Genomic DNA, 57,671 nt, shown 5'->3' with positions numbered 1-57,671 from the left:
CCATTCACCTGTCGGATTGAATCCCGAGGAATTTGGAGTTACCCCGATTAAACAGGAAATATTATTTGCCAACAACGATATTGATTTTACAGACAAAACAGGAATCGATCATAGCAAATTTAGTTTTGGGCTAAAAAAATCTCTCTTCAATTATATGCACGGAATTAATTTTGAAATTCCGTTAAGTGATTGGTTTGATTTTAAAATTCCGAAAACGACAATTCATTCCGATTATATTCACGATTGTCTTTTGGAAGAAGATGATTTTAAATTTAAAGGAAATTCAAAAATCGTTTTTTTGGACAAAAACGTAATCGCTGAGAATTACATAAAAACAAAAAAGCAGAATTCATGGGCGTACACGCAACTTACGTTCCATTTAAAAACCAATATCGTAAAAATAGATTTGGAACAGGAAAAAGCAGAATGGCTGGTAAAAACGCTTAAAGAAAATTCTACAGATAACGCAAAAAAAATTACGCTTCAACAATTGAAGATTCAGTTTGAAGAAAATTTAGAAGACTTTGAATTATTTTGGTTTTCAAAACCAATGCAGCAGTTGAAAGATAATGGAGTTGTTTTGAGTTTGTAAATTTGAGAACTATTTTATTTAATCTATAATACATAAAAGATACACATTAAGTTTATCATTCCTATGGAATGACAAAGTGAATGGAAAAATAAAACTCTTGAAAGTTAATTTTCAAGAGTTTTTTATAGATTTTGGCTGAAGCCAATTGAATTTATTCCTTATTTAAACGGGCTAAAGCCCGTTCCTATTGATGATTTTATTTTTGAACACCATCTTTTACAACCTCTCCAACAGTCACTTTATCCTGAATTTTAATAAAACTAGGATCCATTATAGCCATTCTTTCTGCGATAGCTTTGTAGGTAGGAAATTTTAAAATTGAAGCTCTTCCGGACATTTCTCTGTAAAGCGTAAAAATCTTTCCGTTAGCAGTCTTTATCTGTTTAGTTGTCGTAATATATTTACCTATATATTTACTTTTTGCATCATATACTTCTATATCTAAAAAAGATTTCTCATAAACTGTATCATCAGAACCAAAGCTTACAGGTAAATTGGTGAAGTATCCCACCGGAACACCATTACTTAGAATTTCGCCAACATTATTGATCTCAATTTTCAGTCTATCAATTTTACTTCTTGTTGTGTATGCATCTTTGGTTTTAGAATCAAGCTTTCTTTTAGGTGGATTTTTAAAAACTTCATCTAAATTTTTAATATTAATTCCTCTTTCATCGATAATTTTCAACCCTTTTATTGAAGTGTATACTGCCGATTTTTCTTCACCAGAAAATGCAGATGGCGAAATATAATCCAGATCCAATGTTTTATCTCTGTTGTAAACACGATTGAGGGTAATATAACTATCTCTTACAGAATCAACTATACCCTTATCAATAAATTGCATTGTGTAAATCGGAGTTTCCTTTAAATCTAAAAAAGTATATTCATTTGATTTATTGGAAATTTTTGCAACATGCACTCCGTCAAGACTTACAATTCCTCTTTTGGTTTTAATACTTTGGGCATTGAGGAAAATGCTCAAAATTGTAAACAACATGATTATATTTTTCTTCATAAAATCAAATTTTTACATGACATAAAAAAAGTGTAACCAAAGTTACACTTTTTGAAAATATATTTAGCTTTTCATTTAATTATTCGCAAAGGATGATTCCTTTATTATGATTAAATTCTACAACACCGCTTTTGATTGAATAAGAAAAAACAGAGTCTTTCTCATTTTCTTTAGTGAAGTTTTTAGCAAAAGCTTCATCAATAGATTGAGCAAAAAGCTTTACTTTACCGCCGATCAAAGAAGAAACGATTCCTGCGTGGTTTTTCATGATGTGAAATTCACCATTCTTTCCAGGCAACAATACTGAGTCTACTTCTCCTTCAAAAACTACGTATTCTGGTGTTAAAATTTTTATATTCATATTTTTTAGGCTTTAGGCTTTAAGCTTTAGGCATAAAGCGTTCAAAAATTAAGCGTTATCAGCTAACATTTTTTGTCCTGCTGCGATAGCTTCTTCGATAGTCCCTTTCAAGTTGAAAGCAGCTTCTGGTAAGTGATCTAATTCACCATCCATAATCATGTTGAATCCTTTGATAGTATCTTTGATATCTACCAATGATCCCGGAATACCTGTAAACTGTTCAGCTACGTGGAAAGGCTGAGATAAGAATCTCTGAACTTTTCTAGCACGGTAAACAACAGATTTATCTTCTTCAGAAAGTTCTTCCATACCAAGGATCGCGATAATATCCTGAAGCGCTTTGTATCTCTGAAGAATTTCTTTTACTCTCTGAGCACAGTTATAATGCTCTTCACCAATAATTTCCGGAGCCAGGATTCTTGACGTTGAAGCCAATGGATCTACTGCCGGGTAAATACCCAATGAAGCAATTTTTCTATCTAGTACCGTTGTTGCATCCAAGTGAGCAAACGTTGTTGCAGGAGCCGGGTCAGTTAAGTCATCGGCAGGTACATAAACCGCCTGTACTGAAGTAATTGAACCGTTTTTAGTTGAAGTAATTCTTTCCTGCATCGCACCCATTTCAGATGCCAATGTTGGTTGGTAACCTACCGCAGATGGCATACGACCAAGAAGTGCAGATACCTCAGAACCAGCCTGTGTAAAACGGAAGATGTTGTCTACAAAGAAAAGTACGTCTCTACCTTGTCCAGTTTCACCTCCATCTCTGTAGTACTCAGCTAATGTAAGACCAGAAAGTGCTACTCTAGCTCTTGCACCTGGTGGCTCGTTCATTTGTCCGAAAACGAATGCAGCTTTAGATTCTTTCATAGCTTCTAAGTCTACTTTAGAAAGATCCCAACCTCCGTTTTCCATAGAGTGCATAAAATCATCACCATACTTGATAATTCCTGATTCCAGCATCTCTCTCAAAAGGTCATTTCCTTCTCTCGTTCTTTCACCTACTCCGGCGAAAACAGAAAGACCTCCGTGTCCTTTTGCAATATTGTTAATCAACTCCTGGATCAATACAGTTTTACCTACACCGGCACCACCGAACAAACCAATTTTACCTCCTTTTGCGTAAGGCTCAACTAAGTCAATTACTTTAATACCTGTGAATAAAACTTCAGCAGAAGTTGAAAGTTGATCAAATTTCGGAGCTGGTCTGTGAATTGGAAGACCACCTTCCTTAGAAATATTTTGAAGCCCGTCGATAGCATCACCAACAACGTTGAATAGTCTTCCGTTCACGGCATCACCGATTGGCATAGTAATAGGATTTCCGTATCCGATCACATCCTGCCCTCTTTGAAGACCGTCTGTAGCATCCATTGCGATACATCTTACAGTATCTTCACCAATATGTTGTTCTACCTCTAAGACTACTTTTTCACCGTTTCCTTTTGTAATTTCCAATGCATCATAAATACTTGGAATTGCTTCCACATCTTTAAATACTACGTCGATTACAGGACCAATAATTTGAGAAATTTTTCCTTTAATTTGGTTTGCCATTGCTAAATTTTTTCTTGGTGCAAATATAATGATTCTTACCAAACCCACAATTGCTAAAAAAAAGATTTTTATCATGCTTTTCGTATTAAACAAAAGGAATCAGGATTTAGGATTTAGTTGAAATGGTTGGTATTTAAAATTAAAGATTTAAGATCTATATTTAAATATTTAATAATTAATATTGATATTCATTTAGAATATTTTAAATCATCCTATTTTCAAATTAATAATTTATCGAATTTTCTTATTGAAAATAACTCTTACTATATAATAATAGATCATTTTAAAGGCTTTATATTTGCAGTCAAAATTTTTTCCGTTTTGAAAGTTTTCAAAAATTTTAGTGATTATTCTTCTCAAAAGCCTTTAGCATTGTCTTTAGGTATGTTTGACGGGGTGCATCTGGGACATAAAAGTATTATCGATGAATTACAAAAAGTAGGTTCAGAGAACAATTTGGAGACTGCTATCCTCACTTTTTGGCCGCATCCGCGATTTATTTTTAATCCAAATGAAGATCTTAAGCTTCTGAATACCTTGGAAGAGAAAAAATCGTTGATGGAAAAATATGACATTCATAATTTATTCCTTAAAGAATTTGATGAAGAATTCAGAAATCTTACGGGAGAAGAATTCGTTCGTCAGATTTTAGTTGAAAAATTAAACGTAAAATATTTAATTATAGGTTACGATCATTCTTTCGGAAAAAATAAAAGCGGAAACTTTGAATTGCTTCAAAAATTATCTAAAGAATTAGATTTTGAGGTTGAACAAATGGAAGCGATCAACATTCATGAGAACAATATCAGTTCTACGAAAGTTCGAAATGCGCTTTTAAGTGGTAATATTAAAGAAGCCAACGAAATGTTGGGTTACTCCTACTCTGTTTCCGGAACGGTGGTCCATGGAAAAAAATTAGGGCGAACAATCGGCTATCCAACGGCCAATATCGGAACTGAAACTATAAAACTTTTACCTAAAAAAGGTGCTTATATTGTTGAAGTTTTAGTTAAAAACCAACAATACAAAGGAATGTTAAGCGTAGGCACAAATCCAACCGTAAATGGCGAAAAATTAACTGTAGAAGTTTATATCCTTGATTTCGAAGGAGATATTTATGACGAAAATATCACAGTGAAATTCAGAGATTTTCTTCATGAGGAAATTAAATTTGAAGGACTGGAAAAATTAGTTGAAAGACTGGATGAAGACAAAAGATTAACGGAAGAATTTAATTTTTAGCCGTTTACAATTTCCTCTCTTGCTTTTTTCGTTAATGAATTAAATACCAATTCATAAGACTGATCAATCAATTTAAAAATCAAATCTCTTTTTAATCCATCTACGGAAACCGAATTCCAGTGTGTTTTATTCATATGAAATGCGCCTGTAATTTGTGGGTATTGCTCGCGAAGTTCTGCACTCCATTCCGGATCTGTTTTTACATTAATTCCTAAAGGCTGTCTTTCAAGCCCCATTAATAAGAACATTTTTGTTCCTACTTTCATTACAAGCGTCTCATTATCAAAAGGAAAAGTTTCTGTAACTCCTTTTTTTGCTAGGCAATAATCTAGTATTTCGTTGGCATCCATGAATTTTAATAAATGATAAGTGATTAATAATCATTGATATTAATTTCAAATTTAGTAAATTTAAGAAAGAAACATCATCACCATAAACAATATTATTATGAAAGCTTTGGTAATCGGCGCTACAGGTGCTACAGGAAAAGATTTGGTTAATCAATTACTTAACGATAAAGATTTTGAAAAAGTTGATGTCTTCGTGAGAAAACCTATTGATATTCAGGACAATAAATTGAAAGTTCATGTCGTTAATTTCGAAAAACCGGAAGAATGGAAGGATTCTGTAAAAGGTGATGTTGCTTTTTCGTGTCTTGGAACGACTTTGAAAAGTGCAGGAAGCAAAGAGGCTCAAAGAAAAGTTGATTTCGATTATCAATATGAATTTGCAAAAGCTGCCAAAGAAAATGAGGTTGATGACTATGTTTTAGTTTCCGCTTACGGAGCTAATCCTAAATCTAAAATTTTCTATTCTAAAATGAAAGGCGAATTGGAAGAAGCTGTAAAACAGTTACATTTCAATAAAATTACAATCTTCAAACCAGGAATGTTGGAAAGAAAAGATTCCGAAAGAACCGGAGAAGTCTTAGGAAGCAGAATTATAAAATTTGCGAATAAATTGGGGCTTTTGGAAAGTCAGAAACCCCTTCCGACAGATATTTTAGCCAAAGCAATGATTAATTCTGCCAAAATAAAAAGTAATGGTTATTCTAGTATTAAATTGGGGAATATTTTTTGCTTTGCGGAGAAGAGTAACGAGTAGAAGAAGTTATAAATTTTGAATTATGAGTTATAGATTATTAACGCTTCGACTCCGCTCAGCGTGACATTCCTAATACTATTTTGTATAATTTGAACGTGTCACGCTGAGCGGAGTCGAAGCGTTAATAAGTATTTCTTTATTTTATTTCAGATATTTTGTAATCGCCTGATCAGTAGGTTTTGTAGTACTGATAAAACTATCAACCAATTTTCCGTTTTCATCGATTAAAAATTTCGTGAAATTCCAAAGGATGGTCGTATTTTTCACTCCGTTTAAATCTTTTTCAGTTAAATATTTAAATATTGGAGCCGTATCATCTCCTTTCACTGAAACTTTTGCAGCTAATGGAAATGTTACACCATAATTTTTTTGACAAAAAGCTCCGATCTCAGTGTTCGTTCCGGGCTCCTGCCCTCCAAAATTGTTTGCAGGGAAACCTACGATTACTAATTTATCTTTATATTCTTCATAAACTTTTTCAAGATCAGCATATTGTGGAGTAAATCCGCATTCCGAAGCTGTATTTACGATAAGGATTTTCTTTCCTTTGAAATCTGCAAAGTTGATCTCTTTACCTTCTTCCAGAGCATTAACTTTGAAATCGTATATTGTTTTTCCCATAAGTTCGTTGGTTTTAGTTTTAGACAATTCACTTTTTTGGTTGGTGCAACTTTGTAGAAATGCTACAAAAGAAAGCATCAGTAAGAAAACCTTTTTCATTTTAGTATATTTTCTTTAATTAAAATTATTCTATATCTGATTTTAATAATGTTTTTTCTTTAACGCAAAGCTCGCAAAGATTTTTTTGACGACTAATTGTTTTTAAGGATCGCAAAGGCGTTTGACTACGTCGAATCTTCGATTTCACTCGGCAAAGGTCATCAAGTTTTTTGGATTATTAAAACTTAAAAATATTCGCAGGAAATACTTTATTGATGTCAATTTTATTAATTAACATTACATAATCTCCATCTTTTTTAGGACTTGAAGATTCAATTCTGAAAGGCATTACCAAGTTTCCAACTTTCTTATAATCAGAGTAGCTTACTGTTTCATCTTTCTTTATCTCCTTCAAAAGCATGTATGTTTTGGTGTCAAAATAATAGTAATTTTTATTTACATTTTTCGTCAATTCAACTTTATGACAGTAAATTTCTCCTACTTTTTCTTTTCCTAAATATTTTGCATCAAAGCCTTTATTTTCCCAGTCTATGAAGTCATTATCAAAACTTTCCGGCACATAATTCGGATATTCCTGAACTTTGTTGGTTGCATAGTTCATTGCATATCCCTTATTTCCGTCGTAGCCTTCAATAGCTGTTTCTTTATTATTTATGGTAAGAACGGTCTTGGTAAGATTCGGACGCTCCTGAAAGATCTTAATCGGATATTCGTCTTTAATTCCCAAGATTACTTTTCCCTGAAGCAATACTGAATTTAACAGTTTCCAATTGGTTAATCCTCCGGATAATTCGATGTTTTTTTCTATAATTTCCTTTGCCGTCTGTGCAAAAAAAGTTTGCGAATAAATCAGGACGAATACTAAAAGTAATTTCTTCATTAATTCAATTTTATCAATTCAAATATAAGGCTTTAAATAATTTACCAATGTATCAATCTAGTAATTTACCAATTATTCTGATATTATTTTTCGGGCTTTCTCTAAATCTTCCGGTGTATCGATTCCCACTCCCACAAAATTTGTCTCTATCATCTTGATTTTCATGCCATATTCTAAATAACGGATGCATTCTATCTTTTCTGATATTTCCAACGGTTTCATTTCTAATTTTGAGAACTGAAGCAAAGCATGTTTTCTGAAAGCATACACTCCGATATGTTTAAAATAACTTACATCATAAGAAATTTCTCTGTGAAAAGGAATCACAGAACGACTAAAATACAATGCAAAACCACTGTTATCCGTAATAACTTTTACATTATTTGGATTTTCGATCTCTTCTTTTTCAGTGAGTTGTATTTTTAATGAAGCTAAAGAAATTTCCTGATTTTCATCTTCTCTAAAAACTTCAATTAATTGCTTTAAAGGTTTTAACTTAAGAAAGGGTTCGTCACCCTGAACATTGATAACGATATCACAATCAATATTTTGTACAGCTTCTGCAATTCTATCGCTTCCTGTTTCGTGTTGTCCGGTCATGACAGCTTTTCCGCCATTATTCTCAATTTCATTAAAAATAATTTCAGAATCGGTGGCCACAAAAACTTCATCGAACAAACCTGTTTCAACAACATTTTTATATGTTGTCGTAATTACAGTTTTTTCGCCTAAAATCTGCATTAATTTTCCCGGAAAACGGCTTGCTTCGTAGCGTGCGGGAATGACAGCAATGATTTTCATAAGGTAAAATCGTTATAAGTTGTTAATTATGAGTTTCTTTTAATTTAAATAATTAGCTAAAAAGATAATTCCGTAAATCCATGAAATGTAAAGAAATGAATAAAAAAATCCAAATGCTAAACTTTTTAATAGATCTCCCTTGCAATGCTTTGAATTTTTAAATACCAAACGTAAAGCTCGGAAAAAAATCCAATATAACATTGCTATGAATAATAAAATTACAGCCCAAAAGAAAACTCCTAGAATGTAAAATAAGAATGTAATAATAATTGAAAACAAGAACCAAACAAGAACCAAACAATAATTGAAATTATAATTCCTCCAATTCCGTCTCCAATATCAGGAGGGTCGAATTCAAAACCATCAATTGTTGGTGTTTTGTCTGAAACCTTTTTAATTCTTTCATGATTTAAAACATTTCCAACATTATCTTTCAATTTCAATCCATAATACAATCCCAAACTGATAAACAGGAAAAATGCACCCGCCAAAATTGAAGTTGATAAAATAGAATTTTGAAATAAAGATCTGTGAGAACCTGTTCCTGAAAGCCAAACGCTTAGAATTACCAAAACAATGATTCCTAATGTCGAGTAACTCAGGAGTTTAGTTTCTAGAAAGGATTTTTTTGGAAATTTCATTTATAATTAATTGAGAATAAATGATTGCTAATTATAAAATGCTTCGACTCCGCTCAGCATAACATCTCTAATACTAACTGTTCTAACTTAACGGTAACTTTTAGTGACATCATGCTGAACTTAGTCGAAGCATTCATTATTTATATGAAATTACTTTAATTTGTTTAATGCATCTTCCAATTTAGGCATCATACCTGAAATTTCTTCGATAGGCAATCCTCCAACAGAAGCACGGAACCAAGGCTCAGATTTTTCTTCTCCGAAAGCTGAAAACGGCACTAATGCAACTCCAGCTTCATTAATCAGGTAAAATACTAGGTCTGAAGAATTTTCGATAACGGTTCCGTCAGGTTTTGTTTTTCCGATATAATCTAATTTGATTGTAAGGTAAAGCGCACCCATTGGTTCGATACTTTCAACAGCTAATCCTTTTCCTTTTAGATCCTGGATTCCCTGATGAAGAACTTTTAAACTTGCTTCAAGCTTTCCTTTAAAATCATCAACGAAAGTATTTACATCGTCTGGATTTTCAAAATATTTTGCAGTAGCTTCCTGCTCCGGTTTTGGCGCCCAAGCACCAACGTGAGTTAAAAGAGCCTTCATTTTATCAATAATATGAGCCGGGCCGAATCCCCAACCAACACGAACTCCAGTTGCTGCCAAACACTTAGAAATACCGTCGATATAGATCGTATATTCTCTCATTTCAGGGAAAAGAGAAACCGGATCGAAATGTTTTGCCCCAAAAGTTAGGTTAGAATAAATTTGGTCATACATTAAGTACAACGGCTTTTCGTCTTCACCTCTTTTTTTGTTTTCAGCTAAAATCAATTTGCAGATTTCAGAAAGCTGTTCTTCTGTAAACATTGTTCCTGTAGGGTTCAATGGTGAACAAAGAGCTACCAAAACTGCTCCCTCCAAGTGTGGTCTTAAGTCGTCCGCAGTCGGAAGAAAGTTATTTTCCTGAGTTGTTTTTACTTCAATAGCGTCTGCTGAAGTAAGATAAGCATAATGATTGTTGTTCCAAGATGGTGTCGGGTAGACCACTTTATCTCCTTCGTCAACGATCGTTTTGTAAACCGCATAAATCAAAGGTCTTGAACCTGCCGTGATTAAAATATCATTTGCAGAATAATCAAGATTCCATCTTGTTTTCAAGTCTTTAGAAACTTCATTTCTTAAAGATAAAAGTCCATTTGCCGGCGGATAATTTGTCAGATTGTTCTGATATGCTTTCTGAACTTCTTCCTTCAACTTTGCGGGTATCGGGTAGATATTAGAATTCAGGTCACCAATGGTAAGATTGGCTATTTCCGCTCCTTTTGCCTTTAAATCATTTACTTCATTACCAATTTTTACAATTTCAGAACCAATCAGGTTCGCCGCTAATTTTGAAACTTTCACTTTATTTTTATTATAATGTTATTTTTATTTTTAGGGATTAGGATTTAGATTTTAGGGCTTAGTTTTATTACGTACAAAATACCTATTTCCTAAATCCTTATTCCTTTTTATTTATGTCAATTGAAGATCTTTTTTTACTTCCTGAATTTTTTCTTCTAAACTTTTCAGTTTTTTCTTGAAATCTGCTTCAGAATTAAGTTCGTCTTTTACTGAAATATAAAACTTAATCTTTGGTTCTGTACCTGAAGGTCTTACACACACTTTTGTTCCGTCCTGAGTATAATAAATCAATACATTAGACTTTGGAATTTCGTTCATCACCAATTTTTCATTTTTGGAAACAACAAAATTAGTCTGTTCTTTGAAATCCTTCACTTCTTCAACCAATGATCCTGCTAATTGCTTTGGAGGATTTTCACGGAAGTTTTTCATCATATTCTGAATTTCTTCTGCTCCGTCTCTACCTTTTCTCACAAGATTTACCAATCCTTCGTAGTACATTCCTACTTCCTGATAGATCTCAATCATGTACTGGTACATCGTTCTGCCATTGGCTTTACACCATGCAGCGATCTCACATGCCACAAGAATACTTCCGCAAGAATCTTTATCACGAACAAAGTCTCCTGTCATAAACCCAAAACTTTCTTCACCACCACAGATGAATTTTTCTTTTCCTTCTGCTTCACGGATCATTTTTCCGATCCATTTGAATCCTGTAAGTCCTGATTTACACTGAACTCCGAATTTCTGAGCAATATCAAAGAAAATATCTGAAGTTACGATCGTAGAACCGATGAATTCAGAGCCTGTGATTTTATCTAATTTTCTCCATTCATTTAAAATGTAGTATGTAAGAATCGTATTGGTCTGATTACCATTCAATAACTGCATTTCTCCATCAAGATTTCTTACCGCAATTCCAAGTCTGTCACCATCAGGATCTGTTCCGATAACAATGTCTGCATTAGTGATTTTTGCCAAATCCATCGCCATTTCCAATGCTGCAGGCTCTTCAGGATTTGGAGATTCTACCGTTGTGAAATTTCCACTCGGAATCATTTGCTCCTTCACAAGGTCGATCTTTTTGAAACCTGCTTTTTCTAAAGCTTTAGGAACCGTTGTATAAGTAGTTCCGTGGATTGACGTGAAAACGATATTCAAATTTTCTTTTCCAACGTTCTGATACGTAGAGTTTTCGATACAAGCATCAATGTAAACATCATCTTGCTCAGGTCCGATCCATTCAATTAAATCATCGTTTCCTTCGAATTTAATTTCATCAAATTTTACAGAATATACTTCATTAATAATCGCTTCGTCATGTGGCGGAACGATTTGCGCACCGTCATTCCAATATACTTTATAACCGTTATATTCCGGTGGATTGTGAGAAGCCGTTAATACAATTCCTCCGTTACATTTCTTGTCACGAACCGTGAAAGACAATTCCGGAGTCGGTCTGTGATCTTTGAAAAGAAGCACTTTTATTCCGTTTGCCGTTAAAACATCAGCCACTAATTTTCCAAATTCTTTTGAATTGTGACGCACGTCATAAGCGATCGCAACCTTGATTTCTTCGTTAGGAAACTGCGCCAACATATAATTCGCAAGTCCCTGTGTTGCTTGACCTAACGTGTATTTATTTAAACGATTGGTTCCGACACCCATAATTCCACGCATCCCTCCCGTTCCGAACTCTAATTCTCTGTAAAAAGAGTCTTCCAAGTCAGGCGAATTGCTGTCAATTAATGATTGAACAGCATCTCTCGTTTCTTTATCGAATGTGTCACTTAACCAAAGTTTTGCTTTTTCTAATGTTGTCATATGTGTATTTTGTTCTTTTATAGTTTGTTGAGTACTAGTTTAATTTATTGATTTTAATTGTCATATTGAGGAACAAGAAATCTTTTTAAATATTGTAAAGAAAGATTCTTCACTACACTTTGTTCCGTTCTGAATGACAAATGCCCTTTTAATCCAGCTTTTTATTTTCAACCTTTGTTGTTTTATCTATTTTAAAAGCACGAATCGGATCATTATAATAAACAAATTTCGCGGTATTCTGAATTTGTCCTTTTAATGAATCTTTTACATTTACTTCTGCATAATTTCCGTTTTTGGAGTCTATTTTCAAGTTGGTAATTTTCCAGTAAGGAGCAATCAAACTCGCTGTATCAGAGATTTTGATGACAGCATCTTTTGTCAGTCCAAGAAAATTTGCACGGCTTCTGTTCTGCATATCTACTTCTGCTCTTCTCGTATTCACGGAACCCATAAAAGTAGCATTATTTTTTAGATTAAGCCTAAAATTATCGGTCTTAATTTCACTTGAAATGTTCATTTCCACTGAATCTGAGATAGAGACTTTCTCAAGATTATATTTTGAATAAATCGTTACATTATAGAAATCAACGCCTTTGGTCCCTCTGTTTTCTTTGATGAAAAGTGTTTTATCTTTCACATCAACATCCAAATTACTGGCGACATTCGGGTAGGTTTCTATTTCAACAAAATTTTTGGTTCCTCTTGCATAGAATACGCGGAATTTCCCGTCAAGATCCAGATTAACAAATTCCGGTACATCTACATCTTTAGTTTCAATTTTTCCTTTTGGAGATATTTTTCCACAAGAAACTAAGGCAAAAACAGCAACTGCATAAAATATATTCTTCATTATTATTTTTAAAATAGGTTATATAAAAGTATAATTATTGCAAAACATTCGACTGAAAGTAAAATATAAAACACTGACAATCTCCATATTAAACCTGAGGTTGAATATGAATTTTTAAAGGCATTAAAGTAGGTAAAAGCAGGAAATAAAGTTAAACTATACACTAAAATTTTATCTAATACATTAATGATTTTTGACAGTGGCTCATAAATTCCGATAATACTGATGACATCATCCAATAATAACAACGTCAAGATCCCTGAGAGACTGACAGATGCGAGAATAACGTGTTCTGCAAGGTTTAATTTAATACGCTTAAAGAGAATCCTAGCATTTAAAGCCAAAATTGGAATAAATGCAAATAAAATTGTTTTAGAATACTTAGAGAAAAAATCAATAATATTTGAGCCGTCTGCAGTAATCTCTTTAGGATTAAGATCCAAATAAAAATGAAGCATTAAAACATTGAATCCAAATAAGATAAGCAACAGGGAAAATAAATTATAATATTTAATTCTTTTCCCTGAAATATAGTCCATCGCCGTTTGTCCGGGTTTGAACAAAACGTCTTTTAGTGTGTGGAAAAATTTAGTTTCAATATGCCAGATCGATCCTAAAATATCATTTTTGATAAGAGAATGTGGAGTTATTCTTGCTGTGTCTGATTTTTGCCCGCAATGAGAACAAAACTCACCGGAAATTATATGACCACAGTTCAAACAACTTTTTTTATTCATAAAAATCATTTCATTATTTAACCATTTTCAACTGATCCTGCATAAATCATAAGAGCTACAAAAATTGCACTTATTATTACAGCAATGATTAAAGGTTTCCAAATAGCTTTTTTAGAATACTCTTCTTCGTTTGGAAAATATTTTGGAACAAAAAAATATGAAAGTATGCTTCCTCCAGCTAAGCCACACAAATACGCCAACGACCCTTTAGGGTTTTCTGGAATATTAACTATAACTATACTAATGATTGTCAATAAAATAGAAACTCCTAAAACAGTATAGGCTTCTGTCTTTTTTTTGACACTCATTAAATTAAGATATAATAAAATACCTCCAAAAAGAGTTGACATAAAAATAGAAAAACCTAAAATAGCTTTTTTAGAGTATATTTTGGGCAAATTATTTTCCATATTAAATAACTTCGTCAATATTATAATTTTTATGTTCTCTATTTGTTCTGATAATCATTTCTCCTAAAAACCCTGCGATAAACAGTAAAGTTCCCATAATCATCATCGTTAAAGCAATGAAAAACCACGGATTATTGGTAATCAGATGACCATAAATTCCTCTCGCAACATCAATTAATTTTGAAACTCCTAACCAGACTGCAGAAAGAAAACCTAAAATGAACATAATTGTTCCTACCGCACCAAAAAAATGCATCGGCCTGCCTCCAAAACGACTTACAAACCAAAGGGTTACCAAATCTAAAAAGCCACGGATAAATCTTTCTGTTCCAAATTTTGAAGTTCCGTAAGGTCTTGCCTGATGCTGAACTTCTTTTTCAGTAATTCTTCTGAAACCCGCATTGGCAGCCAAAACAGGAATATAGCGGTGCATATCTCCATACACATCGATTGTTTTTACTACCTGTTTTTTATAAGCTTTCAATCCGCAATTGAAATCATGAAGTTCAACGCCAGAAACTTTTCTTGCTGCTGCATTAAATAATTTTGACGGAACATTTTTCGTCATTACATTATCAAAACGCTTCTTTTTCCAACCGGAAACAATGTCGTAATTATCATTGATCACCATGTTGTACAATTCCGGAATTTCTTCCGGAAAATCCTGCAAATCAGCATCCATTGTGATGATCACATCCCCGTTGGTTCTTTCAAAAGCGGCATGAAGCGCCTGAGATTTTCCGTAATTTTTGGAAAACTTAATTCCGTGAATTTGAGGATGTTGTATTTTTAAGTTTTCGATAATATTCCATGATAGATCCGTACTTCCATCATCCACAAACCAGATTTCATATGATAAACTGCTTGTTTTACAAACATTATCAATCCTTGAAAAAAGCTCTTCCAGAGAGTCTTCCTCATTAAGTAACGGAATAACTATAGATAGATTCATTTAATTTTAATAAAATTATTCTTGATTTATTGGTTCCTCGTGAACACTTCTTGTTCTGAAAAATGCTCCGAAAAACAAAGACAAAACTACGTAAAATATAAGAATTGCCGCAAAATATCCTGAAAAATGACTTGCTGTAAGCATATCTTTTCCTTTAACAGCAGCAGGAGTGAAACTTTGAAGTCTTTCTTTATATTTTTGGTCTAATTCATCAATATCTTTTTGATGTTTCATAATCTTCCTTGCAGAAGTATATTCTTTGTCCAGTTCAGATTTTTGTGTATGAACATATTGATAATTTAACAACTTTTTTGCATCTGTATCAACAAAATTTAAGAACGAATATATGCTGAAAATTGAAAGAATCCCGCCAATAAACATCGGGATGAATGCTCTTTTAAAAGCTTGTCTGAAATTTAACCGATGATCATTCCAATACACTTTTACTGACCAAAATGCAGCTCCGGCATATAAAACAGGCAACACGAAAGCATTGGCTTTCAATGAAATATCAAAATAGTGTATTCCTGAAAAGAAGTAATATACTATAAAAAAAACGATCATAGTAGCTATAAAAAGTATAATTCCTATTGTAGTTGGACTTTTCGTCATGTTTAATTTTTTAGAAATTTTTTGAAAAATTATTAGTCTAAATTTCAGTAATTTAGCTTCAATAAAGGATTTTTCAGATTATTTTTCTTTGATTTTATTTTGAAGTTTATAAAATATTCCTACCTTTGCAACGGCAAGTCCTAAACAACCAGCTCCTGAGAATCCTCCAGGGTGGGAACGCAGCAAAGGTAATTGGTCGTAGCGGTGTGATTTAGGTAGCTTGCCATTTTTTTTTGGTTTAAGTTGAAATAAGGTAATTTGAGAATTATCTTTTTTTGTTTCTATACTTTTCAACATTTCAAACATCATTTTCAAATTACCTTTTATCATTTACTTAAAATTCGAACGCCTCTCCTAGTTTAGGCAAAACAAGTTCTACATTTTTATCTGCAAAATGTTTTAATGCACTCTCGTGATTAATTTCAATTGCAGGGAAAGTATCAAAATGGCATCCGATAACTTTTGGAGTTTTCAATAATTCTGCTGCTGCAAAAGCTGCTTTTCTCGGACACATTGTGTAGTGACTTCCGATTGGTAAAATTGACAAGTCAATATTTCCATATAATCTTGGGAACAATTCCATATCAGCCATTACTCCTGTATCTCCGGCCAAATAAAGATTTCTACCTTCAGGTAATCTGAAAATATATCCTACAGGAACACCTCCATAGCTTCCATCAGGGAAAGAACTTGTATGATGAGCTGTTACCATAGAGATTTTAAGATCGTCGATTTTTGCCGATCCTCCTAAGTTTACATCGTCTTTATTTTTAGCTGTTTTGAAATACGCACAAACTTCCGGAACTCCGATTATCGTAGCATCCGGATGAAATTGTAAAACTTCGTCCACGTCCGCGATATGATCTCCGTGTGCATGAGTTAATAAGATATAATCAATCTTTTGAGCTGAAATATCAAACCCTGATTCTGCTTTTTTGTAATTGTAGAAAGGATCACTCAAAATAGTTTTGTCTTTATAATTGAACAAAAAACAATTTTGTCCTAAGTATTGTATTTTCATTTCTAATTTTATAATATTAATAGTGAAAGTAATATTGAGTATATACAGCCAATAATATTTATGAAAAAATAAAATCTGTTGGTTGATTTATTCTTAAATAATGTAATTATTGACGGTATCATAAATAGATTTGCCAAAATTGAAAATGGAAGTATCAAATATAAAAAACCTTCAGAACCTCCATCTTTTATAAATATTGTTGATGTTAAATAAATAAAAAACGGACTCAGAATCAATATAAAAATTGATAATATTCGGTTTATATTTTTAATTTTTGGGTTATCCACTTTAATTTATGATTTAATTTCTCTCGAAGTTTATCTGCAATTTCGAGTTTGAACTTATTATTTAAAGAAATTAAGTCCAATTGCTGTAAGAACAGCCATTGTAAATGTTAGAATTCCAACCTGTTTTAAGAATGGATCTAATTCTTTAGGTTCTTTTACGGCCATGATTTTTCTTCTCAGTTTTGCAAACGGAATCAATAAGATCATCACGATGAAAACGTAATAATTTTGATTCTGAATGAAGCCATTTAATCCTAAAAATATCATAATTAAGATCAAAGGAAGCTGTAATAAAATCATTTCATAAATCATCGCATTTTTGAAACCAATTCTTAATGCAAAGCTATTTTTTCCTGATAATCTATCGCTTTCTATATCCCTCATATTGTTAAGGTTAAGAACCGCCATACTCATCATTCCGACTGCAGTTCCGGGTAATAACATATCCCAGCTGAAAGTTTTTGTAAACAGAAAATAGCTTCCGCAAACTGAAACTAAACCAAAAAAGATAAATACAAAAAGATCTCCTAATCCCATATATCCATAAGGTTTTTTTCCAACCGTATAACCAATCGCTGCCAAAATACTTGCTAATCCCAATCCTATGAAAATGTAAAACTCATTCATATATTTTGGAATGAAAGCAATGTATAAAAGTGCAATAGTTGCTACAAAAGATAAAATCGAGAAAAGGATCACCGCATTTTTCATTTGTTTTGCCGTAATTCTTCCTGAAGCTACTGCTCTTGATTCTGCTTCTGTTGCTCTTTTTGCATCCGTTCCTTTTACACCATCGCCATAATCATTGGCATAGTTTGAAAGTACCTGATACAGTAAAGTCACGACAAGCGCGAGTGCAAAAATTTTCCAGTCCCAAATTCCGCCTTCGCCATAAAGCCTCCATTTTGCAATGAAAGCTCCCATGATAATTCCGCTTAAAGAAAGCGGTAATGTTCTTAGCCTTGCGGCTTTTATCCAATCTTTCATAGTTATAATTGATAAGCGATAATTGATAAATGATGCATCAATTATCATTTATATTTTTAAGATATCCATTGATCTTTTCCGAAGTCCGGTTTTCTCTTTTCTAAGAATGCGTTTCTTCCTTCTTTTGCTTCTTCTGTCATGTAAGCCAAACGGGTGGCTTCGCCTGCAAAAACCTGCTGACCAACCATTCCGTCGTCCGTTAAGTTCATCGCGAATTTCAGCATTCTGATAGAAGTTGGAGATTTAGCTAAAATTTCCTGAGCCCATTCGTAAGCCGTATCTTCTAATTCGTCGTGAGGGATTACAGCATTTACCATTCCCATTTCCAACGCTTCCTGAGCAGAATAATTTCTACCTAGAAAGAAGATCTCACGAGCTTTTTTCTGTCCGACCATTTTGGCTAAATAGGCAGAACCATAACCACCGTCAAAACTTGTAACATCGGCATCCGTCTGCTTGAAAATAGCATGTTCTTTACTCGCCAAAGTAAGGTCACAAACCACGTGAAGTGAATGTCCGCCACCAACAGCCCATCCCGGAACAACCGCAATAATAACCTTCGGCATAAAACGGATCAAACGCTGAACTTCTAAAATATTTAAACGATGTCTGCCGTCTTCCCCAACATACCCCTGATGTCCTCTTGCTTTTTGATCACCTCCACTACAGAAAGCCCATCCTCCATCTTTAGGACTCGGCCCCTCACCTGTAAGCAAAACAACGCCTATTGAAGCATCTTCAGAAGCGTCATAAAAAGCATCATATAATTCGGAAGTAGTTTTGGGACGAAAAGCATTTCGAAGCTCTGGTCTGTTGAAGGCAATTCTTGCTACACCATTACATTTTTTATAGGTAATATCTTCGTATTCTTTGACGGTTTTCCACTCGATCATCTTGTAAAAATTTTTCCCAAAGATACGGAATTACAGAGAATTTTAACATTGATTTTTGATGATAATCATTGGAAAGTTTATGAGAATTTATCTTTTAAATTGGTTTAGATAAAATTAGTTTTAATGCAAAGAACACTAAGTTTTCTTTAAAATATTGAGAATATTTTTCGTTCGCAAAGGCGTTTCACTCAGCAAAGAAAGAAGGAAATCTTACTGTATTAATTATTTTAAAAGAAACAAGTTAAGATGAAGAATTTATAAAAGACAGATTTCTCCTTCGTCGAAATGATAGAAATTGTGCTTATTTTTTTATCCCACAGATTTCGCAGATTTACACAGATGATTATGGTTATTTGTGAAAATATTTGTAGAATTTATTTTTTTAAGTTGAAAACGCGCTAAAGTCCGTTCCTATTGATCTATTTTTAATAATTTAATTGGCAAAAATATTCCAGACTACGCTTTCACTTCGTTTTGAATGGCAAGACAAAAAAAACCGAAACAAAATTGTTTCGGTTTGATTTCTACCTTTAGGGTTGAATTATTATTTTGCTTTAGCACTAAGTTCAGCTTCTTTAGCTTTCATTTCAGCTAATTTTGTTTGGTTTTTAGTGATTCCATAAATGTCTTTCAATGTAGAAACAGCATTTAAATCATTTGGCATTGCCTGGTACCATTTTTCTGCATAAGGAAGAGCTTTGTTGAATCTCTCTTTTCTAGCTTCAATTAGTTTTGTAGCATCATCCGGCTTCGTTTTTCTAAGAGTGTTGATTTCTCCTACAGCTTTAGTATCATCTCCAATCGTTATTAAAACTAAGTTTTGGTAGGCGTTTGAAAAATCAGGCTTAAGCTCGATTGCTTTTTTGAATGAAGCTTCTGCATCAGCATTCATAGCAGGATCTTTAGATTGTAAAACTCCTAAATTATACCAGTTTGTAGCATCGTTAGGATTTTTAGCCAATTGCTCCTTTAAGTTCGCCAAGAACTTATCATTATTTCCTGATTGGTAATATGCAGTTCCCTGGAATTCTTTCAATTTAGCATTATTAGGATATTTAGCCAAACCTTTTTCAATAATAGCTATCGCTTCGTCGTTCTTCTTAGCATTTAAAAGTAGTGTTGACAGGGTCTCATATAAATCCGGTTCCACACTTTTGGTCTGCTCAGTTTTGAAATCAGAATAATCTTTTGAAGAAGATTTTTTTAATAATTCCCAAGTACTTTTATCGTAAGTGGCAACCTGCCCTGATTTATTATCTTTTGCAGTATATGTTGTCTGAACTCCAGTGTATCCTGAATTAATAAGCTCTGTGTAGATCTTAATCGCATCATCACTATTATTTGCCAAAGCATAGCTCAACCCAGCGTAGTACATATACGTTTTATCATCCTGACCATTCGTTTTCAATAAGTTATAAACTTCTAAAAACTTAGGAGCCGCAGCGGTATAGTTTTTTGCGCTGTATGCATCCATAGCTGCTTTGTTAGCAACCTGTAGCTTAGCATTTGCATCTTCTTTTTGTCCGAAAACTAAAGCTGATGCTACGATAGCCATACCTAAAATTAGTTTCTTCATAATCACTATTTTATATTAATTGTACAATTTTATTCTTCAGAATCAGAATTCTCTGTTTCCCCAGTTGTTTGATTTTCATTTTCAACCTGAGGTGCTGTATTGTCTTCCTGGTTATCAGCTACAATTTCACTTCCTTCTTGAATTTCTTCAGAATCTTCTTCTACATCTTTATCCATCGCTACTTTTGCAATGGCTGCGATTTCGTCATTTTTCTTAAGATTGATCATTCTTACCCCCTGAGTATTTCTACCCATTACTCTCATCTCATCCATATTCATACGGATGGCAACACCGGATTTATTGATGATCATCAATCCATCATCATCTGTTACGTTTTGAATAGCAATCAGATTTCCTGTTTTTTCGGTAATGTTTAAGGTGATAACTCCTTTTCCTCCTCTGTTGGTAATTCTGTAATCTTCTACCGCAGTTCTTTTACCGTATCCTTTTTCAGATACTACAAGAACCGTTTCATTTTCTACATCATTCACAACAATCATACCAATAACCTCATCGCTATCTTCCATCGTGATACCACGAACTCCGATAGATCCTCTTCCCACTTCTCTTACTTTTTCCTCAGGGAAACGGATACATTTACCATTTTTAGTAGCGATCATGATCTGTGAAGTTCCGTTTGTTAAATAGGCACTTAACAACTGATCATTTTCTCTAATTTCAATAGCGTTGATACCATTTACTCTCGGTCTTGAATATGCTTCAAGAGATGTTTTCTTAATCGTACCGTTTTTAGTGATCATTACCACGCTCATTTGATTAATGTAATCTACATCTTTCAAGTCGTTGGTTCTGATATATGCTTTGATCTTATCGTCCGGTTCAATGTTAATTAAGTTTTGAACTGCTCTACCTTTAGCGGTTTTAGACCCTTCAGGAATTTCGAACACTCTTAACCAGTAACATTTACCTTTTTCAGTAAAGAACAACATATACTGGTGATTGGTTGCAGAAACGATGTACTCTAAGAAATCGGAATCTCTTGTTGTAGCCGCTTTATTTCCTACACCACCTCTACTTTGAATTTTATATTCTGAAAGCAACGTTCTCTTCACATATCCTGCGTGAGAAATTGTAAGAACTACCGCTTCGTTCGGAATAATATCTTCAATAGACATTTCTCCTCCTGAATAATCAATTTCAGTTCTTCTTTCGTCGCCGTATTTTTCTTTAATTTCAGCTAATTCATCTTTAATAATCTGGAATCTTCTAGGCTCATTAGCCAAGATATCTTCTAAATCTGCAATTTCTTTCATGATTGCATCGTACTCATCACGGATCTTATCAAGTTCCATTCCCGTTAAACGAGCCAAACGAAGATCAAGAATTGCCTGAGCCTGAATGTCAGAAAGCTCAAATTCCTGAATCAATCCTTCTTTTGCACCTTGAGGGTTTGCACTGTGACGGATGATAGCAATCGCTTTATCTAACGAGTCCTGAGTCCCGATCACCTTCATGAATCCTTCTAAGATATGAGCTCTTTCCTTCGCTTTTTTAAGCTCGTATTGAGTTCTTCTTACAATGACAATATGTCTGTGCTCAACGAAGTGATGAATGATATCTTTTAAGTTCAATTGTTCCGGTCTACCATGTACCAAAGCAATATTATTAACACTGAAAGATGTCTGAAGCGATGTATATTTATATAACAGGTTCAGAACAACATTAGGAATTGCATCGTTTTTCAATTCGTAAACGATACGAAGACCATTTCTGTCCGACTCATCTCTGATTTCGTAGATTCCTACAATCTTGTCGTCTTTTACCAATTCGGCTGTTCTGGCAATCATTTCAGCCTTGTTAACCTGGAAAGGAATTTCAGTAACGATAATTGCATTTCTGTTATGCACTTCTTCAAAGCTTACTTTAGCTCTTAGAACTACTCTACCTCTTCCTGTATGGAAAGCATCCCTTACGCCATCATACCCATAGATAATACCTCCTGTCGGGAAATCTGGAGCAATGATGTGTTGCATTAATTCGTCAATAGTAATATCTCTATTATCGATATAAGCACCAATAGCATTTACAGCCTCCGATAGATTATGAGGAGCCATGTTTGTTGCCATACCTACTGCAATACCTGATGTTCCGTTAACCAAAAGGTTAGGGATTTTTGTAGGCATAACCGTAGGTTCAGTTAAACTATCATCAAAGTTATTCTGAAAATCAACAGTTTCTTTATCTAAATCTGAAAGAATATCATCAGAGATCTTTTTCAATCTTGCTTCCGTATAACGCATTGCTGCAGGCGGGTCACCGTCCATTGAACCAAAGTTACCCTGACCGTCAACCTGAGGATAACGTAAACTCCATGGCTGAGCCATTCTTACCATCGCATCATATACCGAAGAGTCTCCGTGCGGGTGATATTTACCTAAAACATCACCAACAATTCTCGCAGATTTCAAATATTTTCTATTAGAAAAAACCCCTAATCCATACATACCATACAGCACTCTTCTATGAACGGGTTTCAAGCCATCTCTTACATCAGGTAACGCTCTTGAGACGATAACCGACATCGAATAATCGATATAAGATGACTTCATTTCATCAACAATGTTGATAGGAATCAGTCTTTCTCCTTCTTTTTGCATAAACAAATTTTATTATAATGATATTCAGACCATTAGCTGTGAGTCTGAAAATTATCTATTTTGATTTTTTATTAACGTGCTAATTTACGAAAAATTTGTCGATTTTTGCCCTAGAATTTACCAACAAAATCTTAAAAATTCATAAAATATGAGCGTATTAAGTATAACTTTCCACTGCACAAAAGATAATATCGAAAAATGGGAAAATTATATGGATGAAACATTGGTTTTAATGACTGAAAACCTATTGGATGTAAATAAATATATCCTTTCTGAAGTACACAGCGATTATATCGAAGACGGGAAAAATTATAACCTTCTTCTGATGTTCGACAATGATGATGTCCGAAATGATTTTATGGAAAGTGAGCTTTTAAATATCACTGAAATCGTTGAAAATAAGTTTGGCCAGGAAGTAATGATCTTCAACACTTTCTTAAATCCTAAAAAATCTAGATTTTAATTTTAAAAATTGAAATTAATATTTGAGTTATATATCATTTCCACTTAAAATAAATTTTCCCCATAAAGCAAAAGCACTGAAAATTATCAGTGCTTCTTTATTTATAATCTTACGACAACTACCGGTCTAGGCAACACATAATGTCTTCTGTGATGAGAATATCTGTGAGGTCTTACCGGTTTGTAATAATGTCTTGGTTTATAATAGTGTCTTGCAGGCCTATGATGCCCGTAAGCTACAGGTCTGTAATGCGGTCTCGGCCCGTGATAATAATGTTTCGACGATCCGTGGCCACGATGATGACGGCCTTTTTGGAGAGGTGATGCTTGATAATAAGCAAAAGAAAAAATCAGTAAGAAAAACCCTACTATTTTAGTCAGCATTTTCATAAATCAACTATTTTCAAATTACATTACAAAAACTTGCAAGACTAATGCCAATAAAGCTTTATTATTCGATTGTATATAAATTTTAAGAAACTTTATAATTTCTTCGATTTAAACATTATCTAGTTAATTATTTCACTTCTTCTTTCGTACGAGATAACGTCTTTCCACTCTCCGTTTAATTTTGCGATTTTTTTATGGAGACCAACATTTTTGAAACCGTTTTTTTGATGAAATCTGATCGACGCTTCATTTTCGGGGAAGATATTAGCCTGTAAAGTCCAAAATCCGTGGTTTTCACTATCCAAAATCATCTTTTTAAGCAAAACCGAACCCAAACCCAGTCCCTGATAATTATTGTCGAAATAGATGCTTACTTCTGCAACACCTTTATAACATTCTCTTTTACTGATGTGTTTCAGAGCGCACCAGCCAACCACTTCATTATTTTCGTTTTCCAGCACCCATCTGCAGTCGTTAAAAAAATCCGTATTCCAGACTTCTCTATTGGGAACTTCTGTTTCAAATGTGGCCATTCCTCCATCTATTCCCTGCTTGTAGATTTCCAGAACTTTAGGCTCATCAGCGGGAAGCATTTCTCGTATTTCGTAATTCATTGTATTTAATGATATTTTCTTTTGTTTTTTCTTTTAATTCTTGAATAGTGCGTTTGCTTATCTTTTTCATCTTCTGAAATTACACTAATGTTTCCATCAACTTCAAGAATGGATAACTTTACATTTTTAATTCCGTCAACGCCATGCTCACGAATAGCTTCTTCAAGTTCATCAATATTTATTTTAACATCATCTAAAGCTTTCTCATCTACTTTACCGTCCTTTATCAAGATTACAGGATCTGCTTCCATAAAAGTTTTGAAAGACGGGTTTGTAAACATTAATCTTTTTACAATAAAATTGGCTGCAAAAAGAACCAAAGCCGCAATAAGACCACCCTGTAGAGAAGTATCCTGTCCTACCATCGCATTCTGAACCGCATTGGAAATCAGCAACAATAAAACCACATCTCCCGCATTAAGCTGAGAAAGCTGGTTTTTACCGAACAGCCGAATAGCAACCATCATAAAAAGGTAAACACAAAGTGAGCGGACAACTACATCTAGAATAGGATTCACAAGAATTTATTTATGCTATCAAATGTATTAATTTTTATGATTTGCTGTGATAATAATTTCAAGTTTAAAGGAATTACTTTAGTTTTAAATATAAACATTAAATTTGCCGTCAATCAGGTCATAGATGATGAAACATTTAAAAGGATTAGATACATTAAGAGCATTAGCGGCAACAATTGTTGTTGTGGATCATGTTGAAATCATAAAGAAAGACAACAGAATCCTTAATTTTATCGACAATCCTACCCTGATCTACCCTGACGGTCATATTTCTGTAATACTTTTCTTTGTTATCAGTGGTTTTCTTATTACTTATTTGTTATTAGCAGAACAGGAAAAAAGTAGTGGTATTGATCTCAAAAACTTCTATATGAGGAGAGTTTTGCGGATTTGGCCTTTGTATTATCTGGTTTTATTTCTGTCTTATATCATTTTTAATCCGGATTATTCTCTGATCAGAATTTTATTGCCTTTATTTATCTTCCCCAATGTAGCGTATGCGCTTCAGGAAACATGGGACATCAGTCCGCAGATATGGTCGATAGGTGTTGAAGAACAGTTTTACATTGTCTGGCCATTACTTTTTATCTTTATTTCAAAAAGGAAAAAAGCACTAAACTATATTATTGCACTGATTGCATTTTTTACGCTTCTGCCTTTTGGTTTGAAGTTTATCAATCAGATCTTTTTTAAAAGTGAAGAAATTTACAATACGATTAGTCGATTTTTTTATGGAACAAAATTCAATTGTTTAGGAATTGGTACTTTGATTGGTTTCTTATTTTTCAGAAATAAAGAATACATTAATAAAATTTTGTTTAAATATAATTTTATAACTATAATTTTAACCCTGCTTCCCTTTATTTTATGGTTTTTCAAATTTGGAATAAATCATTTGAATGATGAAATTTATGCAGTGCTTTTTGCTTTTTCAATTTATAATATTGTTCAGCATCCTAAAATAAATATTGATAATAAGATTACACGATTTTTAGGAAAAATTTCCTACGGTATTTATCTTTATCACTGGATCATTGTTATTTTATTGGTAAAATACATTCCGAAAATGAATAACATATTTCTGTACAATACAGTATTATATTCTACGATCTTATCTGCAACCATCTTCATCTCATGGATATCTTTTATAACCTATGAAAAATTTTTCTTAAACCTGAAAAAGAAATATGAAGTCGTAAATGCATAAAGTACTTTATACATGATTGTTGGCATAGGTTTTGAAATTATTTTTTCGAAAAAAATTAAAGACACACACAAATTATGAAGCAAGTATTTTTTTACCTAAGCATTTTTCTGCTTTTTACAAGCTGTATAAAAAATGAACCCAAACCTAAGGCACTGGAAGCCGATACCGAGATCGCTCAGAAAGTAAAAACCTTGTATGCTACTTATGGAAAGTCCAGCGATGTAATTTATAACAAACCTATTCCAAAAGATCTCTTCTCTCCGGAGCTGGAAAAAACTTTTCAGGAAGCAATAGATGCATCAAAAGCCGATATCGAGAAAGTAAAAAAGAGTGACCATCCTACAGATAAGCCTTTATTAATGGAAGGATCAATTTTTACAAGTCTGTATGAAGGATATACGACTTACAAAATAAAATCAGTTCAATTAATGGGCACAAAACCTGTGGGCATGACTGCCGATGTTACCATTGATTTTGAAAATTCACAAGTTTCTCCGAAAATTACCTGGAGCGACACAGTACATCTAGTAAACACTCTTGACAGCGGATGGAAAGTTGATAATATTACTTTTTCGGAAAAGTTTGGAGGAAAAAATGATTTAAAATCTAATTTACAGAGCTTTATTTCGGGAGCTAAAAAATAGATTTAAATTTTCAACATAAAAAAACTGCTTATTTCAGGCAGTTTTTTGTTTTTATTAAGGACATTGAGCGATAGGCACCTCACTGCATACAGTCTGATTCAATCTTTCACAGTACACGCAGTACTTTTTTGGCTGTCCTCCGTACACTTCTTTTAGTTCTTCTTTGTTGAGTTTCTTTAAATTTTTCATATTGTTTTAATTTTGTGGATTAAAGTTAAAACGATATTTTATTTAGTTTATTACAGTTTTATATTTAAAACTTTCAGGATTTGCATTAAAAAACAAAACCACACAGAAATCTGTATGGTTTATTTTAAAGAACTATTATTTATCTATCTATTATCAATTTCTACTGTTACAGGCATTACATATGTGTATGCCGCCATATTTTCATTTAATTTTTTACGGTTTATTTTAAGATTGGTTAAAACGTTTTCAATTTCTTTACTTACATTTTTGCAGTCGCCTGTAGAATGAACGTTCGTAATTTTTCCGTTTTCTGCAATTTCAAATTTCACTTCCGAATTGACGACTCCTTGTTTATATTCGTAATTGGTGAAATCGAAATTACCTACCAACTCATTTCTTACTTCACTTAACATATCATTTTTATTCAGCTGAATCTCCTGTATTACATTGCTATCTGTAGTTTGTGCTTTCGCAGTGTTTATTACAGATATAGATCCGCAAACTAAAAGGGAAGCAATAAAGATTTGAATTTTATTTTTCATAACTATCTGGTTTTAAATATTATAATTAAATTATTTTGTATCTCTTACCAAAGATATTAAAAATAATTAATATTAAATTCACACACAGTTAACATTGAGTTAACATTGTAGTTTAAAACACTGATTATCAAGTAAATAAAATTTTAAAATAATTGAAAACTTAACATTGGAGGTTAATATTGAGCACAAAAAAGGCTAAACTTTATCAATTTAGCCTTAATATTTTGTCTCTCGTTTGTATTTCAGCAGGAATCTATATCCTTATATTAGCTTCATTGTCGAGATTCCTACGGAATGACAAAGATTGAGCTAATATTATCCTACTCCAATTCCCTCTTCAAAAACTTCCCTGTCAAACTTTTCTTAGACTTCACAATTTCCTCTGGAGTTCCTTTGGCTACAATTTCACCGCCATATTTTCCTCCTTCCGGACCAACATCAATAATATGATCTGCTAATTTTATCACATCCATATTATGCTCAATAATAATGAATGAATTTCCAAGCTCTACCAATTGATTGATCGCTTCCATCAGAATTTTTACGTCTTCAAAATGAAGTCCGGTTGTTGGTTCATCAAGAATATATAAGGTATTTCCTGTCTGTCTTTTTGCTAGTTCTGTTGCTAACTTGATACGTTGCGCTTCCCCTCCGGAAAGTGTAGTCGATTGCTGTCCTAAAGTAATATATCCCAAACCAACATCCTGCAAAGTTTTCACTTTAGCAAAAATCTTAGGAATCGGCTGGAAGAAATCTACCGCTTCATCAATCGTCATATCCAACACATCAGAAATAGATTTTCCTTTGTAACGAACCTCAAGCGTTTCTCTGTTGAATCGTTTTCCGTTGCAGGTTTCACAATGAACATAAACATCAGGCAAGAAATTCATTTCAATGACTTTCAAACCTCCACCCTGACAGGTTTCGCATCTTCCGCCTTTTACGTTGAAAGAAAATCTTCCAGGCTTGTAACCACGGATTTTACTTTCCGGCAATTCTGCAAAAAGGTTTCTGATATCCGTAAACATTCCTGTGTAGGTTGCAGGATTTGAACGAGGTGTTCTTCCGATCGGGGTTTGATCTACATCTACAATTTTATCAATGTTTTCAAGACCTTCGATTTTTTTATATGGTAAAGGTTCCTGAACGGCTCTGTAAAAATGTTTGTTAAGGATCGGATACAAAGTTCCGTTGATCAGAGAAGATTTTCCGCTTCCTGAAATTCCTGTCACCACCACCAATTTTCCTAACGGAATATCAAGATTAACATTTTTAAGGTTATTTCCTGTTGCTCCTTTTAAAACAATATTTTTTCCGTTCCCGGCTCTTCTTTCGCTAGGAACTTCAATTTTTCTTTTTCCTGTAATATAATCTGCTGTTATTGTATCAGCTTTCAATAAGTCTTTTGGTTTTCCCTGCCAAAGGATCTCGCCACCGAATTTTCCGGCTCTTGGACCAATGTCTAAAACCTCATCGGCTTCAAGAATCATGTCTTTGTCGTGTTCAACTACTAAAACAGAATTTCCGATGTCACGAAGATTTTTTAATGAATTAATTAATCTTTCGTTGTCTCTCTGGTGCAGTCCGATACTTGGTTCATCCAAAATATATAAGACATTCACCAACTGAGAGCCTATTTGTGTTGCCAGACGAATTCTTTGAGACTCCCCTCCTGAAAGCGTTTTTGAACTTCTGCTCAAACTTAAATAATCCAAACCAACATCCAGTAAGAACTGAAGTCGGGTTTCGATCTCCTTTAAAATTTCGTGAGCGATGATTTTATGTTTTTCGGAAAACTTATCTTTAATATCAGCTAACCAGTCTTTCAGGTCGGCTAAACTTAATCCGTTAACCTCAGCAATATTTTTTCCATCAATTTTAAAACTTAAACTTCCGGGCTGAAGGCGGGCTCCACCACATGAAGGACAAGTTTCTTCTGTTGTGAAATGTCTTTCCAGCAAAATCGCTTCGTAAGATTCTCTTTCATCAATCATTTCTTCCATAAAAGGAATCAGACCGTCAAAACTGATCTTTATTTTTTTTGCAATTCCTGCGTATTTCAGATCTTTATTGAATTCTTTATGACAACCATTGTAAATATAATCCAACGCTTCTTCCGGAATATCTTTAAAAGGAGTCGTTAAGCCAAGTCCGAAGATCTCAAGGATACTTTTGATCTGAGATAGGATCCATTTATTAGATTTAATATCTTCCAAAGGCAGTAAACCTCCCTGATTGATTGATAATTTATTATTTTCAACAAAATAATCGGTGTTTATTTTTTTGATTGTCCCTAAACCTTTACAATCCGGACAGCTTCCTTTCGGTGAATTGAATGAAAAAGTATTCGGTTCCGGTAACGCTAATGAATGTCCTGTTTCTGCATCCATTAAGTTTTTTGAGAAATACTCAATTTCCGAACTTCCCAGCTTCTGAATTCCGATCAGTCCTTCTCCCATTTCCGTTGCTGTACGTAAGGATTTCTCCATTCTGCTTTCGGAAGCGCTTTCCCCGATGATCCAACGGTCGATCACAATATCGATGTCGTGGGTTTTGTAACGGTCAAGTTTTAGATCATATTCAATATCCTGTAATTCACCGTCAATTCTTGCCTGTCCGTATCCTTTTTTAGCCATCTGAACAAAAAGCTCGTGATAATGACCTTTTCTGGAACGCACAACAGGTGCCATCAACATCAATTTCTCTCCTTTATAATTTTTTTTGATGGTATCCAGGATCTGCTCTTCCGTATAGCTCACCAATTTTTTTCCTGTAGATAATGAATAGGCATCAGAAACTCTTGCGTACAAAAGGCGAAGGTAATCGTACAATTCTGTAACGGTTCCCACAGTTGAACGCGGGTTTTTGTTGGTTGTCTTTTGTTCAATCGCAATTACAGGCGAAAGTCCTTCGATTTTATCTACATCAGGACGCTCCAACCCGCCTAAGAACTGACGTGCGTACGCTGAAAATGTTTCAATATAACGACGCTGACCTTCCGCAAAAATCGTGTCAAAAGCCAATGAAGATTTTCCGCTTCCTGAAAGTCCTGTAATCACGACTAATTCATTACGTGGAATTTTAACATTAATGTTCTTAAGATTATGCTCTCTCGCTCCGTAAACTTCTATATATTCTGTTGATTTGCTCATAATTTGATGTGATTTTACCTGAAAATCACGCTGTGCAAAAATACGGAATTTTATGGAATTTTTTGTGTTAAAAAATGTTAGTTTATTAACTGTAAAATAGAGGAAATATTTAATTTCAAGTTAGTTTTTTAAACTAAATGAATGTTTCTATAGTTTATTATTAAAATCCTTCGACTCCGCTCAGGATGACCTCTCTAATACTAATTGCTATCTCTATGCAGAATAATTCACCAGTATCATCCTGAGCGAAGCCGAAGAATCTTTAGTTTTAAAAAAAATTAATTTTCAAAGAAATCTACATCTTCGTTGCTGATCTTTACAACATACTCAATTCCGTCGATTGCTTTAGAAATGATTTGATTTCTGAGAATGTTCGCCATATTTTCCCAATAAGCTCTTCCATAGAAGGAATAGTTTTGGGGAATGATCTCAACCTCAACGGTTCTTACAAAACCTTCTTTTGGTCTGTTACTGATCATGGTTCCACGTTTTACTCTTACGTCTTTTACTTCGTCTTTCAGAACCATTCTGCAATAGTTTTTAACGTCTTCCAGAGAAATAATCTTATCTCTTGTCGTCAAAGCATATTTATAAGCCTGAATACTGTCGGTTCCTTTTTGCTCTTCAGATCCGCCGATACTTTCTGTAAGAAGTACCAACGACTGCGATTTTAACTGATTGGAAAGTTCCGTTCCCGGGCGCATATGATTGGCCAACGTACAATGAGTCACCCAAAATGACGCGTACGTATGATCCGTTTTTTCTACAGGCTCCATGATTACGTAGTTCAGTTCCTGTTTAATACTTCTTTTCGCATTATTCACTTTCTGAACCATTGATTTCATTTTATCGGACATTTCGCTAAGCACACCTTTCACATTATCTCTGTTTAAAAGTGAAAACGCTGCGATCTCATCTCTTGTCAGTTCCAACACGTTTGCAATCATGTCGACTGCATTTCTGTTGGTAAATCGTTCCATTCCGCCTTTTCGGACAGTGTACAAACCTTTTTTTAAGTCATCTGCCGGAGTGAAAGGAATTTCTGTGTATCTTCTTCCTTCCCCGTCCTGAACTTCATCAACATAAAGAAAATGCTCACCCTCATCTGTTACCAAAGGAATATTATTTCCCATAATGTCCAGACTGTACTCTGTTTTTTTCCAGCCTCTGTTATAAATCGGGAAAGCATTTAAAACAAAAGAAAAATTATCTAAAATCTCTGCAGAAAACTGTGGCGGAAACTCGAAAGTCAGCCACAAATAACGTTTTCCTTCGATATGTTTTGAAATTTCACCTTTATCTTCAAGGAAATCCAGATTTTGAGGAAGTTTTCCCGGTTCAGAAAAAAGACTGTCCGAAGTTCCTGTGATCTCAATGAATTTATGGTGGTAAATGCTTTTGATATCTTCAATTGTTTTTGTTTTGATCGACTGTTCACGAAACATCTGCTCATACCCTTCCGGCTGACTGCTTTTCAGGTATGATAATCCTTCTCTCACAAACAAAGGATTTCCGTTGCTGGTAACCGTAATATACGGCAAGAGCTTGTAAACAAAATCCAAATGTTCGAAAGCTGGATTTGAACAGAAAATACTTAAATATTTAGGGAAATTTTCGCTTACATATTTGCTGACGTTGATTCCGATCGTTACTTTTCTGTAGTCCTCCGGTTTTCCCTGAAATCTTGAGATCGGAATCTTATTCAATCTGTCATCAATACTGTAGCATGTATTTCCTACAAACATGATTGATGTCTGAGCTTTATTGATTCTCACATTCCCGATCGGTGTAAAAGGAATATTTACCTGTTTATCCGATTCCGATTTTACGGTGGAAGTCATCTGCTTTTTGAAGAAAAACTCAGTATGCTCCAACAAAACCTCCGAAGATTCGTAAGGTTGTGTAAATGCAACAGCGTGCGAAGGAATCGGGTGAGTATAAATTGACGGAGTCAGTAATTTGGCCAGCTTTTCTAAAATGCGGGCATTTACGGTCTGTATTTCGTTGTTTGCTTTAAAAACTTCTGTACTGAATGCATCGATCAGTAATTTAACAAAAGGATCCAATGACTGCGGACTTTTTAGTCCCCAAACTTTGGTTGCGTTCTGAAGCATTCTTGCTTTTACAGATTCTTTGGAATAAATATTCTGGTCTAAATTCATAAATTCTGGTTACAATAAAAATATTTAGTCGATGGACATCGGGCTCAAAAATAATTCCGTAGAAAAGCTGAAACGCTCTCCTGACTCTTCCATTTTTGCATTAATGGCAACTCTTACTTTCTTTTTGATTTCCGTATGTTCTTTTGTGTCGTAATTGTGTTCTACAAACTGAATGTTGGCATCAATCTGCGGCTGAACGATTCGGGGTTCGTATTCCTGTATCTGTCTTTTGAGACTTTTGATAAAAATATTTTCCCAGACTGCACTTGTAACTCCATTATCGAATTCCAGATTCCAAACGTCGTTTCCGTAATTTTCATCATATCTGTTTTCGCCCTTTTTGGTGGTTATCAGCAACATAATGTTGTGGGCAATACTTTCACCCATGTCGCAGGTGTCTATACTTCCTCCCTCCGTCATTAATGTTGATGGAACAAAAGGCATTCTGTAATTTGGTGTGTCCATGATTCAACTTTATTTTTTACGTCATAGTCTTGTTTACTTGAAACGAAATACCAAATTAAACATTTTCAGTAAATAAAATGTTATATGAAATTAAAAATATTGTTTAAAATTTCCTGATTTGAAACAAGTTTGAAAGCTTTATAATGAATTGGATTTTTTTAACGCAAAGTTTTATTTTTTGACAACGTTATTTTAAGTGAGCGAAGAGGAATCAACAAGTTGATTTTATGAAGCGATGGCTTAATAATGACGAAAATTTAAAAGAACGACAAAAACCCTAGCCCCGATTGGAACGACATCCTTTTTTGTTGCGGCCGGAGCGAAGCGGAGGTCGTAACAAAAAAGATACAGTGGAAAGCGGGAAATTGCTTCAAAAATAAATAATAAAAAAGCTGTCCGACTTAGTCAAACAGCTTTTGAAATTTATTCTTCTATTTTCTTGTTTCGATTGATAAAGTAATACACCGGAAGTCCGAGTAAGACCATTACGAATCCCGGCCAGGTGTACTGTTGTTTGTAAATTAACAATAAAATACAGAAACCTGTTCCGATCAATAAGTAAATAATCGGTGTGATCGGATATAACCATGCTTTGTATGGCCTTTCGAGATCAGGCTGCTTAAATCTTAAATAAATAACTCCAAAAACGGTTATCATGTAAAATAAAACGATCACGAATGATATCATATCTAAAAGATTCCCGTACTGACCGCTTAAACACAGCAAAGAAGCCCAAACTCCCTGCATCCATAGTGCATTAGCAGGAACATCGTTTTTGTTGTTTTTTTCGGCCTGTTTGAAGAACATCCCGTCTTTGGCCATAGTTTGGAAAACTCTTGCTCCCGCTAAGATCAATCCATTGTTGCAACCGAAAGTCGAAACCATTACCAAAACGGCAATAATTACCGTTCCTGCACTCCCGAAAATAAAGTGTGAAGCGGCAACCGCTACTCTATCATTTTCTGCAAAGGCGATCGCGTCTCTGTCTAATGCGTTTAAGTAAACATAATTCACGGCGATGTATAAGATCATTACGGCAGTTGTTCCGTAGATCATAGATTTTACGACGTTTTTCTTTGGATTTTCAATTTCACCCGAAACGAACGTCACACTTTCCCAAGCCACAGAACTGAATACGGAACCTACCATTGCCGCTGCAATTCCTCCCAGAAGAGTCATTCCGCCGATGGGTTCCCAACCTTCTTTCAGGAAGTTTCCGAGAGCATCTTTTTTAAGATTGCTGAAAGAATCATATCCCAAACTAAAATTTTCCGCCAAATGAGAGAAATCAACCAAAATAAATCCGGCAGCAATTAAACCTAACAAGGCTATGATTTTAGAACCTGTGAAAACATTCTGTAATATTTTTCCGCTTTCTACTCCTCTTGTATTAAAATAAGTCAATAAAATTATAGTACCGATCGCTAAAATCTGTATCCAGGTGATTTTAAATTCTCCACTTTGAAAGATAGGTGCTGCATCATTAAGAGCAGGAACCAAATATGCCGTAAACTTTCCGAAAGCCATTGCCACCGCAGCGATTGTACCTGTCTGTATTACCGTAAATAATCCCCATCCGTACAAGAACCCCATCTTTTTACCGAAGATCTCTTTAAGGTAGGTGTATTGCCCTCCTGCCTTAGGAAATAAAGCGGATAACTCACCATAACTGATCGCTGCTGCAACCGTCATGATTCCCGTGATCACCCAAACAACGATAAGCCAATATCCGGATCCTAGGTTCCGCATCATGTCGGCACTTACAATGAAGATCCCACTTCCGATCATGGAACCCATTACGAGCATAATGGCGTCCCAAAGTTTTAGTTTTTTTTGCATAGTCAAGTATAGGCGTCAAATATAAATAAATATGTGATGCGTTTCGGATTTTGTTTAAAATTTAGAAAACGACCTGTTTTTTATCAAGTATTTAACGATTTCTGATTCAATATTTATTAGTATTTTTGGAAAAAATATTAAAAATGAAATTCAAAGCAATATTATTTGCAGTCGCTGTAAGTGCATCCACTTTAGCTTTTGCACAGGAAACAAAGAAAGTCGGTCCGCCAGCAGGAAATGCAGTGGTAGGTGATACATACGGAAGTGCAGTTTCTTCCGGAGTAGAATCTAAAGCTATTTCTGTAGAAAAATTAAGCAAAAAGCTTAAAAAAGAGAACAAAAAAGTAGAGAATGTAGCCATTAAAGGAAAAGTAGTTGATGTTTGTGATAAAAAAGGTTGTTGGTTAACAATCCAGACTGAAGATAATTCTCAGTTCTTCGTAAAAATGAAAGATTATGCATTTTTCGTTCCTACTGCTTTGAAAGGTAAAACCGTTGTGCTTGACGGAAGCGCTGAAAGAAAGGTAACTTCTGTTGATGAGCAAAAACATTATGCAGAGGATGTTAAAAAGCCTCAGACTGAAATTGACGCCATCACAACTCCAAAAGAAGAAATCAGATTTGTGGCTAACGGAATTAAAGTTGTGAATTAAGATTTGACAAAGTTTTATTTTAAAAATATTAACTCCTAAAATGAAAACTTTGCGTTTAAAAAACTTATAAAAAACAAAAGCGGAACAATTTGTTCCGCTTTTTTAGTCTTCTATTTTAAATTCTACTACAGCATCCAGTTTAGGATATTTAGTGACAGAAATAAATTTCTTTCCGGTGCAATCGATCTCGAGCCAACCCTTTCTTTTCTTCACATCTCCGACTTCCATTACAAACGGCACAAAAGATATTTCGTCTTTGCCCTCCTCCATAATTTCACGATACTGAACAGCCACATCTAAAATGCATTCATGATCGGTATTCAATTTTACATTTCTGTAAACGATATCGTAATGCGTTTCCTGATTTTCGGGAATTTCAAGATAAGCTTCCCAGCCTGTAATATCAGAGTTTAGTTCACTGATCGCTTTTAGTGCGTAATACAATGCAATCGTATAATATTTTCTTGTTCCTTTTCTCGTGTAGTCGTCTACAAAATGTCCGCCTTCAAATAAAATTGTAGGCATTCCCGCTTTGATAAAATTATCGCCTGTAGAGGTCGGATAAAACTCATCAGAATATCTGCCGATCTGATTTGGAATTAATTCTTTTAAATGATGATAAACTTCCGCAATTACCGCCATGCATTTTTTCCTGTTATCAGTAACCGTACGTTCAACATTTTCCGAAGGTGCCAAAAATGATAAAGTCGCAGGATGGATTCCGTCTGTTGTAAAAATTGTTCTCTGCTCATGTAAATTCAGAGCGTAATCATACTTCTTTGAAGCAACAGTATTTTTCAGAAATTTAATCTCTTTACTTGACTCGTTATGGAAGTCTCTGTTAAGATCAATATCCGAAGCATTAAGTCTTGTCCATTTTTCAGAGCCGTCAGGATTTAGCATAAAAATAAAATCCAGTTTGATGTTACTGAAAAGTTCTCCTTTCAGTGCCGGAGCTTTATCTAAAGTGATCAGCAAATCTAACATTGCGTGAGTAGCGTTCGACTCATTTCCGTGCATTTGTGACCAAGCCAGAATATTGATGTTTCCGGTTCCGATGCTTAATTTATAAATAGGTTTCTCCAAATACGATTTTCCGATCTCCTGAATATAATCTGCGAGATTCGTCTGTAAGTATGAAAATAATTTTTCAGGGGAAATATAACGGTTTGGGAAATTAGGATTTTCTAAGTAGATCTGTTCAAAATTCATTGTGGAATAGTTTACAAGAGTCAAATTTAACCATTTTTAGTTAAAAAATAAAATTAACGTTTGTAAACTTGTTAAACAATGTAAAATGACAGTTTGTCTGTGGATAAAATTGTGGATTGTGGATAATTTAATTACATATATTTAAATTACTTAAATTCAGATAGTTATAAAATTTACTTAAATCTTATTTAGAATATTACTTTAAGTGTAGAAAACCCTATTTATCTCGAAATGAGTGTAATTATCTTAAACATGTGGATAGTGGATAAATATGTTAATTACTTTTTATATACAAATGTAAATTGTTAATTACTTGAAAAATACCCTTAAAAATCTGTGTTTAATTTGAATTAAATTAAGAGCTTAATTCGGCTTGAAATTTATCTCATAAAGTCATTGCTGTTTAACTTTAATTAAACACTAAAATTACCTTATATGGGGTGTTTACAGTAGTATAATAGTTCAAAAAACACATTTGTAATCAGTAAATATCAACAAAATCAATCATTTAGCTAATCTCCTCCCTATATGCTAAAATTACCTTGCACAGTTTATGTAAATACTCTTTAATAGGTTATTTAATGACTTCTACAATGTTAAAATGATCAATAATCGGTTTATTTCATCTGTAACTTTAGATAAAATCACAGAAAATGAATTTTGCGGATAAAATGTTAAATAAAATTTACGATTTAATTTTATCCATAATGTAAATATTTGATATTTAGCTGAATACGTTAATTTACAAATGTATTGTCAATAACTTTATTTTGATTTACATTTGTATTTTGCAATTGTAAATACTATCTTTACATTTGTAAAGTGATTAAAAGCTTATTTTATGAGTTTAAATGAAAGAATTTCCAAAGTTATAGAGTATTCAAAATTGACGCCTTCTGAATTTGCGGATGAGATCGATGTACAGCGATCTTCTATTTCTCATGTTACTTCGGGAAGAAATAAACCTTCGTTAGAATTTATTATAAAAATAAAATCCAGATTCCCTGAGATTTTATGGGACTGGTTGGTAAATGGCGATGGCGAAATGCTGAAATCCGAATTGCCTGAAACGAACGATTTAGAAGATTTAGAATTGGAAATAGACGAAGATAAAGCTAAACCTACTTCACTTCCCGATCTGTTTACGATGATGAATAATGACGATGATTTTGGAGCCGATGAAACAGAAATTGAACTTCCCAATGAGAGGCCTCAGGAATCTTTTATACCACATCAAAGTACACCTCAGGAGAAAATATTCGATTCTCAGCGATTAGAAAAATCTAATCAGCAAATACTCGATCAAGTGACTGGAAATCAATCTAATAAGATAAAACGTATTGTCCTCTTCTACGAAAACGGAAAATTTGAAAGTTTTGAGCCATAAAAAAGCCTGATCAAAGAAAATGATCAGGCAAAAAAATATTTGAAGAAGAAAACTAAAGCTAAAGCTTTATATTTTTCAGCTATTTAGATTAAAATGAAGCATTCATTTTATTGCTTTTTTCATGTTGCTCAACTAAATTACAAAAAATTTACAAACTTTACAATAAAACTTTTATTTTAATATTATATAATCAGCATAGTAAATTATTTAATACATATTATCAATTCAAACCATAAACAAAAAAAATACCTTGCAAAAAATGCGAGGTATTTATATTTTTAAAGATAAATAGAGATTACTTGTTCTTTCTTCTGTCCAATTCTTTCTGAATAAGACCTAATTCTCGTCCCGTTTGCCCTGCCACAGAAGTGTTTTCTCTAGCTCTTCTGGTAAGATAAGGAACAACATCTTTTACAGGTCCGTATGGAAGATATTTTGCGGCATTATAGCCTTTATCAGACAAATAGAACGTAATGTTATCACTCATTCCGTAAAGCTGTCCGAAATACACGTGGGGATTGCCGTTTTCAAGAGATTTAGCCTTCATTTTATCCATTACTAATTCGGAGGAGACCTCGTTATGAGTCCCAAAAAAAGCCGAAACTTTATCCAAATGATTCATTACAAAATCAATTCCTGCGTTGTAATTTTTATCAGAAGCATCTTTATTTGGCTGGATCGGATCTGCATATCCTTTTTCTGCCGCTCTCGCTCTTTCCTTCTCCATATAAGCTCCACGAACGATCTTATATCCAATGAAATAATTCTTTTCTCTGGCTCTCTGAAGATTCTGTTCCATGTATTCCAATCTGCCGGTTCTATACATTTGGATCGTATTCCAAACAATAGGTTTCTCCTGATTGTATTTCTCCATCATCTCTTCACACAAGTGATCTGCTGCGTCCTGCATCCAGGTTTCCTCGGCATCTACCATTACTTTTTTGTCGTGTTCGTGGCAAAGTTTACATACTTCATCGAATCTTTTTACAACTCTTTCCCACTCTTCTTTTTGGCTTGAAGTAAGCTCTGCATTCTTTCCAACAGCTTCGTAAAGATCAATTCTACCGAAAGCAGTAGGCTTAAAAACGATAAAAGGAATCGCAGGATTTCCTACAGAAAACCTTACGATATCTTTAATTTCTTTGCAAACAGCGTCAAATGTTTCTTCATCTTCTTTGCCTTCAATCGAGTAATCAAAAATACTTCCAACCCCTCTTTTGAAGAGCTGTTTCACTGCTTTCATACTTTCTTCACGCGTTTCACCACCACAAAACTGATCAAACAAAGTGTTTTTTACAATTCCGGTAACGAAAGGGAAATTATTATGAACAGTGAAATTAAGGATAGAAGTTCCAAGACTTGTAAGAGCGGGCTGTTCAATCATTTTGAACATCCAGTACGCTTTTCTTAACTGTGCATCAGATTTATCTGCAAATGCAACTTTAGTATCGTTAAAAATGGGCATTCCTTTTTATTAAATTTAGTTTTGCAAAGGTAAGGATAACCTTAATCTTTTTCCAACATTTTCTTCTATATTTTACCTTCAATTCCATTCAGAAGCATCGCAATGATTCCTACAAAAACCCAAAGTCTTAATATATTGATTGTCAAAAAATTACTTTTCCTAGAAGAATTTAAAAGCAAATAAATACAAAAGATGAAAATAAATAACCCGCAAGAAAAATAATAGGCCATAAATCCTGAAATTCCTGTTCTGAGAATCAGTTTCATGGAAACAGCCATTGTAATAACCAGCAAAGAAATAATGATTCCTTTTGTTGTTCTGGTCGTAAAATAATTGGGAATTGTAGTATATCCAAAGGCTTTATCTACACTTTTTGTAAGCGTGTCTTTTACAATATCAATGCATAAAAGCATCAAAAAAAGAAAAATTGCCATTAGCAAAACCTTCTTTGAAAAAGTCTCATAATAGACCATCATTCCGAAAAAAGGATAAAGCGTAAGGCTTACAAAAGTGAGATTATTTAATATTAAAATCCGGCTTAATTTATGGCTGTAAAACCACATGAAAAATTGATAAACTACAAAAAAAACAAAGACATTATGCGAAATTGTCCATGCAACTCCTAACGAAATTAGGCTTAAAAACAAGTAAGCGTAAAGAAAATACTTCTGTTTTATGAAGCTTTGAATTCTCGTTCTGAAAGGTTTTACGATATGATCTTTTTCAAAATCATAGAACTGGTTGATAATTCCACCCGCTAAAATGGTTAAAACTGTACAGAAAATAATGCCGTGAACTTTAAAATCAAAGACAAATTTCCTGAAACTTTCATCCTGATTAAACAGGAAAAAGGTAGAAACATACAGCGCAAAAGTGAGCAGAATAGCTACAAAGAATCGTGCACCCAAAAGAAAGCCCACGAATTGTGAAAATCTGTAAAATAGAGATTTTTGGACAAAGTTTTTCTGTTGGAAATTTTCTTTTTCAGAATTCATTCCCAATACAATTAAAACCTGTAAATCACTTCTTTATGGAAGCCATCAAGCATTTTTTCAGCCTTTTCGTAGTCTTTAGTGAAACCCAGAATATAACCTCCACCTCCGCTTCCGCAAAGTTTTAAATAATAAGCATTTGAATCCAACCCTTTTTTCCAGACATTAAAAATACTTTCAGGAATCATCGGGCGGAAATGTTCGTATGCCCAATGAGAAAGTTTCTTTAAATTTCTAAAAAAAGGATTCATATCTTTTTTAAGGAAAGCCTCGATACAAGCATTATTGTAGCGGATAAACTCCTCTTTTAACGTTTTACGGAAACCTTCGGTCTTCATTTTTTCAAAGAAAATCTGAACCATTGGTCCGGTTTCACCAGTCATTCCTGAATCGATCAAGAAAATTGCTCCTTTACCTTCCTGACTTCTAGGAATCGCTACTTTATCTACACTTTCTTTGCTTTCGATCAAAATCGGAAGGTTCATATAGCAGATAAGAGGATCAATTCCAGAGCTTTTTCCGTGGAAATAGCTTTCCATCAAGCCAAAAACGCTTCTTAAATTTTTAAGTTCGTCTTTAGAAATATTTTCAGGATTACGTTTTGTAATTGAATAGCGCTCGAAAATAGCAGCGACTAAAGCACCTGAACTCCCTATTCCATATCCTTGAGGAATATTACTGTCGAAGAATAAACCTTTTGAAATTTCTTCCTTAAATTTTGAAACATTGATTTCAAAACTTTTTGGAAGCTCCAAATTCAGAAGATATTCTGCGTACTTTATAAGGTGTTCATTAGATTTCTTTTCAAAATCGGAATCTAATGCTGAGAACTTGAGGGTACCTTTATAGAAACTATAAGGTAATGTCAAACCTTGGGAATCTTCAATGATTCCGTATTCCCCGAACAAAAGAATTTTTGCGTAAAATAAAGGGTTTGTCATTATATAATAAATCTTTTTTGCAAAGTTAAAATTATTCTGCTCAGTATAAGCAAAATCCACGCCGAATTATAACTTATTTTAACAGAAAATTGATTCTTAGTATTTAATTAAATCTTAAAAACCATATTTAATATCTTAAAGTTAGCAAAAAAGCCTGAATATTTCAGGCTTTTATTATTAATTATTCAAAAATTATTGCTTTATTAATTTCTTGGTTATGGTTTGCTTTTCAGTTTCTATGGAAACTATATAATTTCCTGTTTGCATTGTTGAGAGGCTTATCTCTGTTTTATTCCCTTTTAATGAACTTGCAGAACTTACCAACCTTCCCGCTTCATCGTACATTTTATATGATTTTAAACCTTCTTTAGAAGAAATCGTGATCACAGTTTTATTTTTTTATTAATTTACAATGTATCTCTTTCTTTCATCATTTTCACTTTCATAAAACGGATCAGAATAAGCCCTATTGCAAAAAATATGGTCATAGAAAGTGCAGCGATACGCATATTATTAAAATGTTCTATTAATGTTGCAAAGATGAAAGTTCCTAAAATAATGGCCAATTTTTCTAACACATCATAGAAGCTGAAAAACGTTGTATTTTCCATTGAATTTTCCGGTAAAAGTTTTGAATAAGTAGACCTCGACATTGCCTGAAGACCTCCCATTACCAAACCTACAACAGCAGCAACTCCGTAGAATTGATATTCAACAGTAGGGTTTTCTTTATTGAGGAAAAACGCCCATAAACAAGCTACAATCCATAAAACAATGGCAATCGAGATTACATTTCTGTTTCCTATTTTTCTTGATAATCTTGAAAATATAACGGCCCCGATAATTGCTTCAATCTGAATAACCAACAGAGTACCGATCAGTTTATCCTGCGCAAGATTTATTTCACTCTTCCCAAATAATGTTGCCATTAGGAAAATCGTCTGCATTCCGACACTGTAGAAAAAGAAACTTGAAAGGAAGAATTTTAGGTTTCTATCTTTAAATAATAAGTTTCCAGCTTTGAAAAGTTCATGAAAACTTTCTTTTGCAATGTCTTTATAAAAACTGATATTGTCTTTAAATACTTCAAAGAAACCTCCTTGATCTTCATGCTTTTTGAAAATATTTTTATAGTTCAATAAAACCAAATCTTTAGGCAGTTTTTCTTTAACATCACCAAATTGAGGCAGATGCTTAAAAGTATATTGAGAAAATCCAAACCACCAAGCCCCCGTCAATAAGAAGCTGATTCTAGTAAATAATAACTGTTGTGCAGCACCTTTAGCAAAAACCTGAATCAATACCAAACACAAAATTACTAAAACTACAGAACCGATATATCCGTAAACATACCCTCTTGCGGAAAGCGCATCCTGTTTATCCCGCGTCGCAATATCCGGTAAAAACGAGTTGTAAAACACCAAACTTCCCCAGAATCCTACACTCGCTGTTATACTGAAAAGCAATCCCAAAAAGACATTATGCATTCCCGTAAACATCGCCAGTCCCATACAAGAAGTTGCCCCCAAGTAACAGAAAAACTGTAAAAATGATTTTTTATTACCAATTGTATCTGCTAAAGAAGACAAAAACGGAGATAATAAAACTACAATAAAGAAAGATATCGTTAATGAATATCCGTAAACCGCATCCGGCTGATATTCTTTCCCGAAGATTTTAATTAAATGCCTTACCGGGACATCGATCCAGGTTTTGGTTTCCGCCACATATTCCTTTTTTTCATACGCTGTGGTAAGAATTGAGTAGTAAATTGGAAAAATGGTAGATGTAATGACCAAAGAATAAACAGAATTGGCCCAGTCATAGACCGCCCAGGCTTTCATAATCTTTGGATTATTCTTTATATTTTGTGTTGGTTGCTTCCCTGTTTCAGACATTTATAATAATTATTAATTTAGCAAAAATAAAAAAACCATTAAGAAATTGATAACAATTTAAAAAAATTATCAAATCCTTAATGGTTGTAAATATACTTTAAAAAGTATTATAAATTCTCAATAACAATTGCAGATGCACCACCGCCTCCATTACAGATCGCTGCAGCACCATATTTTGCATTGTTTTGCTTTAAAACATTAATCAAAGTAACAATAATTCTGGAACCTGAACTTCCAAGTGGATGTCCTAAAGCTACCGCCCCACCGTTCACGTTTACTTTAGCAGCATCTAATCCTAAAATTTTGTTGTTTGCCAAACCTACCACAGAGAAAGCTTCGTTAAATTCAAAGAAATCAATGTCTTCAAGCGTTAAACCAGCTTTTTTAAGAGCAATGGGTAAAGCTTTTGAAGGTGCTGTTGTAAAGTTTTCAGGCTCATGAGCAGCATCAGCATAAGAAACGATTCTAGCTAAAGGCTTAAGACCTAATTCTTCCATTTTTTCTTTAGAAACAAGGATCAATGCAGAAGCGCCGTCATTTAAAGTAGATGCATTGGCTGCAGTTACTGTTCCTTCTTCTTTTTTGAATACTGTTGGAAGTGTTGGAAGTCTGTCAAAATTTACTGCTTTATATTCTTCATCTTCAGCGAAAATAATAGGATCTCCTTTTCTTTGAGGAATAGAAACCGGAACAACTTCTTCAGCAAATTTCCCTTCGCTCCAAGCTTTTGCAGATCTTTTATAAGATTCTATCGCAAAATTATCCTGTTCTTCTCTTGTAATGCTATAGTCCGTTGCACATTTTTCAGCACAAACTCCCATATGAACTTTGTTGTAAACGTCTGTAAGACCGTCCAGAACCATTCCGTCCAACATTTTAACGTCTCCTAATTTTGTAGCATTTCTTGCATTGTAATAATGAGGAACTGAAGACATGTTTTCCATACCTCCTGCAACAATTACGTCTGCATCACCTGCTTTAATAGCCTGTGCAGCCATACTTACAGCTTTCATTCCTGAAGCACAAACTTTATTGATCGTTGTAGCGATCGTTTCATTTGAAAGTCCTGCTCCTAAAGCAACCTGGCGAGCCGGAGCCTGCCCTTCGCCCGCCTGTAATACGTTACCCATGTAGATTTCCTGAACGTTTTTAGGATCAAGGCTAATTTTATCTAATGCTCCTTTTACAGCAATCGATCCTAACTTGGTAGCAGGAACAGCTGATAAACTTCCTAAAAAACTACCCATTGGTGTTCTTACTGCGGAAACGATGAATACTTCTTTCATGTGTATATCTTTATTTTTTCTATTTTAAATTTTTCTTAACCCTTTTCGGTTATTTTGTTTTTGCCTTTATTAAGACCAAATCAAATTGATTGTTATCAACTTTAGACTGAATTTTAATGTAATTATCCATTGTTGCAATTACTTTATTACTAAAAACATCTCCTACTTTAATAGGATTGCTTTCTTGAGTTTTTTCAAGTACAATCAGTTTGTAATTACAGTCATCCACAAAAACCATACTTGATTTTATATGATCTTTTCCATCATTATAAAATTCAGTCTGAACATTATCTTTTACGGTCATATACCAAAGATTTTCGGGATAATTAATGCGTAAAAATGTTCCTTCCTTTATATTACTACACTTAGTAGGATTATCTACAGGCTTTTGCTGTACGGTTTCTTTTTTCTTGATATCATTAGTTGTTTTTTTCTGAGCATTAATCTGGGAAACACCCAAAAATAATACTGCAAGGGAAATTGTTTTTATGTACTTCATATCTGTGTGTTATTTAACTTTATTATTTTTTGCAAAAATCATTAGGAAAGCGCCTAAAAATTCAATTGCCCAACCCCACTTTAGTTTTACGACTCCGGCAAAAGTTTCTCTCCATGATTTAAACGGCAAAAAGCTGAAATAATCTAAAGACTGAACTTTAACAGCGATCAAACTTAGGATGAATAAAACGATTAAAAGAACCGCAAAACTTCTTACGATTTTCGCACTATTATTCACGATTCCGAAAAGAGCGCAGGCAGAAAGAATCCAACATGCAATGGCCAGAAAATGGTCTAGTTTCCAGTAATTCCAATTACCAATAACCGGAACATGGACCAAGGGTAAAAAACTCCCCACAACCACCAATAACAATCCTAATAACTGAATATTTTTCATAATTCTTAAAGTGCCAAAATACAAAAAAAAACACACTTTATATCAGTGTGTTTTAAAAACAAATTATTTGCATACAAACATTTGTTAGTATCAAAATAAATATTATAATTTTAGATATTTCACAACAAAAACATTATTTTATTATTTAATTAAAAATCAACATTCGCAATTTCAATGCCTATTTGTAAACCATATTTCTTCTTCAGCATGGCATCGTTATTAAATGCAGGGGTAAAATCTTTTTGAATAAACAAATTAAATCCACCATAACCCACACCCAATTTTCCACCAAAAATAAAATTGTTTACGCCTTGTTTTACTCTCTCTCTCTCCACAATTCTTCTGGAATCTTCATTTGAAAATCTGTTATAAATTGTACTGAACAATCTTGTACCGCCATAAACACCTGCCACAAGTGAAAACTGACTTTTCCTGTTGTCAAGATATTTCACGCCGTCTACAACCTTATATTGGGGATTTAATACAAATCTTACATCTAAGGGAATCATTATATAAGAGTTATTTAAGTAGGTAGTTTTCAAATCGCCTCTTGTGAAATCTTCGATAACAAGTTTTTGACTTTCCTGTGCGAAAACTTTACCATATTTAGGCGCAAATCTGTCTGAACGAAAGCCTAAACCGACACGATAGAAAAACGGACTTGTAAACCCTCCCAACTGATTTTCGTACCTCAACGTTGAATTTACAGAGTTAATGATCGTATTTTTCACATCAGAACCCTGATTAAAGAACTTAAAAGGTTCATCTTTTGAGGTAAGATTTGCTCCCGTTAAGCTCACTGAAAGTTGCCATGAATGCAGGTAATCTTTCATCGTTTTGTTCTTTTTGTTAAATTTCATCCTCATTCCGGATGTGCCCAGCTGCATCTCATTTTTAGTCCAAATTACACTGTCTTTTCTTCCTAAAACAGCATTTTTCACCATTTCTTTGGTTGCATTTTCCAGTTCTGACTGTTGTGCATCTACTTTTTCGTTGATACTTTTTTGATATTTTGAGACAATTTCGTCTCTTTGATTTTGCTTTTCTTCGGAAGAAATCTTCTTTTCTTTAAAGCTTTTATCAACTGCATCAAGTTCCACATCCATTTTTGATTTTTCGGAAACTACAATACTGTCGATCTTTTGGGAGTAAGATACCAATTGTGGATTTTCCTGAGCAAAGCTGTAAGAAAATGCCATTACGGCAGCCATCAGAGCAATTTTGGTTTTCATATTTTTAGATTAATTTTTAGACAATATTTTACTCCTGTTCGTTTTTATGAACAGTATATTCTTAGTTGAAATCTTAAAGATCTATTCAATATCCAGGCAGACGGAGAAGACGGTTACTCCTAATAATTTTAAAGAATTTGGACTTTTAAATTTAATTTTTGTAGCATCCAAGACGCCAAACTTTCCTTTTTCATCCTGATATTCTTCGCGGGTTTTATCGAATTCTCTTCCCAAAAGCAAATCCTCAGCTTTTATGTAATTGGCCTTTTTCCTTTCAGCGATTAAAGTTTTTTCAGGCTGATTTACTTCTTTGCTCACCAAGGTTTCAACAGGAGAATTTACAGTAATTGTTTTCTCCTCTTCTTTAGCTAAAGCATGATGATCTGAGTATGATGGTAAAGATTGTAGAACAAATTCTATTTTCTCTTCAGATTCAGATTCGGTTTCGTCTATTTTATTTTCATTAGAAGCAACTACATTATTTTCAGGCTGATCTATATTTGAATTAATAGTTTCGACTTCCGGTTTTAGTTGTTTCGGTTTTGTTGAATGATTAATTTTTGCAACAATATTATCTTTTTCAATATGATTTGAATTAAAATAAAACAAGCCTCCTACTGTAAATAAAAACAATATAACAGCTGCATATTTCAACAATTGAAAAGATCTTTTAGCAAGCGAATGAGGCGTTTTTTCTGTTTCCAGCTCTAATCTATCCCAAAGATCTGCGGAAGGCTTTATTTCGAGCTTTTCGTAATCAGATTTTAACTGTTTCAGTATTTCTTTTTTCATTTTCTTTTGCTTTTAAATAATCAGTAAGCCATTTTTTAGCTTTACTTAACTGGCTTTTGCTCGTTCCTTCCGAAATATTGAGAATCTCTGCAATTTCCTGATGCCTTTTCTCTTCAAATACATAAAGATTAAAAATCAATCTATATCCGGTTGGCATTTGAGAAAATATTTCTTCAATATTAATTCCATCAAGTTTATCTTCAAAATCATCATCCATGTAATCATCACCAATTTCTATATCAACGTACATGATATTTTTATTTTTCCGAACAAAACTTATTGAATCATTCACAACAATTTTCCTTAGCCAAAAAGGAAAACTTTTCCAGTCTCTGCATTCATCAAGTTTAGAAAAACACTTCATAAATGAATTGAGCAAAACATCTTCCGCATCATGAAGATTATTGGTGTAAGAATTTGCAATGGCGAGCATTTTAGCCGAAAACATTTCGTAAAGAGCTTTCTGCCCTTTCCGATCCTTCTTTTTAGCTAAAATAAAACTCTCTTCTAAATGCTTCATGTATCAGTTTCTATTTATAAGACGGCAAAAACTGTAAAAGGTTGCCTGAAAACAAAAAAATTGCACTTTTTTTTCAAAAGTGCAATTTAATATCTTAATAATCAATGAAATAAATTAATGCTTTACAACAGAAACGTCTTCAGGTTTATGTTCATGTCTGAATAAAATAGCAAACAAAACAGCTAAAACCAACGCATAAGCTGCAAAAGCCAGCCAAATATTTGTCCAGTCTCTTAGCATTACCGCAGAAGATAAAGTTCCATCTGCATTTACAGCTGAATTGAATGTATTTTTAAGAATCTCAAGAAAGGTAGGATTGTTCGGTGTTGTATCCAGATAAGTTGATAATTCAGTAGCATTTACAAATTTATGGGTGAAGAATTTATCAATTGCCCAACCTGCAATATTACTTCCGAAATACGCTCCGAAACCATTTGTCATCATCATAAATAAACCCTGCGCAGAAGAACGAATTTTTTTATCTGTCGTCGTTTCAACGAAAAGTGATCCCGAAATATTAAAGAAATCGAAAGCCATCCCGTAAACAATACAAGATAAAACGATTAATGATACACCATATCCTTCCGGAGTTCCATATGCGAAAAATCCGAATCTTAATACCCAGGCAAACATTGAAATCAACATTACTTTTTTGATTCCGTATCTCTTTAAAAAGAAAGGAATCGCCAAAATAAATAACGTCTCAGAAACCTGAGAAATAGACATTACAATGGTGGATCTCTGAACTACAAAAGAATCTGCATATTTTGGAAAATGAGAAAACTCACTCAAAAATACGTCTCCATAAGCATTTGTTAACTGCAATGCAGCTCCCAAAAGCATAGAGAAGCCAAAGAATAAAGCCATTTTGTAATTAGCAAACAGCTTAAATGCATTCAGACCTAATTGTTCAAATATAGATGTACTTTTATCTATTAATTTCTGTGGCGGACATTTCGGTAAAGTCAATGCGTAAATTCCCAAAATAATGGCTGCAATTCCTCCAATATAAAATTGTCCTTCTGTGGCCTTATTTCCTGTAAGATTGGTAACCCACATAGCCACAATAAAACCAATTGTACCCCAAACACGGATCGGGGGGAAATCTTTAACAACATCCAGATTGCTATTCTTCAAAACAGTATAAGAAATAGAGTTTGCAAGAGCGATTGTCGGCATATAAAAACACATCGCAACAAGCATTATCAAGTAAAAAGAACTGGGAGTCTCTGTATGTGGTAAAATAAAAAGTGTAATCCCGTAAAGGATTTGTAAAACGGAAAAAATTCGTTCTGCATTCACCCATCTGTCGGCAATAATTCCCGTAAGGGTCGGCATAAAAATAGAAGCGATTCCCATTGTTCCGAAAACAGCCCCAAACTGCGTTCCGTCCCAATGTTTTGTACCGAACCAGAAATTAGCCATCGTAATTAGCCATGCTCCCCAGACAAAAAACTGCAGAAAGCTAAGGATGGTAAGTCGTAGTTTTAAATTCATAGTTAGTGTAAAATATCTCTTTTAGTCAATTTTCTTTTTCCTTCTTTTGATCTCCTCCTGGATCTCCAAAGCGGTGTCATAATCTTCTTCTTTTACGGCTTCATCCAATAATTTCTGAAGCTCCTCCATAGAAAGAGATATTAAGTTGTCTTCCGACTGAACGGTTTCAGAAAATGGCTGTTCTTCTTTAGCCACATCTTCAAGTTCAAGAAGAATTCCTGCTTCATTTAAAACTTGTTGAGTGGTAAAAATAGGAGCATCAAATCTTACTGCCATTGCAACAGCATCAGAAGTTCTGGCATCAAGAATCAATTCTTCATCATTAACTTTATTTTTAAAATTAATATTTGAAAAGAAAACGCCGTCTACGATCTGATAAATGATCACAGAGATCAATTCATAATTAGTAGAAACTATAAATTTGGTGAATAAATCGTGTGTAAGAGGACGAGGCGGATGTATGTCTTTCTCCAGACCAAGAGAAATGGATTGTGCCTCGAAATTTCCTATAACAACAGGTAATTTTATGTGTGTTTCTTCATGTTCCAATAACAAAGCGTACGCCCCTGATTGGGTCTGGCTGTACGATATTCCGCGAATAATTAGCTGTTTATAATCCATAACTACAAATATAAATTAATTTTTTATTGTAGGATTTACTTTTTAGACAAAAATAAAAGCCCGGAAGCCGAGCTTTTATTGTATTTATTTGAATGTGAATAGTCAAATGTCAATTCACTTCGTTGTCAATTTTAAAAATTCACTATTGACTTGCGAAGCAAAATTCACCATTCACTTTCTTATCCTTTGATTGCTTTAATCTTTTCAGTTAATGCAGGAATAATCTGGAAAGCATCTCCTACTACACCGTAATCAGCTGATTTGAAGAACGGAGCTTCAGGATCACTGTTGATTACAACGATAGTTTTAGAAGAGTTAACTCCAGCTAAATGCTGAATAGCTCCCGAAATACCAACTGCAATGTAAAGATTAGGTGAAATTGCTTTACCAGTCTGTCCAACGTGTTCTGTGTGAGGTCTCCAACCGATGTCGGAAACTGGCTTAGAACAAGCTGTAGCAGCGCCTAAAACGTTTGCTAATTCTTCGATCATTCCCCAGTTTTCAGGACCTTTCATACCTCTACCTGCAGAAACTACAACTTCAGCTTCTTTAAGATCTAGTTTTCCAGAACTTTGCTCGTGAGAGATCACTTTAGTATCTTCGTTTGCTACTGATAAGTTTTTCACTTCTTCAGAACCTGATACTGCATTTTCTTTAACACCGAAAGCATTTTGAGAAACTGTAATAATTACTCCTGTTCCTTCTGCTTTTGCATGCATGAATCCTTTTCCAGAGAAAGCTCTTCTTTTCACCTGAAATGGAGAAAGACTTTCTGGAGCATCCAAAACATTGGTAATTAACGAATGTCCATTCATTACTGCCAGCATTGGAGCAACTGAAGAGGCATCTGTAGTATGAGGGAAAACGATGATGTTTCCGTTTGCAACTTCACTTACAGCCTGAGCATATGCTTTAGCTGAGAAGCTTTTAAGACCTTCGTCTTTAATATTGATAACATTTGATGCTCCATATTTATATAATAAATCTGAAGAATCTGTAGGGTTTACAGAGATCGCTGTAACGGTATCTCCAGCCTGATCTGCAACAGCTTTAGCATAAGAAACCGCCTCAAAAGCCGCTTTCTTGTAAACTCCGTTTATATTTTCTGCGTATACGAATACTGCCATTTTTTTTAAATTAAAAGATTAAAAAATTTAATGATTATAAAGATTAAAGTGGATTAAACTTCCGCCTTCTGACCTCCAGCTTACAGCTTTTAGATAACTTTAGCTTCTTCGTGAAGTAATCTTACCAACTCATCTAAATTATCAGGAGAAACGATCTTTACAGCAGCTCTTGGAGGAACACTGTCATAAGAAACTCCCTGAACTTTCACTTCTGAAGAAGTAGGCTCTACAACCTGCAAAGGCTTAGTTCTTGCAGACATAATCCCTCTCATGTTTGGAATGATCAGATCTTTTTCATCTACTAATCCTTTCTGACCAGCAATTACAGCAGGTAACTTCACAGAAATAGTTTCTTTACCTCCTTCAATTTCTCTTACTGCAGTAGCTTCAGCTCCGTTTACGTCTAAACCTACAGATGCATTTACGAAAGGCTGATTCAACAACTGAGCAACCATTCCCGGAACAGAACCACCATTATAATCGATAGATTCTTTACCGCAAAGGATTAAATCATAACCCCCATTTTGAGCAACAGCAGCAATTTCTTTAGCTGTTGAGAAGCTGTCTTTTGGATCAAGATTTACTCTTACCGCATCATTTGCACCGATTGCCAAAGCTTTTCTGATTACCGGTTCCGTAGTAGTATCTCCTACATTGATCACTGTTACAGTAGCTCCTTGAGACTCCTGAAGTTTAACCGCTTTTGTCAACGCAAATTCGTCTAATGGATTGATAACCCACTGAATACCATTTTTGTCGAATGCAGATTTATCTGCTGTGAAGTTAATTTTGGAAGTAGTATCCGGAACACTACTAATACAAACTAATATTTTCATGTGTACTATTTTATTGTTTCCCTTTTTTACAGCATAAAACTTGGCGCTTTATGCAGAGATTTTGTTTTAATTAATTTTTGCTAATATAAATAAAAAATATATTATGCATGCATAATACTTATTAATTTATTATTCAAAGCATTAGATGTATTTACTTGGCTGGTTTTGTTGCCCTAAACTCTATCTTGCTAGGTAAAACGCGTGGATTCATTTTTAAAATATCCAAAACAAGATTTCCCATATCATCGGGCTGGATTTTCCATTCGTCTTTTTCGGAAGGTATATTTCCGTTGAAATTTGTAGCTACGGAACCCGGCATTATTACGGTTGATTTGATATTATATTTTCTTAGATCAATCATTGCAGCCTGAGTAAAGCCAACGACACCGAATTTTGACGCATTGTAACCTGTTCCGCTTTCGAAGAAATTGGCTCCAGCCAAGCTTGAGATGGTAATATAATAGCCTTCAGACTTCTTTAATTCTTCAACAGAGGCTTTTAATGTGTAGAAAACTCCTGTAAGATTGGTTTCTATCATGTCGTTCCATTCTTCGGCAGATAATTCGTCAACCGGTTTGAAGATTCCTAATCCTGCGTTAGCGACCACAAAATCCAGTCTTCCGAATTTTTCAACTATTTGTTTTACAGCTTCTTCTTCATTTTCAAGAAGTTTTACATCAGAAACAATCCCTAAAACATTTTCAGAATATTTTTTTAATTCCTGCTCCGCTTTTTCTACATCTTCTTTTTTTCTTCCCGAAAACGCTACCGAAATACCGTTTTCAAGTAAAATTTTTGCGATACCGAAACCTATACCTTTGGTTCCGCCTGTTATATATGCAACTTTATTTTCTAACATAAAATTCTGGATTTAAGTTCTTAAAAATAACAAAAACGCCCCAAACGGAGCATTTAATAAACCTAAGATTTATCATTAAAATTATTTCCTGATAAATTTCTCTGTCTTTATACCGTCTTTCGTTCCGATCTTTAACACATAATTTCCGGATTGAAGACTTCTTACATCAATTTTATTATCATTTAATTCTATACTTAATTTTCTTCCTGCACCATCAAAAATTTCAACTTTATCTATTTTTGATTTTGATTTAATTGTTAAGAAATCTGTTGCGGGATTTGGGTAAATACCAATTTCATTTTTATCAGAAACTTCTGAAGTTCCTAAAGTACCCTGGGTTATTTTTACATTATCCAATACAGCTATTGCTCTGTAAAGTTTGCTGGTCTGTCTGAAATATAGTTTCACATTCTGGCCCGCATAGGCAGAAAGATTTACAGTTCTTGGCAAAGCAATATCCCCTACAGAAAATGTTTCCTCAAAAACCGGGATTTCTGTTCCTGTAAAAATACTGGATGCAGGCAATACATACACCGCATAATAATTGTCAATTGCCAAAAAACCATTATAAGTCCAAGCACCGATAAGATAAGACAATGATAAAGAGCCACTTGCAGGCAGGCTGATCGCAGGGGATATCAAAAGATTATTAGAATCGTTTGTTTGAAAGATTGCCACAGCAGTATTTCCCGAAAATCCCATAGGATTGGTATCATATGTACTGTCACCTGCTGCCCACGAGGTTCCATTTCCATCAATGTCTACCTTTGACCAGCTCGTAGGCAGATTAGGCTCAATTACAGATTCAAAAGTTTCATTAAAAATTGTGGTTTGTGCATTAATCAGTAAAGCAGTGCTTATTAATGCTGTAAAAAGTAGAAATTTTCTTTTCATAAGATTCATTTTTTAAGATTATTATTTAGATTATAAAAAATTCCAGAGCGACATGATCAAACCAAAGAGGTTTTATCTTATCACATTTATAAAATTATGTGTTAGAAAAGTAAAAACAAATATTTAATTCAAGAAAACATGAATTATGGCAATAAATAATGAAAAAATAATACTATTCTTTAATAATTTTCTTTATTTTTAATATTTTCATAAAAAATAAAGAAGTTATCCGGGAAGCCAGCTTAATGTAACAATGTACCAGACTAGCAATGTGTCAATAGAAAAATATATTGTTTTTTTTTAATTATTGAAAATTGAGACAACAAAAAAAGCTAACCATTTCGGTCAGCCTTTTTTAGAGTCAGATTTATAATAATTTATCCTATTATTTTTTATTTTGAATAATTTTCAAAAAATAACGGAATACTTTCAATCCCTTTATAGAAATTGAATAATCCGTAATGCTCGTTTGGAGAATGGATCGCATCAGAATCTAATCCGAATCCCATCAACACAGATTTAGCTCCCAAAACCTGCTCAAACATTGCTGTAATTGGAATACTTCCTCCACCTCTGTACGGAAGAACTTCTTTTCCAAATGATGATTCCATTGCTTTTTTTGCCGCTGCAAATTCTTTGGTATCAGTTGGTAAAACATAAGGCATTCCTCCATGATGCGGAGTTACTTTTACTCTTACATTATCCGGAGCGATTTTATTGAAATATTTCGTGAATTTTTCTGTGATTTCTTCCGGAGTTTGGTAAGGAACCAAACGCATTGAGATTTTAGCAGAAGCTTTTGAAGGGATAACTGTTTTTGCACCTTCTCCCGTGTAACCACCCCAAATTCCGTTGCAGTCTAATGTAGGACGGATAGAAGTTCTTTCCAATATGGTATAGCCTTTTTCGCCTTCTACGCCTTCTAATCCGATCGATTTTTTAAATTCTTCAGGATTATCCTTCAATTTATTCATATCAGCTCTGTCTTCGTCTGAAACGTCTTCTACATTGTCATAAAAACCGTCAATCATGATCTGTCCGTCTTCGTCGATCAATTTAGCGATCATTCTAGAAAGTACGTGAATCGGGTTGGGAACCGCTCCTCCGTAAAGTCCTGAGTGCAGATCTCTGTTTGGGCCTTCAATTTCAACTTCAACATAGCTTAAACCTCTTAAACCTGTTGTAACAGTCGGTTGTTCGTTGCTATAAATATGAGTATCCGAAATTAAAATACAGTCGCAAGATAATTTTTCTTTGTTTTCGTTTACGAAATCTCCTAAGCTCACAGAACCTACTTCCTCCTCACCTTCTAAAATAAATTTAACATTACAAGGAAGAGAATTTGTTTTCATCATGGCTTCAAAAGCCTTTAAATGCATGAAAAACTGCCCTTTATCATCTGCAGAACCTCTTGCGAAGATTGCTCCGTCCGGGTGAAGTTCTGTTTTCTCGATATAAGGCTCGAACGGTGGTTTTGTCCAAAGTTCCAGCGGATCAGCAGGCTGAACATCATAATGTCCGTAAACTAAAACTGTTGGCAAGTTTTTATCTAAAATTTTCTGTCCAAAAACGATAGGATAGCCTTTTGTCTGGCATATTTCAACATTATCCGCACCAGCATTTTTAAGGTGTTCTGCAACAACTTCCGCGCATTTCAATACGTCATCTTTATACGCAGGATCAGCAGAAATAGAAGGAATTCTCAGTAACTCAAATAATTCATCTACGAAACGCTGTTTGTTTTCGTTAATGTAATTTAATGTCTCTTGCATTGTAAAAATTTGTTTTGCTAAAAGTAAAAAAAATGCCCTGCAGGAGCAAACAAAAACAGATAATTTTCCTCAGGTTTATTATTATACTGATTTATTAAGCCTGATTACCATTATTTTGGTGTGATAAATTGAAGAAACGACTACAGTCCTAGCCCCGATTGCAGCATTTGTCTGAGCTCATTTTCAGAGTTTCGGCGGCGGCTTTGCCGCCGCCGAAACTCTGAAAATAGCGAGTGCGGAAAGCGGGATAAGCTTCAAAAAAAATGTCCCGCATTTCTGCAGGACATTCATATTTTCTTTATTATAAATTACTATTTTGTAAATCTAACAGCCATTTTTCTGTCAGAAGCTCTCTCAGCATCAGACGCCTTTGCATCTACATGTGCAAACTGGCTTCCGTACCCTTCAGCAGATATAATTTGTCCGGTAACACCAGATTTAGAAAGCTCACCTTTGATAAAATTAGCTCTATCCTGAGATAATTTTAAGTTTTTAGCTTCATCACCTGTTTTATCTGTGTACCCTCCTATTTTAATTTTTGCATCCGGATAAGCCTTTAAAATTTTAGCTAAATTATCCAATTGCTCATGAGAACCCGCTTCCAATTGATTGGCAGATCCTGTTTTGAAATTTACATTATCAAAATTGTACCAAGTATTTTTCAATCCATCTTCGGTAGCTGATGCGTACTGTCCAGACTTTAGATATTTAATTATGCTATCTTCCATTCCGTTAGCAAAACCTTTTAGCGCTGTACCATTCAAATCAATAGAAACCTGAGCTTTCTTTTCAGCATGTTTAGAACCATGACCAGCTGCTGCCTCATGCCCATGACCTTCACCACCTCCCTGGTGATCATCAGAATATCTTTCCGTACCTTCTTCAAGTTTAATGATATTCTTATTTCCTCCAGCTTGTATTTTTTTACAGCTTACAGCTACAGTTGCAATAGCTAAACATATAATTAATTTTCTCATGCCTAAATTTTTGATTGCCCAAAATTAAGAAATCTTGCTTTTTTCGGCAACATTTTTATATTGATTTTAAAATAATTTTACCTTTTTTGGATTGTGTAAAAATAAGGTAGCTTTCACCGCCGTCTTTTAGTCCGTATTTCTTTTTGAGTTCTTCCGGTTTTAGCGGATAGTTTTTTGAGATGATATTAAATTGCTCTTTCTTCTTAACTTCCTTACTATCAATAACTTTCATTTCAAAAATTCTTCCCGGAAAATCATTTATTTTTTCATCAGAAGTATAGAAATGACTATTCGGATGAAGCTTTTTTAGCTTAAATTTTTCTGAGATCAAATTAAAAATTCCAGCCTTTAAAATTGAATTATTTGGAATATAAATGAAATTTTCGGGCTCAGAATATTCAGAATGAGCATTTTCTTCATCTCCAAACAGATATTCAAAGTCAGATTCTTCGCTTTCTAAGTTCACACATTTGCAAATAATCTTTCCTGAATTTTCATTTGATAAGAAAACGACCACTTCTTTTACATCATTTTTTAAAGCGATGATTTCAATTCTGAAAATATTCGGCAATACAGAAAC

General features: G+C 34.0%; 58 protein-coding genes and 1 other RNA gene (2 of these 59 cut by a window edge). 9 read left to right on the top strand and 50 right to left on the bottom strand.

Features of this window, described 5'->3' with window-relative positions:
• Positions 1–592 carry the 3' end of a B12-binding domain-containing radical SAM protein gene (locus tag BT156_RS00820; RefSeq protein WP_072406271.1) on the top strand. 1,598 nt of this gene lie to the left of the window's left edge, so the window shows 592 of its 2,190 coding nt (coding positions 1,599–2,190); its start codon lies beyond the left edge, outside the window; the stop codon is at positions 590–592.
• Between the two features lie 196 nt (positions 593–788).
• Here BT156_RS00820 and BT156_RS00815 read toward each other — a convergent pair whose 3' ends face one another.
• From BT156_RS00815 to atpD, 3 genes are all read right to left on the bottom strand, one after another.
• A complete protein-coding gene (locus BT156_RS00815; RefSeq protein WP_072406269.1) occupies positions 789–1,610 on the bottom strand; it encodes a hypothetical protein in 822 nt (273 codons plus the stop codon).
• Between the two features lie 79 nt (positions 1,611–1,689).
• A complete protein-coding gene (locus BT156_RS00810; protein WP_072406267.1) occupies positions 1,690–1,971 on the bottom strand; it encodes a FoF1 ATP synthase subunit delta/epsilon in 282 nt (93 codons plus the stop codon).
• 48 nt (positions 1,972–2,019) lie between these two features.
• Positions 2,020–3,528, bottom strand: a complete 1,509-nt coding sequence (atpD, locus tag BT156_RS00805; protein ID WP_072406950.1) for a F0F1 ATP synthase subunit beta — start codon at positions 3,526–3,528, stop codon at positions 2,020–2,022.
• A gap of 321 nt (positions 3,529–3,849) precedes the next feature.
• On the opposite strand from atpD, the gene BT156_RS00800 reads away from it, so the two are divergent.
• The gene (locus BT156_RS00800; RefSeq protein WP_072406948.1) at positions 3,850–4,770 is read left to right on the top strand and encodes a bifunctional riboflavin kinase/FAD synthetase; all 921 of its coding nucleotides are present in this window, start codon (positions 3,850–3,852) and stop codon (positions 4,768–4,770) included.
• On the opposite strand, the gene BT156_RS00795 is transcribed toward BT156_RS00800, so the two are convergent.
• On the bottom strand, positions 4,767–5,120 hold the full coding sequence (locus BT156_RS00795) for an MmcQ/YjbR family DNA-binding protein (RefSeq protein ID WP_072406265.1): 354 nt from the start codon (positions 5,118–5,120) through the stop codon (positions 4,767–4,769). The genes BT156_RS00800 and BT156_RS00795 overlap by 4 nt on opposite strands.
• 97 nt (positions 5,121–5,217) lie before the next feature.
• Here BT156_RS00795 and BT156_RS00790 point away from each other — a divergent pair, with 97 nt between their 5' ends.
• Positions 5,218–5,874, top strand: coding sequence for an NAD(P)H-binding protein (locus BT156_RS00790; RefSeq protein WP_072406263.1), 657 nt, complete (start codon positions 5,218–5,220; stop codon positions 5,872–5,874).
• Positions 5,875–6,015: 141 nt separating this feature from the next.
• Here the strand turns inward: BT156_RS00790 and BT156_RS00785 are convergent, their stop codons facing one another.
• The 11 genes from BT156_RS00785 to BT156_RS00735 all read right to left on the bottom strand — a co-directional run bounded on the left by BT156_RS00785 (position 6,016) and on the right by BT156_RS00735 (position 15,669).
• Complete coding sequence (locus BT156_RS00785; RefSeq protein ID WP_066758267.1) at positions 6,016–6,594, bottom strand: glutathione peroxidase; 579 nt, start codon at positions 6,592–6,594, stop codon at positions 6,016–6,018.
• Between the two features lie 178 nt (positions 6,595–6,772).
• Positions 6,773–7,435 carry a histidine kinase gene (locus BT156_RS00780; RefSeq protein ID WP_072406262.1) on the bottom strand — a complete coding sequence of 221 codons (663 nt, stop codon included), beginning with the start codon at positions 7,433–7,435 and terminating at the stop codon, positions 6,773–6,775.
• 72 nt (positions 7,436–7,507) lie between these two features.
• On the bottom strand, positions 7,508–8,236 hold the full coding sequence (gene kdsB, locus BT156_RS00775) for a 3-deoxy-manno-octulosonate cytidylyltransferase (RefSeq protein WP_072406260.1): 729 nt from the start codon (positions 8,234–8,236) through the stop codon (positions 7,508–7,510).
• A 239-nt stretch (positions 8,237–8,475) separates the two neighbouring features.
• Positions 8,476–8,877 (bottom strand): hypothetical protein, encoded by a 402-nt coding sequence (locus tag BT156_RS00770; protein WP_072406258.1) that lies wholly within the window; start codon positions 8,875–8,877, stop codon positions 8,476–8,478.
• A gap of 150 nt (positions 8,878–9,027) precedes the next feature.
• Positions 9,028–10,281, bottom strand: a complete 1,254-nt coding sequence (locus tag BT156_RS00765; RefSeq protein ID WP_072406256.1) for a pyridoxal phosphate-dependent aminotransferase — start codon at positions 10,279–10,281, stop codon at positions 9,028–9,030.
• Positions 10,282–10,392: 111 nt separating this feature from the next.
• Positions 10,393–12,108 (bottom strand): phospho-sugar mutase, encoded by a 1,716-nt coding sequence (locus BT156_RS00760; protein WP_072406254.1) that lies wholly within the window; start codon positions 12,106–12,108, stop codon positions 10,393–10,395.
• A gap of 148 nt (positions 12,109–12,256) precedes the next feature.
• Positions 12,257–12,958, bottom strand: coding sequence for a GIN domain-containing protein (locus tag BT156_RS00755; protein ID WP_072406252.1), 702 nt, complete (start codon positions 12,956–12,958; stop codon positions 12,257–12,259).
• Positions 12,959–12,966: 8 nt separating this feature from the next.
• The gene (locus tag BT156_RS00750) at positions 12,967–13,695 is read right to left on the bottom strand and encodes a DUF3667 domain-containing protein (protein WP_170857256.1); all 729 of its coding nucleotides are present in this window, start codon (positions 13,693–13,695) and stop codon (positions 12,967–12,969) included.
• A gap of 17 nt (positions 13,696–13,712) precedes the next feature.
• On the bottom strand, positions 13,713–14,123 hold the full coding sequence (locus BT156_RS00745; RefSeq protein WP_228429911.1) for a hypothetical protein: 411 nt from the start codon (positions 14,121–14,123) through the stop codon (positions 13,713–13,715).
• On the bottom strand, positions 14,107–15,057 hold the full coding sequence (locus BT156_RS00740) for a glycosyltransferase family 2 protein (RefSeq protein WP_072406247.1): 951 nt from the start codon (positions 15,055–15,057) through the stop codon (positions 14,107–14,109). Before BT156_RS00740 ends, BT156_RS00745 begins: the two co-directional genes overlap by 17 nt.
• 15 nt (positions 15,058–15,072) lie before the next feature.
• Complete coding sequence (locus BT156_RS00735; protein WP_072406245.1) at positions 15,073–15,669, bottom strand: DUF4199 domain-containing protein; 597 nt, start codon at positions 15,667–15,669, stop codon at positions 15,073–15,075.
• A 131-nt stretch (positions 15,670–15,800) separates the two neighbouring features.
• On the opposite strand from BT156_RS00735, the gene ffs reads away from it, so the two are divergent.
• Positions 15,801–15,898, top strand: an RNA gene (ffs, locus tag BT156_RS00730) — signal recognition particle sRNA small type.
• A 105-nt stretch (positions 15,899–16,003) separates the two neighbouring features.
• Here ffs and BT156_RS00725 read toward each other — a convergent pair.
• The 5 genes from BT156_RS00725 to gyrA all read right to left on the bottom strand — a co-directional run bounded on the left by BT156_RS00725 (position 16,004) and on the right by gyrA (position 23,051).
• A complete protein-coding gene (locus BT156_RS00725) occupies positions 16,004–16,690 on the bottom strand; it encodes a metal-dependent hydrolase (protein ID WP_072406242.1) in 687 nt (228 codons plus the stop codon).
• 344 nt (positions 16,691–17,034) lie between these two features.
• The gene (menA, locus tag BT156_RS00720) at positions 17,035–17,964 is read right to left on the bottom strand and encodes a 1,4-dihydroxy-2-naphthoate octaprenyltransferase (protein WP_072406240.1); all 930 of its coding nucleotides are present in this window, start codon (positions 17,962–17,964) and stop codon (positions 17,035–17,037) included.
• Between the two features lie 56 nt (positions 17,965–18,020).
• Positions 18,021–18,857 (bottom strand): 1,4-dihydroxy-2-naphthoyl-CoA synthase, encoded by an 837-nt coding sequence (locus BT156_RS00715; RefSeq protein WP_072406238.1) that lies wholly within the window; start codon positions 18,855–18,857, stop codon positions 18,021–18,023.
• 544 nt (positions 18,858–19,401) lie between these two features.
• Positions 19,402–20,433, bottom strand: coding sequence for a tetratricopeptide repeat protein (locus BT156_RS00710; RefSeq protein WP_072406236.1), 1,032 nt, complete (start codon positions 20,431–20,433; stop codon positions 19,402–19,404).
• A gap of 29 nt (positions 20,434–20,462) precedes the next feature.
• Entirely contained in the window at positions 20,463–23,051 is a 2,589-nt protein-coding gene (gene gyrA, locus BT156_RS00705; protein ID WP_072406234.1) for a DNA gyrase subunit A, read from the bottom strand.
• A gap of 148 nt (positions 23,052–23,199) precedes the next feature.
• Here gyrA and BT156_RS00700 point away from each other — a divergent pair, with 148 nt between their 5' ends.
• Complete coding sequence (locus tag BT156_RS00700; protein ID WP_072406233.1) at positions 23,200–23,514, top strand: DUF4286 family protein; 315 nt, start codon at positions 23,200–23,202, stop codon at positions 23,512–23,514.
• 101 nt (positions 23,515–23,615) lie between these two features.
• On the opposite strand, the gene BT156_RS21830 is transcribed toward BT156_RS00700, so the two are convergent.
• The 3 genes from BT156_RS21830 to BT156_RS00690 form a co-directional block, all read right to left on the bottom strand.
• Positions 23,616–23,903 (bottom strand): hypothetical protein, encoded by a 288-nt coding sequence (locus tag BT156_RS21830; RefSeq protein ID WP_139255386.1) that lies wholly within the window; start codon positions 23,901–23,903, stop codon positions 23,616–23,618.
• A 119-nt stretch (positions 23,904–24,022) separates the two neighbouring features.
• A complete protein-coding gene (locus BT156_RS00695; RefSeq protein ID WP_072406230.1) occupies positions 24,023–24,517 on the bottom strand; it encodes a GNAT family N-acetyltransferase in 495 nt (164 codons plus the stop codon).
• Positions 24,518–24,522: 5 nt separating this feature from the next.
• The gene (locus tag BT156_RS00690) at positions 24,523–25,035 is read right to left on the bottom strand and encodes a DUF421 domain-containing protein (RefSeq protein WP_072406227.1); all 513 of its coding nucleotides are present in this window, start codon (positions 25,033–25,035) and stop codon (positions 24,523–24,525) included.
• A 124-nt stretch (positions 25,036–25,159) separates the two neighbouring features.
• Between BT156_RS00690 and BT156_RS00685 the strand changes: the two genes are divergently transcribed.
• A complete protein-coding gene (locus BT156_RS00685) occupies positions 25,160–26,242 on the top strand; it encodes an acyltransferase family protein (RefSeq protein ID WP_072406224.1) in 1,083 nt (360 codons plus the stop codon).
• A gap of 74 nt (positions 26,243–26,316) precedes the next feature.
• Positions 26,317–26,886: a hypothetical protein gene (locus tag BT156_RS00680; protein WP_072406222.1), complete on the top strand. Its 570-nt coding sequence runs from the start codon at positions 26,317–26,319 to the stop codon at positions 26,884–26,886.
• Positions 26,887–26,940: 54 nt separating this feature from the next.
• Here the strand turns inward: BT156_RS00680 and BT156_RS00675 are convergent, their stop codons facing one another.
• From BT156_RS00675 to BT156_RS00650, 6 genes are all read right to left on the bottom strand, one after another.
• The gene (locus BT156_RS00675; RefSeq protein WP_072406220.1) at positions 26,941–27,075 is read right to left on the bottom strand and encodes a bacteriocin-like protein; all 135 of its coding nucleotides are present in this window, start codon (positions 27,073–27,075) and stop codon (positions 26,941–26,943) included.
• 143 nt (positions 27,076–27,218) lie between these two features.
• The gene (locus tag BT156_RS00670; protein WP_072406218.1) at positions 27,219–27,617 is read right to left on the bottom strand and encodes a hypothetical protein; all 399 of its coding nucleotides are present in this window, start codon (positions 27,615–27,617) and stop codon (positions 27,219–27,221) included.
• A gap of 320 nt (positions 27,618–27,937) precedes the next feature.
• Positions 27,938–30,769 (bottom strand): excinuclease ABC subunit UvrA, encoded by a 2,832-nt coding sequence (uvrA, locus tag BT156_RS00665; RefSeq protein ID WP_072406216.1) that lies wholly within the window; start codon positions 30,767–30,769, stop codon positions 27,938–27,940.
• Positions 30,770–31,047: 278 nt separating this feature from the next.
• The gene (locus BT156_RS00660; protein ID WP_072406214.1) at positions 31,048–32,931 is read right to left on the bottom strand and encodes a type VI secretion system baseplate subunit TssF; all 1,884 of its coding nucleotides are present in this window, start codon (positions 32,929–32,931) and stop codon (positions 31,048–31,050) included.
• A 24-nt stretch (positions 32,932–32,955) separates the two neighbouring features.
• Positions 32,956–33,396, bottom strand: coding sequence for a GPW/gp25 family protein (locus BT156_RS00655; protein WP_066758179.1), 441 nt, complete (start codon positions 33,394–33,396; stop codon positions 32,956–32,958).
• A gap of 423 nt (positions 33,397–33,819) precedes the next feature.
• Positions 33,820–35,235 carry an APC family permease gene (locus BT156_RS00650; protein ID WP_072406212.1) on the bottom strand — a complete coding sequence of 472 codons (1,416 nt, stop codon included), beginning with the start codon at positions 35,233–35,235 and terminating at the stop codon, positions 33,820–33,822.
• Between the two features lie 143 nt (positions 35,236–35,378).
• On the opposite strand from BT156_RS00650, the gene BT156_RS00645 reads away from it, so the two are divergent.
• Positions 35,379–35,888: a DUF4920 domain-containing protein gene (locus tag BT156_RS00645; RefSeq protein ID WP_072406210.1), complete on the top strand. Its 510-nt coding sequence runs from the start codon at positions 35,379–35,381 to the stop codon at positions 35,886–35,888.
• 102 nt (positions 35,889–35,990) lie between these two features.
• On the opposite strand, the gene BT156_RS00640 is transcribed toward BT156_RS00645, so the two are convergent.
• A complete protein-coding gene (locus BT156_RS00640) occupies positions 35,991–37,100 on the bottom strand; it encodes a M14 family zinc carboxypeptidase (RefSeq protein ID WP_072406208.1) in 1,110 nt (369 codons plus the stop codon).
• A gap of 841 nt (positions 37,101–37,941) precedes the next feature.
• Here BT156_RS00640 and BT156_RS00635 point away from each other — a divergent pair.
• Positions 37,942–38,487: a helix-turn-helix domain-containing protein gene (locus tag BT156_RS00635; protein WP_072406206.1), complete on the top strand. Its 546-nt coding sequence runs from the start codon at positions 37,942–37,944 to the stop codon at positions 38,485–38,487.
• Positions 38,488–38,782: 295 nt separating this feature from the next.
• On the opposite strand, the gene BT156_RS00630 is transcribed toward BT156_RS00635, so the two are convergent.
• The 20 genes from BT156_RS00630 to BT156_RS00535 form a co-directional block, all read right to left on the bottom strand.
• Positions 38,783–39,952, bottom strand: coding sequence for a proline dehydrogenase family protein (locus tag BT156_RS00630; protein WP_072406204.1), 1,170 nt, complete (start codon positions 39,950–39,952; stop codon positions 38,783–38,785).
• Between the two features lie 65 nt (positions 39,953–40,017).
• Complete coding sequence (locus BT156_RS00625) at positions 40,018–40,947, bottom strand: UbiA family prenyltransferase (protein ID WP_072406202.1); 930 nt, start codon at positions 40,945–40,947, stop codon at positions 40,018–40,020.
• Positions 40,948–40,958: 11 nt separating this feature from the next.
• Positions 40,959–41,885: a mevalonate kinase family protein gene (locus tag BT156_RS00620; protein ID WP_072406200.1), complete on the bottom strand. Its 927-nt coding sequence runs from the start codon at positions 41,883–41,885 to the stop codon at positions 40,959–40,961.
• A gap of 192 nt (positions 41,886–42,077) precedes the next feature.
• On the bottom strand, positions 42,078–42,272 hold the full coding sequence (locus tag BT156_RS00615; protein ID WP_228429908.1) for a T9SS type A sorting domain-containing protein: 195 nt from the start codon (positions 42,270–42,272) through the stop codon (positions 42,078–42,080).
• 20 nt (positions 42,273–42,292) lie between these two features.
• Positions 42,293–43,783, bottom strand: a complete 1,491-nt coding sequence (locus BT156_RS00610; protein WP_072406198.1) for an MFS transporter — start codon at positions 43,781–43,783, stop codon at positions 42,293–42,295.
• A gap of 107 nt (positions 43,784–43,890) precedes the next feature.
• A complete protein-coding gene (locus BT156_RS00605) occupies positions 43,891–45,069 on the bottom strand; it encodes an acetyl-CoA C-acyltransferase (RefSeq protein WP_072406196.1) in 1,179 nt (392 codons plus the stop codon).
• A gap of 49 nt (positions 45,070–45,118) precedes the next feature.
• Positions 45,119–45,568, bottom strand: coding sequence for a hypothetical protein (locus BT156_RS00600; RefSeq protein WP_072406194.1), 450 nt, complete (start codon positions 45,566–45,568; stop codon positions 45,119–45,121).
• 9 nt (positions 45,569–45,577) lie between these two features.
• Entirely contained in the window at positions 45,578–45,964 is a 387-nt protein-coding gene (locus tag BT156_RS00595; protein ID WP_072406192.1) for a hypothetical protein, read from the bottom strand.
• A 149-nt stretch (positions 45,965–46,113) separates the two neighbouring features.
• Entirely contained in the window at positions 46,114–47,196 is a 1,083-nt protein-coding gene (locus tag BT156_RS00590) for a hypothetical protein (protein WP_072406190.1), read from the bottom strand.
• 81 nt (positions 47,197–47,277) lie between these two features.
• The gene (locus tag BT156_RS00585) at positions 47,278–47,988 is read right to left on the bottom strand and encodes a hypothetical protein (protein WP_072406188.1); all 711 of its coding nucleotides are present in this window, start codon (positions 47,986–47,988) and stop codon (positions 47,278–47,280) included.
• The gene (locus BT156_RS00580) at positions 47,954–48,508 is read right to left on the bottom strand and encodes an RNA polymerase sigma factor (protein ID WP_072406187.1); all 555 of its coding nucleotides are present in this window, start codon (positions 48,506–48,508) and stop codon (positions 47,954–47,956) included. The genes BT156_RS00585 and BT156_RS00580 overlap by 35 nt, the downstream gene beginning before the upstream one ends.
• Positions 48,509–48,622: 114 nt before the next feature.
• Entirely contained in the window at positions 48,623–50,005 is a 1,383-nt protein-coding gene (locus BT156_RS00575; RefSeq protein WP_072406185.1) for a nucleoside permease, read from the bottom strand.
• A gap of 21 nt (positions 50,006–50,026) precedes the next feature.
• Positions 50,027–50,626, bottom strand: coding sequence for a bifunctional nuclease family protein (locus BT156_RS00570; protein ID WP_072406183.1), 600 nt, complete (start codon positions 50,624–50,626; stop codon positions 50,027–50,029).
• Positions 50,627–50,805: 179 nt separating this feature from the next.
• On the bottom strand, positions 50,806–51,753 hold the full coding sequence (locus BT156_RS00565; RefSeq protein ID WP_072406181.1) for an electron transfer flavoprotein subunit alpha/FixB family protein: 948 nt from the start codon (positions 51,751–51,753) through the stop codon (positions 50,806–50,808).
• Between the two features lie 89 nt (positions 51,754–51,842).
• Positions 51,843–52,589, bottom strand: a complete 747-nt coding sequence (locus BT156_RS00560; protein WP_072406179.1) for an electron transfer flavoprotein subunit beta/FixA family protein — start codon at positions 52,587–52,589, stop codon at positions 51,843–51,845.
• A 151-nt stretch (positions 52,590–52,740) separates the two neighbouring features.
• On the bottom strand, positions 52,741–53,448 hold the full coding sequence (locus BT156_RS00555) for an SDR family oxidoreductase (RefSeq protein ID WP_072406177.1): 708 nt from the start codon (positions 53,446–53,448) through the stop codon (positions 52,741–52,743).
• Positions 53,449–53,529: 81 nt separating this feature from the next.
• On the bottom strand, positions 53,530–54,342 hold the full coding sequence (locus BT156_RS00550) for a T9SS-dependent choice-of-anchor J family protein (RefSeq protein ID WP_170857255.1): 813 nt from the start codon (positions 54,340–54,342) through the stop codon (positions 53,530–53,532).
• A gap of 392 nt (positions 54,343–54,734) precedes the next feature.
• Complete coding sequence (locus BT156_RS00545; RefSeq protein WP_072406174.1) at positions 54,735–56,114, bottom strand: dipeptidase; 1,380 nt, start codon at positions 56,112–56,114, stop codon at positions 54,735–54,737.
• 311 nt (positions 56,115–56,425) lie between these two features.
• Complete coding sequence (locus BT156_RS00540) at positions 56,426–57,091, bottom strand: OmpA family protein (protein WP_072406172.1); 666 nt, start codon at positions 57,089–57,091, stop codon at positions 56,426–56,428.
• A gap of 55 nt (positions 57,092–57,146) precedes the next feature.
• Positions 57,147–57,671, bottom strand: partial view of a class I SAM-dependent methyltransferase gene (locus tag BT156_RS00535; protein ID WP_072406170.1) — the end only. The gene runs 627 nt beyond the window's last position; only the last 525 of its 1,152 coding nucleotides appear in the window; its start codon lies off the right edge, out of view — the gene reads right to left on this strand; its stop codon occupies positions 57,147–57,149.

The sequence above is a fragment of the Chryseobacterium limigenitum genome (assembly GCF_900114875.1).
GTDB classification, from domain to species: Bacteria; Bacteroidota; Bacteroidia; order Flavobacteriales; family Weeksellaceae; genus Chryseobacterium; species Chryseobacterium limigenitum.
This window is presented reverse-complemented; position numbering and strand designations above follow the sequence as displayed.

Coding starts and splice junctions, on each gene's coding strand:
- BT156_RS00815 (WP_072406269.1), bottom strand. CDS start 1,610: ATGAAGAAAAATATAATCATGTTGTTTACAATTTTGAGCATTTTCCTC.
- BT156_RS00810 (WP_072406267.1), bottom strand. CDS start 1,971: ATGAATATAAAAATTTTAACACCAGAATACGTAGTTTTTGAAGGAGAA.
- atpD (WP_072406950.1), bottom strand. CDS start 3,528: ATGGCAAACCAAATTAAAGGAAAAATTTCTCAAATTATTGGTCCTGTA.
- BT156_RS00795 (WP_072406265.1), bottom strand. CDS start 5,120: ATGGATGCCAACGAAATACTAGATTATTGCCTAGCAAAAAAAGGAGTT.
- BT156_RS00790 (WP_072406263.1), top strand. CDS start 5,218: ATGAAAGCTTTGGTAATCGGCGCTACAGGTGCTACAGGAAAAGATTTG.
- BT156_RS00785 (WP_066758267.1), bottom strand. CDS start 6,594: ATGAAAAAGGTTTTCTTACTGATGCTTTCTTTTGTAGCATTTCTACAA.
- BT156_RS00780 (WP_072406262.1), bottom strand. CDS start 7,435: ATGAAGAAATTACTTTTAGTATTCGTCCTGATTTATTCGCAAACTTTT.
- kdsB (WP_072406260.1), bottom strand. CDS start 8,236: ATGAAAATCATTGCTGTCATTCCCGCACGCTACGAAGCAAGCCGTTTT.
- BT156_RS00770 (WP_072406258.1), bottom strand. CDS start 8,877: ATGAAATTTCCAAAAAAATCCTTTCTAGAAACTAAACTCCTGAGTTAC.
- BT156_RS00760 (WP_072406254.1), bottom strand. CDS start 12,108: ATGACAACATTAGAAAAAGCAAAACTTTGGTTAAGTGACACATTCGAT.
- BT156_RS00755 (WP_072406252.1), bottom strand. CDS start 12,958: ATGAAGAATATATTTTATGCAGTTGCTGTTTTTGCCTTAGTTTCTTGT.
- BT156_RS00750 (WP_170857256.1), bottom strand. CDS start 13,695: ATGAATAAAAAAAGTTGTTTGAACTGTGGTCATATAATTTCCGGTGAG.
- BT156_RS00740 (WP_072406247.1), bottom strand. CDS start 15,057: ATGAATCTATCTATAGTTATTCCGTTACTTAATGAGGAAGACTCTCTG.
- BT156_RS00735 (WP_072406245.1), bottom strand. CDS start 15,669: ATGACGAAAAGTCCAACTACAATAGGAATTATACTTTTTATAGCTACT.
- BT156_RS00725 (WP_072406242.1), bottom strand. CDS start 16,690: ATGAAAATACAATACTTAGGACAAAATTGTTTTTTGTTCAATTATAAA.
- menA (WP_072406240.1), bottom strand. CDS start 17,964: ATGAAAGATTGGATAAAAGCCGCAAGGCTAAGAACATTACCGCTTTCT.
- BT156_RS00715 (WP_072406238.1), bottom strand. CDS start 18,857: ATGATCGAGTGGAAAACCGTCAAAGAATACGAAGATATTACCTATAAA.
- BT156_RS00710 (WP_072406236.1), bottom strand. CDS start 20,433: ATGAAGAAACTAATTTTAGGTATGGCTATCGTAGCATCAGCTTTAGTT.
- gyrA (WP_072406234.1), bottom strand. CDS start 23,051: ATGCAAAAAGAAGGAGAAAGACTGATTCCTATCAACATTGTTGATGAA.
- BT156_RS00700 (WP_072406233.1), top strand. CDS start 23,200: ATGAGCGTATTAAGTATAACTTTCCACTGCACAAAAGATAATATCGAA.
- BT156_RS21830 (WP_139255386.1), bottom strand. CDS start 23,903: ATGAAAATGCTGACTAAAATAGTAGGGTTTTTCTTACTGATTTTTTCT.
- BT156_RS00695 (WP_072406230.1), bottom strand. CDS start 24,517: ATGAATTACGAAATACGAGAAATGCTTCCCGCTGATGAGCCTAAAGTT.
- BT156_RS00685 (WP_072406224.1), top strand. CDS start 25,160: ATGATGAAACATTTAAAAGGATTAGATACATTAAGAGCATTAGCGGCA.
- BT156_RS00680 (WP_072406222.1), top strand. CDS start 26,317: ATGAAGCAAGTATTTTTTTACCTAAGCATTTTTCTGCTTTTTACAAGC.
- BT156_RS00675 (WP_072406220.1), bottom strand. CDS start 27,075: ATGAAAAATTTAAAGAAACTCAACAAAGAAGAACTAAAAGAAGTGTAC.
- BT156_RS00670 (WP_072406218.1), bottom strand. CDS start 27,617: ATGAAAAATAAAATTCAAATCTTTATTGCTTCCCTTTTAGTTTGCGGA.
- uvrA (WP_072406216.1), bottom strand. CDS start 30,769: ATGAGCAAATCAACAGAATATATAGAAGTTTACGGAGCGAGAGAGCAT.
- BT156_RS00660 (WP_072406214.1), bottom strand. CDS start 32,931: ATGAATTTAGACCAGAATATTTATTCCAAAGAATCTGTAAAAGCAAGA.
- BT156_RS00655 (WP_066758179.1), bottom strand. CDS start 33,396: ATGGACACACCAAATTACAGAATGCCTTTTGTTCCATCAACATTAATG.
- BT156_RS00650 (WP_072406212.1), bottom strand. CDS start 35,235: ATGCAAAAAAAACTAAAACTTTGGGACGCCATTATGCTCGTAATGGGT.
- BT156_RS00645 (WP_072406210.1), top strand. CDS start 35,379: ATGAAATTCAAAGCAATATTATTTGCAGTCGCTGTAAGTGCATCCACT.
- BT156_RS00640 (WP_072406208.1), bottom strand. CDS start 37,100: ATGAATTTTGAACAGATCTACTTAGAAAATCCTAATTTCCCAAACCGT.
- BT156_RS00635 (WP_072406206.1), top strand. CDS start 37,942: ATGAGTTTAAATGAAAGAATTTCCAAAGTTATAGAGTATTCAAAATTG.
- BT156_RS00630 (WP_072406204.1), bottom strand. CDS start 39,952: ATGCCCATTTTTAACGATACTAAAGTTGCATTTGCAGATAAATCTGAT.
- BT156_RS00625 (WP_072406202.1), bottom strand. CDS start 40,947: ATGAATTCTGAAAAAGAAAATTTCCAACAGAAAAACTTTGTCCAAAAA.
- BT156_RS00620 (WP_072406200.1), bottom strand. CDS start 41,885: ATGACAAACCCTTTATTTTACGCAAAAATTCTTTTGTTCGGGGAATAC.
- BT156_RS00610 (WP_072406198.1), bottom strand. CDS start 43,783: ATGTCTGAAACAGGGAAGCAACCAACACAAAATATAAAGAATAATCCA.
- BT156_RS00605 (WP_072406196.1), bottom strand. CDS start 45,069: ATGAAAGAAGTATTCATCGTTTCCGCAGTAAGAACACCAATGGGTAGT.
- BT156_RS00600 (WP_072406194.1), bottom strand. CDS start 45,568: ATGAAGTACATAAAAACAATTTCCCTTGCAGTATTATTTTTGGGTGTT.
- BT156_RS00595 (WP_072406192.1), bottom strand. CDS start 45,964: ATGAAAAATATTCAGTTATTAGGATTGTTATTGGTGGTTGTGGGGAGT.
- BT156_RS00590 (WP_072406190.1), bottom strand. CDS start 47,196: ATGAAAACCAAAATTGCTCTGATGGCTGCCGTAATGGCATTTTCTTAC.
- BT156_RS00585 (WP_072406188.1), bottom strand. CDS start 47,988: ATGAAAAAAGAAATACTGAAACAGTTAAAATCTGATTACGAAAAGCTC.
- BT156_RS00580 (WP_072406187.1), bottom strand. CDS start 48,508: ATGAAGCATTTAGAAGAGAGTTTTATTTTAGCTAAAAAGAAGGATCGG.
- BT156_RS00575 (WP_072406185.1), bottom strand. CDS start 50,005: ATGAATTTAAAACTACGACTTACCATCCTTAGCTTTCTGCAGTTTTTT.
- BT156_RS00570 (WP_072406183.1), bottom strand. CDS start 50,626: ATGGATTATAAACAGCTAATTATTCGCGGAATATCGTACAGCCAGACC.
- BT156_RS00565 (WP_072406181.1), bottom strand. CDS start 51,753: ATGGCAGTATTCGTATACGCAGAAAATATAAACGGAGTTTACAAGAAA.
- BT156_RS00560 (WP_072406179.1), bottom strand. CDS start 52,589: ATGAAAATATTAGTTTGTATTAGTAGTGTTCCGGATACTACTTCCAAA.
- BT156_RS00555 (WP_072406177.1), bottom strand. CDS start 53,448: ATGTTAGAAAATAAAGTTGCATATATAACAGGCGGAACCAAAGGTATA.
- BT156_RS00550 (WP_170857255.1), bottom strand. CDS start 54,342: ATGAAAAGAAAATTTCTACTTTTTACAGCATTAATAAGCACTGCTTTA.
- BT156_RS00545 (WP_072406174.1), bottom strand. CDS start 56,114: ATGCAAGAGACATTAAATTACATTAACGAAAACAAACAGCGTTTCGTA.
- BT156_RS00540 (WP_072406172.1), bottom strand. CDS start 57,091: ATGAGAAAATTAATTATATGTTTAGCTATTGCAACTGTAGCTGTAAGC.